Below are 57,671 nucleotides of genomic sequence, written 5' to 3'. Positions count from 1 at the left end.
AAAACTGAAGGTAAAAATTGTTCTAACAATTTAACTCCGTTCCAATTTAAAATGACAACTGCTATTTTATCCAAAAGTGTTTTATTTTATTTATTAATATGGTAATCTGGTAAGTTCTGTAAAAACTGATATTTTTCATTTTCAAAGTCCATTTGACAGTAAAAATGACTTAACCCATTCGTGACATTCAAAAACCGTGCCTTCATGGTCATGTTATAACGGGCAATTTGATCAAAAGTTGCTTGTGATATTTTTACTTCAGGCGCTTTGCACTCTACTAATATATGTATAGAACCGTCTGAATTAAAAACAACAACATCATATCTTTTTCGTAATCCATTGACAGTTAAAACTTTCTCTACATTGATAAGCGATTTTGGGTATTTTTTTTCATTAATTAAATAATGAACAACATGCTGACGAACCCATTCTTCTGGAGTAAGAATGATAAATTTTTTCCTGATTTCATCAAAAATAGACACTTTATTTTCGCTATTTTTGAATCGGAAAGTATATGTAGGGAAATTTAGTTTTAACATATAGCAAAAATATAAAATAGTTTCAGGTTTCAGGTTTAAAGTTTCAAGTTTTGGAACGTGAACCTGAAACCTGAAATTTGAAACAAAAATATTTGAATGGACGAAGTTGTAAAAATTGTCAATGATATCAAGGCAGGAGATATAAAACCTATTTATTTTTTAATGGGCGAAGAACCTTATTATATAGATAAATTGTCTGAATACATTGAACAAAATGTACTGGCCGAAGAAGAAAAAGGATTTAACCAAACGGTTTTATACGGAAGAGATGTTTCCATTGAAGATATTGTTTCAACAGCGAAACGTTATCCAATGATGGCTGATCGTCAGGTTGTTATTGTGAAAGAAGCACAGGATTTATCCAGAACAATTGATAAAATCGAATCTTATGTAGATAATCCGATGCAATCAACAGTTTTGGTTTTTTGTTATAAATATAAAACACTTGATAAACGTAAAAAGGTAACCAAACTTTTAGCGCAAAAAGGAATTGTTTACGAAAGTAAAAAACTATACGAAAATCAGGTTGGAGATTGGATTAAGCGTGTTTTGGCTGGAAAAAAATATACAATTGACCCAAAAGCAAATGCTATGCTTGTTGAATTTTTGGGAACTGATTTGAGTAAAATAAATAATGAGTTAGAAAAACTGCAGATTATTTTACCTAAGGAAACAATGATTACGCCTCAGCATATTGAAGAGAATATTGGTTTTAGCAAAGACTATAATGTATTCGAACTTCGAAAAGCAATTGGCGAACGCAATCAGTTGAAAGCTTATAAGATAGCCGAAAATTTTGCTCATAATCCAAAGGAGTATCCGCTGGTAATGACAACCGGTTTAGTTTTTGGATTTTTTGTTCAGCTTTTAAAATACCACGGACTTAAAGATAAAAATCCAAAGAACGTCGCAGCAGCAATTGGAGTAAATCCATATTTTTTAAAAGAATACGATTTGGCGGTAAAAAATTATCCAATGCGAAAAGTCAGTCAGATTGTTGGAGCGTTAAGAGATATTGATGTAAAAAGTAAAGGTGTAGGAGCCAATGCTTTGCCGCAATCAGATTTGTTAAAAGAAATGCTGTATAAAATATTTAATTAAGCCGTGAAAATTCACGATATTTGCCTTTCTAAAAATTTTACTACTTAAAAATAATAATTACACAATTATGGGAATGAATAAAAATACCGTTTTAGGATGGGCTACTTTTATAATGGTACTTATGGGATTGTTGCTTATAGGTCTTGGCGCTTTTAGATATAGTGACGTTTCTGGCTGGGGATTTGCGGCGGCAGGTGTTGGTTTTTTTGCTAATGCTTGGGTTTTTAACGCTTTAAAAGGTAGAGTTTAATCTTTTCAATATCAATTGCAAAAATCAATTGCAATATAAATTCAATAAAAAATAAATAATTAAAATAAATAATTAAAATAAAATATAGAAAATGTCAGACGATAAGAAAGTAATTTTCTCAATGCAAAAATTGAGTAAAACCTATCAGGGAGCAGACAAACCAGTACTTAAAAACATTTATTTAAGTTTCTTTTACGGAGCTAAAATTGGTATTTTAGGTCTTAACGGTTCTGGAAAATCTTCTCTTTTAAAAATTATTGCAGGAGTTGATAAAAATTATCAGGGAGATGTGGTTTTTCAGCCAGGTTATACTGTAGGTTATTTAGAGCAGGAGCCAATCCTAGATGATTCTAAAACTGTTATCGAAATTGTTCGTGAAGGAGCTGCTGAAACTATGGCTGTTCTGGAAGAATATAACCAAATTAATGATCTATTCGGTCTTGAGGAAAATTACTCAGATCCAGATAAAATGGATAAATTGATGGATCGTCAGGCTGCTTTGCAAGACAAAATTGATGCTCTTGGTGCTTGGGAAATCGATACCAAATTAGAAATTGCAATGGATGCTTTGCGTACGCCGGAAGGTGATACGCCTATTAAAAACCTTTCTGGAGGTGAGCGTCGTCGTGTAGCTTTATGTCGTTTGTTATTACAACAGCCAGATGTATTGTTACTTGATGAGCCTACCAACCACCTTGATGCTGAATCTGTACTTTGGTTAGAGCAGCATTTAGCACAATATTCAGGAACTGTAATTGCGGTAACGCACGATAGATATTTCCTTGATAATGTGGCAGGTTGGATTCTGGAGTTAGATAGAGGAGAAGGTATTCCATGGAAAGGAAACTATTCTTCTTGGTTAGACCAAAAATCAAACCGTATGGCTCAGGAAGAAAAAGTAGCTTCAAAACGTAGAAAAACTTTAGAGCGTGAGTTAGAATGGGTTCGTCAAGGAGCAAAAGGACGTCAGACAAAACAAAAAGCACGTTTACAGAATTACGATAAATTATTAAATGAAGACCAAAAACAATTGGACGAAAACTTGGAAATCTATATTCCGAATGGTCCACGTTTAGGCACGAATGTAATTGAAGCTAAAAATGTTGCCAAAGCTTTTGGTGAAAAATTATTATATGATAATTTGAACTTTACTTTGCCACAAGCTGGTATTGTTGGAATTATTGGACCAAACGGTGCTGGTAAATCTACTATTTTCAAAATGATTATGGGAGAGCAAGCTACAGACAGCGGAGAATTTTCAGTTGGAGAAACTGTAAAGATCGCTTATGTAGATCAGTCACACTCTAATATAGATCCGAATAAATCTATTTGGGAAAACTTTGCCGACGGTCAGGAATTAGTAATGATGGGAGGAAAGCAAGTTAATTCAAGAGCTTACTTATCTCGTTTCAATTTTGGCGGTGGTGAACAAAACAAAAAAGTTTCAATGTTGTCTGGTGGAGAACGTAACCGTTTACACTTAGCTATGACTTTGAAAGAAGAAGGAAACGTACTTTTACTGGATGAGCCTACGAATGACCTTGACGTAAATACACTTCGTGCACTTGAAGAAGGTTTAGAGAATTTCGCTGGTTGTGCCGTAATTATTTCTCACGACAGATGGTTCTTAGACAGAATTTGTACACACATCTTAGCTTTTGAAGGAGACTCTGAAGTTTATTTCTTCGAAGGAAGTTTCTCTGATTATGAAGAAAACAAAAAGAAACGTCTTGGTGGCGACTTAACTCCAAAACGTTTGAAATACAGAAAATTGATTAGATAATAAAATCTAAATTTTCAATAAAAAAATCCCAAATTCCAATTGTTGTGAATTTGGGATTTTTGTTTTTTGTCATTTCGAGGAACGAGAAATCGCACAAGAAACTCGACAAAGATTGGCGACATTCTATACGGAATTACTAGTGCGATTTCTCGTTCCTCGAAATGACAAAATAAAAATCTGTATAAACCCGTTTGATCAGTAAAATCAGTGGGCAATCTTTACAAAAACTTAGCCTTCAATTCCGGAGTAGGAATCATGCAGCTTTCTTTTTTGCCATACCATTTGTAACGGTTTTTAGCAATATAATCGTAAATATAATTTCGGAGTTTTTCTGGTAAAATTTTAAAAACAGAAAGTAAACTGTAAATTCCACCTAAGTCATTTGCAATTTCTATAACTGCAGATGATTTATGATAATAAGCAACACCGGGATTATACAAAATTATGCTGTCAATTTTAGTTTGATCAACGCCAATATAATTGCAAATCTCTTTTCCCAAATCTGACTGTAAAGCCACAAAACGAAAAATATCTTTTTTATCGTGTATGATAATAAACTGAACTGCGCCGTTGCATAAGTTGCAAACGCCATCGAAGAGGATTATTTTTTTATCAGGAGCTGTCATTGCGAGGAACGAAGCAATCTCATTTTTGGTTTTCATATATTTAGTAACTGCTTTTTTTAGTGTGTTTTAATGTATGATAGTTAATTGTTTTAATGCGGTTGCTTCGTTCCTCGCAATGACAAAACTATAAATAAAATTAAATTGTAAGATTTTTTACCTCTATTTATTTTATTTATAGATATAATAAAACCAATAAATTTTATAAATCAAAAACAGCTTTCATAAATTATTTTTAAGCGCTTTTTGAATTTTTTTCATCTTCGTAATTGCCTTTTTGAAGATCGTTTCTTAAATCGCTTTATTTTAATTTTGTACTAATTTTTCACATTTTTAATCCTGAAAACTTCCACTACGATTGAAAACTAAAAAAAACTTACTTCTTCCCAGCTTCGACAAACTCTAATTCATCCAAACTTACTTTCGAAGTAAAAATTCCGTAATTTACTGTTGCTTTGTTTTTTTCGATAGAGTCGATACTTCCAACAGATCTTCCGTCGAGCATTCTAACTCTGTCACCAACTTTTAAAATTGGTTTTGGTTTTTCTATAACTGGTTTGAGTTTCTTCTCTTTTTTCTCTTTTCGAATTTCTTCAACTTTTACTTGAACTTCGGCAATAACTTCTTTTTTCTTTTCGGTTATCGCTTTAGTTTCCTTTGGAGTTGCTTTTTTACGTTTTGAGTTTTCGATTTCAACAATTTTCAAAAATTCTCCAATAAGTTCTTTTTTGTTTTTGTTGTTGAAATATTTCTCAGCAATATCATCAATTTTTTGTCCTATATATATAATCTTCTGGTTACTGTCATATAATTCCTGATAGCTTTCTAATTTCTGCTGGATTCTTGTATTGATGTTTTCCATCTTTTTACTTTCCTCACGAGCACGGGTCTCTTCTTCTTTTAAATTAAGAGAAGTTTTCTCAAGCTTCGATCTTTCTTTTTGAAGCGTTGCAATGGTTTTATCAAAACGAACTTTTCCAACTTCGATTTTCTTTTTCGCACGATTAATCAATCCAAACGGAATTCCATTTTTTTGTGCAACCTCAAATGTAAACGAACTTCCTGCTTGTCCTAAAGCCAATTTGTACATTGGTTCTAAAGACTTTTCATCAAACATCATGTTTGCATTTGTAGCAAAAGGCAATTCGTTAGCCAGAATTTTTAAGTTTGAATAATGTGTTGTAATAATTCCGAAAGCTTCACGGTGATAAAATTCTTCCAGGAAAATTTCAGCCAAAGCTCCACCTAATTCAGGATCAGAACCGGTACCGAATTCGTCAATTAAAAACATGGTTTTCTTGTTGCATTTCTTCAAGAAATAATTCATGTTTTTTAAACGATAACTATATGTACTTAAGTGATTTTCAATAGATTGATTATCTCCAATGTCTGTTAGAATTCTGTCAAACAAGAAAGTTTCACTTCGTTCGTGAACCGGAATTAAAATTCCAGACTGCAGCATTAATTGAAGTAAACCAACAGTTTTTAAGGAAATTGTTTTTCCTCCTGCATTTGGTCCAGAAATTACAATAATTCTGTTTTCTTGTTTTAATTCAATTGTCTGCGGATGCGTAACTTCATTTTTTTGTTTGTTGTTCAAATACAAAATAGGATGATATGCTTCTCTAAAAAACAATCTTCTTTCTTCTGTAATTGCTGGCAAGATTCCATTGATTCGGTTTGCATATTTTGCTTTTCCGGCAACGACATCAATATCACTTAAAAAGTCTTGATATTCAATAAGTAAAGGTAAATACGGACGAATTATATTTGATAAATTCTTTAAAATTCGCGTAATTTCTTCTTTCTCTTCATATTCAAGATTTGCTAATTCTCTTGAGTATTTTAAAGTTGCTTCAGGTTCAATGTAAGCAATGCTTCCGGTTTTGGAACTTCCTAAAATAGAGCCTTTTACTTTACGTCTGTACATAGCAAGTACAGCCAAAACACGTCGGTTTTGAACGAAACTTTCTTTGATATCATCCAAATATCCTAAGCCGTTATATTGCGTTAAAGCTACACCAAAACTTTGGTTTACTTTTCCGCGAACTAAATTCATATTCTGACGAATACTCAAAAGTGCAGGAGAAGCATTGTCTTTAATTTCTCCGTATTTATCAACAATTGCATCAATATGAGTTATGATATCTTTTGTTAATTCTACACGAGAAGCTCTTGCATTTAAGTTTGGATAATAATCATCGAATTTTTTTAAGAAATTCAATAAGACATTTGTTGTCGCAGAAAGATTCGCAATTTTTCTAAAACTGCCTACTTCAAGAAAACTGTCTTCAATTGCTAAAAACTTAATTTCGTGCGTTATAGCGTCAAATCCATGATTTGGAATTGCGTTGTTATTTTCAAAAGACGAAACATATTCTGAAGTCTGCATTAAAGACTGCATTAAAGTTTCTTTATCTCTGAATGGTGTTATTTGTAAAGCTTTTTCTTTTCCAATATCTGTATTACAGCCAGCCGAAATGGTTTCGAGCACTGTTGGAAATTGTAAATCTTGTAATGTTTTTTCGGTAATACTAATCATTTAATTTCTTTAAGAAAGTACAGGCAAAAATACAAAAATAGTATCATTGAATACTGTAAAGTTATTGTGTTATTTTATTGTTTGTTAAAGTATGATTTAACTTAAAAATTTCTGAAATTCGCATAAAAAAATTATGGACGTAAAAATGCATTCTTCCTGGAAACCAGTTTTAAACGAAGAATTTGAAAAACCTTATTTCAATGAATTGATTGATTTTGTAAAATCAGAATATTCAACGAAGGTTTGTTATCCAAAGGGAAGCCAGATTTTTTCAGCTTTTGATCATTGTCATTTCGATCAGGTTAAAGTGGTTATTATTGGTCAGGATCCTTATCACGGACCTAATCAGGCAAATGGTTTGTGTTTTTCTGTAAATGACGGAATTCCGTTTCCGCCTTCACTTCATAATATTTTCAAAGAAATCGAAACTGATTTAGGTAAACCACTTCCAAAAACCGGAAATTTAGAACGCTGGGCAGATCAGGGTGTTTTTCTTTTAAATGCTACTTTAACGGTTAGACAATCTGAGGCAGGAAGTCATCAGGGTAAAGGCTGGGAAAAATTTACTGACGCTGTTATTAAACAAATTTCTGCTGAATCTGAAAATGTTGTGTTTTTACTTTGGGGCGGTTTTGCTCAAAAGAAAGCTACATTAATCGACGCTTCAAAACATCATATTTTAAAATCAGGACACCCATCTCCTTTAAGTGCTAATAGAGGTTTTTGGTTTGGAAATAAACATTTCAGCCAGACAAATGCTTTTCTAAAATCAAAAGGACTTCAGGAAATAGAGTGGTAATATAAAAGGTTCTATTTTATTCTAATAATTTAGAACCTCAAATTTATTATCTGCTATTTTAAAAATACTTGGATCTACGGTACAGTCTTGAAGGATTTTTAGATTTTCTTCTTCGCTAAGGCCATAACAAAAATATATTCCGTCAAATTTTACTTTATTGATATTGGCTTCAAAAGAATGTTTAAATTCATAATCACCATAATAAGTACGGGCAATTTTTCCTGTCCAGGAAATTTCAAAAGTATTATCAGGGTTTCTGTTTAAAACTATTTTATGATCGCAGCAGCTGTCATGTCCTAATAGATAAATATAAAAAGCTAAATCCTGAAAATCAAATTTATCTCCTAATGGTAATTGATCAGTAATAAGGGTTTCGTGATTGAATTTAGAAAAATCAAATTTATTTTCAGAAGTTCCCATTACAATTCCACCAGAATGCCATTCGGTTGAAGACAAAATACAATTATGATAATTACCCCAAACTGTTTTAGATTTCCAATCTGAATCTACATCTTCATTATCATCAGAATCATCTTCGGCATAATAAGAATTTGTTACTAAATGAAAATCAAATAACAAACCTCTTTCTGGATCGACTCTTGCACTCCAAACAAATTCTTCTAAAGTATGACCCAATGGATATGGATTATCATGAAAGAAAATTCTATTGGTATTGCTCATGAGTCAAAAATAAATAGGGATAAATTATTTTTTAATAATTTCTTCTAAAACAGCTTCGTTTTCGTAGTTAGTAACTTTTAGAATAATCTCTTGATTTTTAACTGTTTTTCCTTCAATAACATATAATTTTCCCTTGTTAAAAGGAACATTACTTTGGTCAAAATCAACATCACCGTAAGTTAAAGTATTTTTAATATCGGCAGTATCAACCCATTTTTCGTTTAAAGTCTGAATTGCTTTATCGGAATATTTAAAAGGTTTTGTTCTTAGATTGTTTAAAACTCGGGCGTTTGGAAAATAATTACAGCGAGTGTCTTTACCACTAAATACAAGGGCTACAAAAAAGCATCCCATAATTAATCCAATCAAATAATATGCAAAACGGTGTACGAACTTCATGAAATAAAATTTTGGCAAAGGTACATTAAAGTTCCTTTAAAATACAAGTAAATTAATATCGTTGTCTGGCAGGTCGAACCAGTCGCCAATAGCTTTATTTGTTAGAATTCCATGATATAAATAAATTCCGTTTTTAAGTCCTTTATTGCATCGAATCGCACTTTCTAAACCACCATCTTCGGCTATCTGATGCAGGTAAGGTGTTAGAATGTTACTAATTGATAATGAGGCAGTTTTGGAATAACGTGAAGGTATATTTGGTACACAATAGTGTAAAACATTGCTTTTTATGAAAGTAGGTTTTTCGTGAGTTGTAACTTCTGATGTTTCGAAACAACCTCCGGTATCAATACTCACATCGACAATTACAGCGCCTTTTTTCATGTGTTCGACCATAGTTTCATTAACAACAATCGGGCATCTTTCTTTTCCTCTCATTGCTCCAATTGCAACATCACAACGTCTTAAAGCTTTTAATAAACCTTTTTGTTGTATCGTTGAAGTAAAAATTCGCTGGTTTAAATTGTTTTGTAAACGACGTAATTTTGTGATTGAATTATCAAAAACTTTTACGTTTGCACCTAATCCAATGGCTGTTTTTGCAGCAAATTCACCAACTGTTCCGGCTCCAAGAATTACAACTTCGGTAGGAGGGACACCGGTAATATTTCCGAATAAAAGCCCTTTTCCAAATTCATCGGTAATCATTAATTCGGCTGCAATAAGGATAGAAGCAGTTCCTGCAATTTCGCTTAGAGATTTTACGGCAGGATAAGAACCGTCTTCATCTTTAATATATTCAAAAGCTAAAGCTGTAATTTTTTTTTGTGCCAAAGCTTCAAAATAAGCTTTCTTTTTGGTTTTCAATTGAATGGCCGAAATGATTGTCGTTTCCGGATTTATCATTTCAATTTCAGCTAATGTTGGCGGTTCTACTTTTAATAGAAGTGGACAACCGAAAACCCTTTTGGTATCTTTTGTAATTTCTGCACCTGCATCTGAGTATTCCTTATCGGTATAACTCGAACTTTCTCCTGCTCCAGATTCAATCATAACACGATGACCTTCATAAGTAAGGGAATTTACGGCATCGGGAGTCAAACAGATACGACGTTCCTGATAGCTTGTTTCCTTAGGAATTCCTATGAAAAGTTCTCTTTTAAAACGACCAACCTCAAGTTTTTCTTCTTGGGGAAGCAATTGTTGTTTTGTAAATGGAGTTAAGGTAATTGACATGGATTGTGCAAAATATTAAGGGTACAAATTACGTAAAAAGTTTTAAAATTAGTGCAAAAATTCTGCTAATAGTAAAGTCTAATGTTAAGTTATTTTTTGTGTCTCTGTGTAAATTTTTACCGCAGAGATTCGCAAAGAATTCACAGAGGTTCGCAAAGCTTTTAGGCTAAGCTAATTTCAATTCTCTTTTTCCATCTGCCAATAATTCAATATTAATGGTAGAATATTCTTCCGGAAGCAGATTCGCAATTTTTTCAGACCATTCGATAAAACACCAGTTTCCGGAATATAAATAATCATCAACGCCCATATCGAGCGCTTCGGTTTCTTTGTTTAATCGGTAGAAATCAAAATGATAAACGGTTTGATTATTAGATGTATAATATTCATTTACCAAAGAAAAAGTCGGGCTGCTGGTAGCATCCTGCACTCCTAAACTTTTGCATAACTGCTTAATTAAAGTAGTTTTTCCAACGCCCATTTCTCCATTAAAAAGAATGATTTTTTTAGGGTTTGAATCTAAAATCTGCTGTGCAACGTCCTGAATTTGATCTAATGAAAAAACGATAGTCATTTTTATATTTTTTTTGCCACGAATTTCACAAATTTTCACGAATTAAAAGTTGTTTTTCTTTTCAATTTCAATAAAAATTAGTGTCAATTCGTGAAATTCGTGGCGATATATTTTTATTTCGGATTAAATACCAAGAACGGAATAATCATTTCTTCTAACGAAATTCCACCATGTTGATAGGTATTTTTATAATAACTTACATAATGATTATAGTTGTTTACGTAAGCCAGGAAAAAATCATTTTTGGCAAAAATAAACGAACTACTCATATTTATGGCAGGTAAACCAATTGTTTTAGGTTCTTTAACTACGTAAACATCTTTTTGTTCGTATGTTAAACTGCGGCCTGTTTTGTAGCGCAAATTTAAACTTGTATTTTTATCTCCCACAACTTTCGACGGATTTTTTACATTAATTGTTCCGTGATCTGTGGTTAAAATCAATTTGAAACCTAAAACTTGTGCTTGTTGAATAATTTCCAGTAAAGGAGAATTTTTAAACCAGCTCAATGTCAAGGAACGATATGCTTTATCATCAGAAGCTAATTCTTTTACTACTTCCATTTCGGTTTTAGCATGCGAAAGCATATCCACAAAATTGTAAACAACCGTTACTAAGTCGTTTCCTTTTAAGGCTTTAAAGTTTTCTGCCAGTTTTTTACCTCCGGCATAATTGGTGATTTTGAAATAATCTTCTTTAATATTTAATCCTAAACGCTTTATTTGTGCCGAAAGAAATTCGGCTTCGTAAAGGTTTTTTCCTCCGTCTTCAACATCATTTTTCCAATATTGTGGAAACTGTTTTTCCATGTCTAAAGGCGTTAAACCAGAGAAAATAGCATTTCTGGCATATTGCGTAGCGGTTGGAAGAATAGAGAAATATGGAACTTCTTTTTCTAATTTATAGTAATTAGAAATTACGGTTTCAAAAGATTTCCATTGATCGTAGCGAAGATTATCAATTACAACAAACAAGATTGGTTTGTCTTTCTTTTTAATTTCAGGAACTACTAATTCTTTAAATAAATTATGCGATTGAATAGGTTTATCTGCTTTTGGTGCAAACCAGTCTTCATAATTTCTTTCAATATATTTTCCGAATTGAGAATTGGCTTCAACCTTTTGAGATTCAAGAATTTCGATCATTGCCTGATCATTAATATTCTCTAATTTTAATTCCCAGAAAAGCAATTTTTTATACAATTCAACCCAGTCTTCATAAGAATTAACCATCGCTAATTCCATTGAAATTTTGCGAAATTCTTTCTGATAATCGAGCGTTGTTTTTTCTGAAATTAATCTGGAATCGTCCAGGTTTTTCTTCAAACTCAATAAAATTTGATTCGGATTTACTGGTTTTATCAAATAATCAGCGATTTTAGAACCAATCGCTTCTTCCATTATATATTCTTCTTCGCTTTTAGTAATCATAATCATCGGGATGGCTGATTTTTTCTCTTTCATTTCAGAAAGAGTTTCAAGTCCGCTCATTCCCGGCATATTTTCATCAAGGAAAACAATATCGAAATTTTCTTCTTCAAACAAAGCAATAGCATCAAGGCCGTTATTGCTTGTTGTTACTTCATAATTCTTTTTTTCCAGAAATAATATATGTGGCTTTAAAAGATCGATCTCATCATCGACCCAAAGTATTTTGATCTTATCCATAAACAATTTTAATTTTAATGCAATTTAAAGGTATAGAACTTAAAAAGTATTAAAAATAGTATAAAATTAGAGATGACGAATTGAAATTTATTTAGAATTATTTTTTGCGTCTTTTTAATGTTTAAGAAAATACTGATAGTAAATATCTGTTTTTTAAGTTAAAAACTGAAATGAATTTATACTTAATTACTTATATTTGTTGACCAAAAAATAACCAAAGAGTGACTCAAATTAACAAATTAAAAATATTCAATGACCCAATATACGGGTTTATAACTATACCGAACGAACTCATCTACGACCTAATTCAACACCCTTACTTTCAGCGTTTGCGACGTATTTCGCAAATGGGATTATCGTATTTAGTTTATCCGGGAGCAAATCATACTCGTTTTCATCATGCTTTGGGCTGCATGCATTTAATGCAAAAGGCTGTTGAAAGTCTACGTTTTAAAGGCGTTGCGATTTCAAATGAGGAAGAATGTGCTTTATTAATTGCTATTTTACTGCATGATATTGGGCACGGGCCGTTTTCGCATGCTATGGAAAAAAGTATTGTTGAAGATGTAAATCATGAAGCTATTTCATTATTGTTTATGAACAGGCTTAATGATGAATTTGACGGAAGATTAAGCCTTGCAATTCAGGTTTTTAAAGGGGAATATCATAGAAAATTCATGTTGCAGTTGATTTCTAGTCAATTAGATATGGACAGAATGGATTATCTTAAACGAGATAGTTTTTATACTGGAGTTGCAGAAGGAAATGTGAATTCAGAACGTTTGATTCAAATGATGAATGTAGTTGACGATGTTCTGGTGATTGAGGAAAAAGGTATTTATTCTGTAGAAAAATTTCTGCTTTCGCGAAGATTAATGTACTGGCAGGCTTATTTGCATAAAACAAGTCTGGTTGCTGAGTTAATTTTAATGAAAGTATTGAAACGTGCTAAAGAATTGACTTTAAAAGGAGTTAAACTTCCTTGTAGTGAACCGCTTTTGTATTTTATGCAAAACAAAATTAGTCTTGAAGATTTTGATGCCGAAAAACTGGATTTATTTTCTCAGTTAGATGATTTTGATATCATCAGTGCTTTAAAAGCGTGGCAGAGAAATTCTGATTTTATACTTTCTACTTTAAGTAAAATGATCATTAACAGAGATTTATTAAAGATTAAACTTAGTGCAGACAAAATTCCGATGGAAGAATCCCAATCTTTAAAAGAAGAATTTGCAGAAGCACATAATATTTCGGCACTGGATGCCGGTTATTTTATTTTTAGAGGTAAAATTAAGAATCAGGCTTATAGTAAAGCTGCCGAACCAATACGAATTTTGAAAAAAGATAAAACAATTGAGGATGTTGTCGAAGCTTCTGATCAGTTGAATCTGAAATCGTTATCTAAATTGGTGACAAAATATTATATCTGTTTTCCAAAACAACTTATCTAAAATTAACATTTAAAATCTATTTTTTATATTTTTGTCGCGATGAAATTTACAGCAGAACAAATAGCAGGAATTTTAGAAGGAGAAGTTGTTGGGAATCCCAATGCCGAAGTTTCTCGACTTTCTAAGATAGAAGAAGGAGAGGAAGGATCTCTTACTTTTTTGGCTAACCCGAAATATATCAACTATATATATACTACAAAAGCAACTGTTACCATTGTTAACGACAGCTTTATACCTGAACAGGAAATCACTACTACATTAATAAAGGTTGAAGATGCTTATGCTTCTTTTTCTAAACTTTTGCATTTTTACAATCAGGTAAAATTGAATAAAAACGGAATCGAACCACAGTCTTTTATGTCTGAAGGAACTAAATATGGCGAAAATTTGTATTTAGGAAGCTTTAGTTATATAGGACAAAATGTAGTTTTAGGAAACAATGTAAAAATTTACCCAAACAGTTTTATTGGCGATAATGTTGTTATTGGCGATAATGTGTTTATTTTTGCCGGTGCAAAAATTTATTCAGAGACTATAATTGGTAATAATTGCACCATACATTCAGGTACTATTATAGGTGCAGACGGTTTTGGCTTTGTACCAAATGAAGAAGGAGTTTATAGTAAAGTACCGCAAATAGGTAATGTAATTATCGAAGATAATGTAGATATTGGCGCAAATACTACAATTGACAGAGCAACTCTGGGGTCTACAATTATTAGACAAGGAGTTAAATTAGACAATCAAATTCAAATCGCCCATAATGTTGAAATTGGTAAAAACACTGTAATTGCTGCCCAAAGCGGTGTTGCAGGTTCTACTAAAATTGGCGAAAACTGTATGATTGGCGGACAGGTAGGTATCGCAGGTCACTTAACAATAGGAAATAATGTGAGACTTCAGGCGCAGTCTGGAGTGGCGAGAAACATTAAAGATGATGAAATTCTGCAAGGAACGCCATCGCTTGGATATACTGATTTTAATAAATCGTATGTTCATTTCAAAAATCTTCCTAAAATAGTTGCCGAAGTTGAAGAAATAAAAAAACAAATAATAAACCCAAAAAATGGAAATAATGGTTAAACAGAAGACCATCAAAAATGAAATTTCACTAAAAGGCGTTGGATTACACACTGGAAAAGAAGTTACAATGACTTTTAAACCAGCTCCAATTAATAATGGTTTCACTTTTGTAAGAGTAGATTTGCAAGGCCAGCCAGTCATTGAGGCTGACGCTAATTATGTTGTTAATACGCAAAGAGGAACTAATTTAGAAAAATTAGGTGTTAAAATACAAACTCCGGAACACGTTTTAGCGGCAGTAGTTGGCTGCGATTTGGATAATATTATTATTGAATTAGATGCCTCTGAACTTCCTATTATGGATGGTTCATCAAAATATTTTGTTGAAGCAATTGAAAAAGCAGGAATCGAAGAACAAGAAGCAAGCCGTAATGTTTATGTAGTAAAAGAAGTTATTTCATTTACTGATGAAGCTACAGGAAGCGAAATCCTTGTTATGCCAAGCGATGAGTATCAAGTAACTACAATGGTAGATTTTGGTACAAAAGTTTTAGGTACTCAAAATGCTACGCTTAAAAGTTTATCAGATTTTAAACAAGAAATTGCAAGTTCAAGAACTTTTAGTTTTTTACATGAACTAGAATCTTTGTTAGAGCACGGTTTAATTAAAGGTGGAGATTTAAATAACGCTATTGTTTACGTAGACAAAGAAATCTCTGAATCTACAATGGCTAACTTAAAGAAAGCTTTTGGTAAAGAAGAAATTTCAGTTAAACCAAACGGAGTTTTAGATAACCTTACTTTGCATTATCCAAATGAAGCTGCAAGACACAAATTACTTGATGTTATTGGAGATTTATCTTTAATTGGAGTTCGTATTCAAGGAAAAATTATTGCAAATAAACCAGGTCACTTTGTAAACACTCAGTTTGCTAAAAAACTGGCAAAAATCATTAAAATAGAGCAGAGAAATCATGTTCCTGTTTATGATTTAAACCAAGAGCCATTGATGGACATTCATAAAATCATGTCAATGCTGCCTCACAGACCACCATTTTTGTTAATTGACAGAATTATCGAAATGTCTGATCGTCATGTGGTTGGTTTGAAAAATGTTACGATGAACGAAAATTTCTTCGTAGGACATTTTCCTGAAGCTCCAGTAATGCCGGGAGTTTTAATTGTTGAAGCAATGGCACAAACAGGCGGAATTTTAGTTTTAAGCACTGTTCCGGATCCTGAAAATTATTTGACATATTTCATGAAAATTGACAATGTTAAATTCAAACACAAAGTATTGCCGGGTGATACCTTAATTTTCAAATGTGAGTTGATTTCTCCTATCAGAAGAGGAATCTGCCATATGCAGGCAAATGCCTACGCAAACGGAAAATTAGTAACTGAGGCAGAATTAATGGCACAAATTGCAAGAAAACAATAATTAATCAAATTTATTGTTTAGGTTTGTTGCCCTAAAAATTAGACTATTTTAATTAAAATATAAAACATAGATGAATCAACCATTAGCATATGTTCATCCAGGCGCTAAAATCGCTAAAAATGTTGTAATTGAACCTTTTACAACAATTCACAATAATGTTGTTATTGGAGACGGTACTTGGATTGGTTCAAATGTGACCATCATGGAAGGTGCTCGTATTGGTAAAAATTGCAACATTTTTCCAGGAGCTGTAATTTCTGCGGTGCCGCAAGATTTAAAATTTGGAGGAGAAGATTCTCTTGCAATTATTGGAGATAACTGTACTATTAGAGAATGTGTTACTATTAATAGAGGTACAGTAGCTTCTGGACAAACTATTCTTGGAAACAATTGTTTAGTTATGGCTTATGCTCACATTGCACACGATTGTGAGATTGGTAATAACGCTATTATTGTAAATGGTGTAGCATTAGCAGGACACGTAGTTGTTGGTAATCACGCCGTAATTGGTGGTTTGGCAGCAATTCACCAATTTATTCATATTGGAGATCACGCCATGATTTCTGGTGGGTCTTTGGTAAGAAAAGATGTTCCTCCTTACACAAAAGCGGCTAAAGAACCATTATCATATGTGGGTATCAATTCAGTTGGTTTAAGAAGAAGAGGATTTAGTACTGAAAAAATTAGAGAAATTCAGGAAATTTACAGAATTTTATATCAAAAGAATTACAATACAACACAAGCTTTAAGTATTATTGAAGCTGAAATGGAAGCAACTCCTGAGAGAGATGAAATTCTTGATTTTATCAGAAATTCATCACGAGGAATTATGAAAGGTTATTCAGGGAATTATTAATTTTAGAGTTTAGATTTCTGATTTTAGATTTCTAAGCTGTAAAATAAAATTTAAATCATATTATAAAAATACAATGTGGATCAGTTTTTAAATCTAAAATCTACATTCAAAAATCTAAAATAAAAAACAAATGGCATCTACATCAGATATTAGAAACGGATTGTGTATTAAATTTAATCACGATATCTATAAAATCATTGAATTTCTTCACGTTAAACCAGGAAAAGGTCCAGCTTTCGTAAGAACTAAATTAAAAAGTTTAACTTCAGGTAAAGTATTAGATAATACTTTTTCTGCTGGTCATAAAATTGACGTTATTAGAGTTGAAACACATACATTCCAGTTTTTATATCCAGAAGGTGATGAATTTCACTTTATGAATGCAGAGACATTTGAGCAGATTTCTTTAAACAAAAATATCTTAGATGCTCCGGATTTATTAAAAGAAGGAACAAACGTAATGGTTCAGATTAATACTGAAACTGATTTACCTTTATCTGTAGATATGCCTGCATCAGTAGTTCTTGAAGTTACTTACGCTGAGCCGGGAGTAAAAGGAAATACAGCTACAAACGCTACAAAAAATGCTACAGTAGAAACTGGTGCATCTGTAAACGTTCCGTTGTTCATCAACGAAGGTGATAAAATTAAAATCGATACAGCTTCAGGTTCTTACATGGAGCGTGTAAAAGAGTAGTTTTTATAAGTTTTCAGTTTTCAGTCACAGTTTTTCAGTTTGTTGATTGAAAACTGTGACTGAAAACTGAGACTAAAAACGAAATAGATATATGAAATTTCCAAAAGTTCACTCTTTAGAAGAAATTGCAAATTTGCTTAACTGCGAATTTATTGGTGACAAAAACTTTGAGGTTTTAGGCATGAACGAAATTCATGTTGTAGAACCAGGTGATATTGTTTTTGTTGACCACCCAAAATATTATGACAAAGCTTTACAATCTGCAGCAACAATTGTTTTAATAAACAAAAAGGTTGAATGCCCGGAAGGTAAAGCTCTTTTAATTTCTGATGATCCTTTCAGAGATTTTAATACTTTAACCAGACATTTTAAACCATTTCAATTTGCAAATGTTGCGATTTCATCTTCAGCTAGTATTGGAGAAGGAACTGTAATTCAGCCTAATAGTTTTATTGGTAATCATGTAAAAATCGGAAAGAACTGTTTGATTCACTCGAACGTTTCTATTTACGATCATACCGTTATTGGTGATAATGTTATTATTCACGCCGGAACTATTTTAGGAGCAGATGCTTTTTATTATAAAAAACGTCCGGAAGGCTTCGATCAGTTAATTTCTGGTGGAAGAGTGGTAATTGAAGATAATGTTGGAATTGGTGCCCTTTGTACAATTGACAAAGGAGTTACCGGAGACACTACAATTAAAGAAGGTACAAAAATCGACAATCAGGTGCATGTAGGACACGATTCTGTTATCGGAAAAAAATGTCTAATTGCCTCACAGACTGGTATTGCAGGCTGTGTTGTTATTGAAGATGAAGTTACAATTTGGGGACAAGTTGGAACAACCAGCGGAATTACAATAGGAGCGAAGGCTGTTATTATGGGACAAACTGGAGTTACTAAATCGGTTGAAGGAGGAAAGTCCTATTTTGGAACTCCAATTGAAGAATCAAGAGAAAAGTTAAAACAATTAGCCAATATCAAAAAGATTCCTGAAATTCTAAATAAATTGAAGTAATATGTCTATAAAAGAGTTTGTTCAAAAATTTTATAAGTCGGATGCCTTAATTGATAGTGAAATTTTAAAAACTTATCTGCATCCTGAGGTAATCATTGAATGGAACAGTACAAAAGGTTTTATTCAGTTAGATCATAATGCTATAGTTGAATTAACAAATGAACTCAGCAGAGCTTATGTGCGTTCTAAAGTTAGAATCAGCCACATTCTTGCCGAAGATGACTTAGTTTCAGTACGTTATTCTCATTATGTAAAAACAATCGAGAATCCGCGCGAGGAAATGTTATTGGCACATTTTGCAACGATTTGGCAAATAAAAGATGATAAGCTTTATAGAGGTTATCAAATGAGCCAATTTTCTTAATTTTTTTTTGACAATAAAAGAGGCAAATTACATTACAAAACCTTATTTTTGCAACACAATTTTAAAAACTACATAAAATATATATCATGAGTGTTTTAGTTAATAAAGATTCCAAAATAATTGTTCAGGGATTTACAGGAAGCGAAGGTACTTTCCACGCTTCTCAAATGATTGAGTACGGTACTAATGTTGTTGGTGGTGTTACTCCGGGAAAAGGAGGAACTAGCCATTTAGACCGTCCGGTTTTTAATACAGTAAAAGATGCTGTTGATCAAGCTGGAGCTGATACTTCTATCATTTTTGTTCCGCCAGCTTTTGCTGCTGATGCAATTATGGAAGCTGCTGATGCCGGAATTAAAGTAATTATTGCTATTACAGAAGGAATTCCTGTAGCAGATATGATTAAAGCAAATAATTATGTTAAAGAAAGAAATTCTAGATTAATTGGACCAAACTGTCCAGGTGTTATCACTCCGGGAGAAGCTAAAGTTGGTATTATGCCAGGTTTCGTTTTCAAAAAAGGAACAGTTGGTATCGTTTCTAAATCTGGAACTTTAACTTACGAAGCTGCTGACCAGGTTGTAAAACAAGGTTTAGGAATTACTACAGCTATTGGTATTGGTGGAGATCCAATCATTGGAACTACAACTAAAGAAGCTGTTGAATTATTAATGAACGATCCGGAAACTGAAGCAATCATTATGATTGGTGAAATTGGAGGTCAATTAGAAGCTGATGCTGCAAGATGGGTAAAAGCTGATGGTAACCGTAAACCAGTTATTGGTTTTATCGCTGGAGAAACTGCTCCTGCTGGTAGAACAATGGGTCACGCAGGTGCTATTGTTGGTGGTTCTGACGATACAGCTGCTGCTAAAAAACAAATTATGAGAGACAACGGAATTTACGTTGTTGATTCACCAGCTGAAATTGGTAAAAAAGTAAAAGAAGTATTAGGATAATCTCCAAATATTCAAAATAACAAATTCCAAAAAAGTCTCAATATTTTGTTGAGACTTTTTTACATTTTAAAGACTGAGGCGTAAAAAGAAAAAACTTAGAATCTTAGTACCTCAGTATCTTAGAAACTTAAAAAAGAAATGATGAGTAAAGAATTAGAAAAGTTTAAAGCAAGTAATAGTTTTACTTTTACTGTAAACGATAGTTTAGAAGAAGTTTGCAACGCTCCGGAAGGAAGCGCTGGAATCTTTGTAGTTTATGAAATTGACGGAGATGCAAAAGAATTAATCATGGTTGGTTCTACTGGAACTGTTCAAAACGATGGAACTCTTAAAAGCAAAAATGGAGGATTATATGATAAAATCGTAAACGGACATCAATTTGCTAAAACAGGAAGAAAATATTCATGGCCGGCTCAAATGAAATTAGAGAACATTTCTGTTCTTGAAGTAGTTTGGTACGAAACTTTTAATGCAGATGTAAAAGCAATTCCAACTGCAGTTGAAGGACAAGTTTTGCAAAATTTCTTAGATGAAAATGCAAAATTACCAAGATGGAATGTGGCTTTTTAAGCTGATTTTCAGTCTATAAAACTTAAAAAGCCTTGCTAATATTTAGTAAGGCTTTTTTATTAAGTATTAGGTTTTTAATTATCGACGTTTTATATTTAACACATTAAAAACAACTCTGACATATGATGAAAAACTACTTGCTATTATTGGCTTTATGCCTATTTTCTTCTGCTAATTCGCAAATAATAAATTTTCCAGATGCTAATTTTAAAATGTGGTTATTAACTGCAAGTGGAACACCTACAAATGTAAGTCAGGCTTTTGATATAAATGGTGATCAATTTTTTATTGATTCTAATCATGATGGAGAAATTCAAATCGAAGAAGCAAAAAAAATATATAAAATAAGCATTCCTTGCAACAGCTGTTACAATGATAGAAAAATTTCATCTATAGAAGGAATACAATATTTTACAAATGTAAAAGAGTTAAATTTAAGTAATAATTTAATTGAAAATGCAGATTTAAGTGCTTTAAAGGATCTTAGTTTTTTAATGCTTGACTATAATAATTTGACTAAATTTAATTTTACAGGATTGGACAAATTGGAACTTTTTAATGCCTCGTATAATAATTTTGAAACAATCGATTTTTCTTCGGTTAAAAGTATGAGAATTATAGGTATTGGTCATAATAAATTAAATGACATAAATTTATCAGGTTTAAAAAAGCTTGAATCTCTGTATCTGGACAATAATAATTTAATAAATTTAAATATTAGCGATCTATCTAATTTGCTTGTCTTTTATTTTAATAATAACCAGATTGCAGATATTAATACAAAAACACTTTTGAGTATAACAGATTTTCGCTGCGAAAATAATCTGCTTACTTCATTAGATTTTTCAAATTCAAAGAAATTAGAAACCTTGATTTGTAATAAAAATAAGTTGGAATCTCTGTTTCTTAAAAATGGGCATTTTGATAGATATTTACAGTTTAGCGACAATCCAAATTTAAAATTTATTTGCTCTGACGAAAATTTTAGCGACAATCTTCCAGAGATGTCCAATATTAATTATATTTTAAATTCGTACGGAATAAATAATTGCACTGTGAATTCTTATTGCTCATTTACTCCTGGTGGAACTTTTTATACGATTCAAGGAAATCAAAAATTTGATGCTGATAATAATGGCTGTGATGATTCTGATTCAAGTTTTACTAATTTAAATTTTAGTATTTCTAATGGGACTGCAAAGGGAAATATCATTTCGGATACTTCAGGAAATTATGCATTACCAGTAGGAGAGGGAATTCATATAATTACTCCGATTCTCGAAAATCCTAACTATTTTACAGTTATACCTGAATCAGCTTCAGTTACTTTTCCTAACGAAAGTTCTCTATTTAAACAAAATTTCTGTATAAGTCCAAAAGGAATTCATCAGGATGTTGAAATCAGTATTTTATCAATACTTCCTGCAAGACCAGGTTTTGATGCAACGTATAAAATTATCTACAAAAACAAAGCAAACAAAACTATTTCGGGTTCTGTTACCCTAGATTTTAATGATGCTGTATTAGATTATATTTCTTCGACTCCAAATTTTACAAATCAAGCAACAAACAAATTAGTTTGGGATTATGTTGATTTAAAACCTTTAGAAGTAAGAGAAATTTTAGTTACTCTGAACGTAAACTCACCAATGGAAACTCCCGCGGTAAACATTAATGACAGATTGAGTTTTAACGCTTTAATTACACCGGTAACTGGCGATGAAAAACCTGTTGACAATTCTTTTGCAATGCGCCAAACTGTGGTTGGATCTTATGACCCTAATGATAAAACTTGTTTAGAAGGTGATGTAATTACACCAGAATTAATTGGTGAATATGTTCACTATTTAATTCGTTTTGAAAACACAGGAACATACCCAGCAGAAAATATTGTTGTTAAAGATTTGATCGATTCTTCGAAATTTGATATGGCAACACTTGTTCCAACAAGTTCAAGCCATTCTTACACAACTAAAATTTCAGATGGAAATAAGGTAGAATTCATTTTCGAAAAAATAAACCTCCCTTTTGATGATGATCATAATGACGGATATATTGCATTTAAAATTAAGACTTTGCCAACTCTAAAAGTTGGAGATTCTTTTACTAACGAAGCCAATATTTATTTTGATTATAATTTTCCTATTATAACTAATAAAGCGACTTCGACTTTTAAAAGCTTAGGAACTCAAGATTTTGAGTTTTCTCAATATTTTAATATTTATCCAAATCCGGTAAAGGATATTTTAAATATTTCTTTACAAAATAATATAGAAATTAAATCTATTGAAATTTACGATGTATTAGGACAATTGGTTATAGCTGTTCCAAATATTCAAAATGTTTCGAATATTGATGTTTCTAAATTACAAAGTGGAAATTATATCTTAAAAATCAAAACTGCTAAAGGAACTTCAAGTTCAAAGTTTATTAAACTATAAAGTTTTTCACATGACAAAATTATATGTTCTCTTACTTACATTTTTTACATTTTCACTAACACAAGCACAGGTTATAAAATTTAGTGATGTTAATTTTAAAAACAGATTATTGCGATCTGAAAGTGATAACAATACAGCTAAAAACTTAGATGGTGTCTTTTTTAAAATTGATGCAAATAATGATGGAGAAATTCAAGTTGAAGAAGCGGCTCAAGTTAGTTTTCTAGATCTTGTAAATTATGGTATTTCAAATTTAGATGGAATAGAGAATTTTGTAAACGTTCAATATCTGGGCTGCTTTTATAATACAATTTCTGAAGTTAATTTAGATAAATTAGCAAAACTTGACAGCTTAGATCTTAGTGTCAACAGAATTAAGTCACTTGACATTAGTACTCTTAAAAAGCTTAGATATGTAAATTTACATCAAAATGAAGTTGAAAATTTAAACGTTTCGGGATTAAGTAATCTTAACTATTTGGACAGCGGTAGAAATCAACTTACATCGTTGGATGTAAGCAGTTGTCAAAATTTAAAAACTTTAATATGTTCCGAAAGTAAACTTTCTGAATTAAATGTTAGAAATCTATCAAAGCTTCTTCGTTTTGAATGTTATACTAACAACCTGACAGCATTATATTTAGATGATTTATCCAGTTTAACTTATTTTAGATGCGAAGAAAATAAACTAAAAGAGTTAAATGTTAAGAATTTGACAGAGCTTACTTATGTGCAGTGTTTTAATAATCAACTTGAAACATTAGATTTTAGCAATTCTAAAAAACTTGATACTTTTTATTGTTTTAATAATCTTTTGACTTCTTTATTTGTAAAAACAGGAAGTCCTTTGACTAAGTTTGAGTTTTATTATAATCCAACTTTAAAATATATATGTGTTGACGATAATAAACTTGCGTTTACAAAAAATATGGTAAATCAATTAGGTTATGTTGATTGTGAAGTTAACACCTATTGTTCATTCGATCCCGGAAAAGATTTTTATGTTATTAAAGGAAGTCATAAACTTGATTTGAATAATGATGGATGTGATTTAAATGATAAACCTTTTCAAAATATTAATTTTAAAATTACAGATGGAATAACTTCTGGAAATATTTTTTCAGATATTTCAAACGATTTTAAAATTACTGTAGCACCTGGCCAATATACTATAACTCCTGTTTTAGAAAATCCAGATTATTTTTCAGTTTCGCCAGAATCTTTTGCTGTGACTTTTCCAGCTGAAATGAGTCCATTTACTCAAAATTTTTGCATTGTACCGAAAGGGAACCATCAAGATGTTGAAGTTTCAATTTTATCTATCTTACCTGCAAGACCTGGTTTTGATGCATCCTATAAAATTGTCTTCAAAAATAAAGCAAACATAACCGTTTCAGGTTCTGTTACATTCGACTTTAATGATGCAGTTTTAGATTATGTTTCTTCTATTCCAATTGTTACAAATCAATTATCAAATAAATTAATTTGGGAATATGTTGATTTAAAGCCTTATGAAGTAAGAGAAATTGCTGTGACTCTAAATGTAAATTCTCCAATGGAAACTCCTGCCGTAAATATTAATGACCGTTTGAGTTTTAATGCATTAATTACTCCGGTAACTGGAGATGAAAAACCAGTTGATAACTCTTTTGCAATGCGTCAAACGGTGGTTGGATCTTATGATCCTAATGATAAAACTTGTTTAGAAGGCGATATTATTACACCAGAATTAATAGGTGAATATGTTCACTACTTAATTCGTTTTGAAAATACAGGAACATATCCTGCCGAAAATATTGTTGTAAAAGATTTGATAGACTTATCAAAATTTGATATTTCAACACTAGTACCAACAATTTCTAGTCATTCTTATACAACTAAAATTTCAGAAGGAAATAAAGTAGAATTTATTTTCGAAAAAATAAACCTTCCCTTTGATGATGCTCACAATGACGGATACATTGCGTTTAAAATTAAAACTTTACCAACTCTAAAAGTTGGAGATTCTTTTACAAACGAAGCCAATATTTATTTTGATTATAATTTTCCAATTTTAACCAATAAAGCGACGTCTACGTTTAAAACATTAGGGACAGAAGATTTTGAGTTTTCAAAATATTTCAATGTTTATCCAAATCCGGTAAAAGATATTTTAAACATTTCTTTACAGAATAATATAGTGGTTATATCTATTTCGATTTACGATATATTAGGGCAATTGGTTGTAGCAATTCCAAACATTCAGAATATTTCGAATATTGATGTATCTAAATTAAGAAGTGGGAATTATATCTTAAAAGTAAAATCTGACAAAGGAAGTTCAAACACAAAGTTTATTAAATTGTAAAAAAAGAGCCTGAACATTTCAGGCTCTTTTTTATCTTTTTAAACTAAAATGAGATTTGAATTCTTTCTCGATTTTGTTTTCTGTAAATAGTATTTTAAACCAATAATCAGTTGCAGGCATTTGATGTCCGTTGTAAGTTCCGTCCCATCCTAAAGTTTTAGAATTCAACTGCTTTATTAATTTCCCATAACGATCAAATATAAAAATTCGATCATTTTGTATACCCTCAAAGCCAATAATATTCCAAGTATCATTTTGACCGTCACCATTTGGAGTGAAGAATTTTGGATAACCAATTACTATAATTTCTTTAGTTAAATTAGTGCATCCATTAATACTTCTCACGGTTATTATATGCTTTCCGGAAGCGACATTAGTAAATTGATTTGAAAATTGAAAGTCCGAATTGTCTATTTGATATTCAAAAGATCCTGACGTATTTGTTACGTTTATTGTTATAGTTGAATTTTCAGAAAAAGATTCAGATTGATTAATTGTTATTTCTCCTGAGTTAGTATTAATACTAGTTACTTCAGCTTCTATAATATCTGAAATGCAGTTGGTGTTTTTATCAATTGCAATTACAGCATAATGACCAGTTTCTTTTGCTTCTAATATACTATTGCTTTGATTTACTATTTTATTACCGTCTAAAAACCATTCAAAATTGTATCTCGAACTACTTAATTGAGAATTTAAGAGATAAGACTGGACAAGATTATTTGTGATGTTTTCAATACAAATTTTTCCATCTTCAATTTTAGGCTCTGGTTTAGGATAAACTACAACTATCAATTTTGTTGATGCTGCACATTGACCATTATTTGGTGTAAAAGTGTATTCAGTAGTTGTGAGATTATTTATAGCTGGTGACCATGTACCGGTAATTCCGTTATTAGACTGCAATGGAAGTGAGATTATTTCGCTTTCACAAATTGGCACAATTGCATTAAATATTGGGGTTGTTTTTTGATTTACATTTACTGTTAATTTAGCAGTATTAGCACATTCTCCTGAATTTGGTGTAAACGTATATTCTGTAGTTGTGAGATTATTTATTGCTGGAAACCAAGTGCCTGTAATTCCATTATTTGATTGTAACGGAAGAGAAATTGATTTACCTTCACAAATTGGTAAAATAGGGTTAAATACTGGTGTTGTTTTTTGATTTACAGTTACTGTTAATTTAGTAGTATTGGCACATTGACCAGGATTAGGTGTAAAAGTATATTCTGTAGTCGTTAAATTATTTATTGAAGGTGTCCATGTTCCGTTTATGCTATTAGTTGATTGCAATGGAAGTGAAATTGTTTCACCTTCGCAAATTGGTGCAATAACATTAAATGTTGGATTTATCTTTTGATTTACAGTTACTGTTAGTTTAGCAGCAATAGCGCATTGCCCGGAATTTGGTGTAAAGGTATATTCTGTAGTTGTGAAATTATTTATTGCAGGAGCCCATGTTCCGTTTATGCCATTAGTTGATTGCAATGGAAGTGAAATTGATTCGCCTTCACATATTGCGCTGATAGGAGTGAAGAGCGGAATAGCTTTTTTATTAACAATTATAGAACCGCTGCTGCTTGCATTTACACCACATCCTCCCGAAGTAGATATTGTATAATTATATGTCCCAGAAGAAGTTGGGATTCCACTAATTGTAAATATATTTCCAACCAAACTTGTTGTCACACCAGCAGGCAAATTTCCAGAAGTTATTGATGCACTTATAGCTCCTCCGCCAATTGTATAGGTAACATCGCTAATAGCTGTGTTTTCGCAAACCTGCTGTGAAGCAGGGCCTTGATTGCGGGTTAATGTTGGAGTCGTTATACAAGTATCGAGTATACATGATTGTATACTTGACTTATAGCAATTTGATGGTTGTCCTAGTGGTAAAACTTCTATAGTTACAGTTTCTCCATGAGGAACATTACTAACGGTATAAGATTGTACATGACCAATAAAACCAACATTTACAGTAGGGTTAGAGCCTATTTTGTAAGAAACCGAATAATCTATAAAGCCTAAAGGCAGCCAATTAAAAGTAATTGAATTTGTTGATTTCGTACCACAATAAAGATAAGGTGCCTGAACCATAGCAAAAGATACTTTTATTTCATCTGCTACTGGACACCCTGTTCCAGTTACGTTTGCTTTAACACCATAAGTTCCCGATTGATTTATTGTTAGTTCAGGACCGGTTTGAGATGGAATTATCACTCCATCGCGTGTCCATTCATGTACAACTGAGGGGGCTAATCCTGTTTTTAAAATGTAATTGGAAGAAGAGCAAATTCTTACATCTTCACCTAAAATACTCCCAGAACTACTAAAACTTGCCTCTTCAATGAATACTGCCGAGTCATAATTGTTGTCGGCTACATTAGCAATTGCAAGTTTAATATGATACGTTTGCCCACACTGAACATCCGAGCTTGCTTGTAAAACTTTTGTAAAACCATCGTATTGAATTGTAGACCCGCCTTCATTATTAATATAGTATTGACAATATTCGCATGGCCCGTTATTTGTATTGCCATTATTCAAATTGTTAATTGAAACAGGGAGGGAAGTGTTTGGAATCAAAGCAATATTTTTTGCATTTCCAGAATAAGGACCTGTAATTCCGGGGCCGCTTATAAAAAAACCAAAATTATCATTATATAGATCATTTACAAATTCAGGATATTCATCTGAAGCAAAAACAAAATTAAAGGATAATTTATTTCCTACAGGAACAAAATCAAATTCGAGAACAGCTACATTTTTAATAGGCTGATTGTTTGTTAGAATTGATAAATCAGAATCTCCTTCATGTGGATTAGATGTTGGAAGAGTTGCTAGTGAACGATCATTTGGACCGGCAGCTATTATCGCATTTCCAGTACTTAAAATAATCCCTTTATTTAATCCAATATTGGTTGATGCACCATTATCAAATCTTCCTATTTGATCGCTTATAATATTTGATGGTGCTTCGTTAAATTTAATATTTGAAACATTTACACCTGGTCCTAAAAGAGTATTTTGTACTAATTGTTCAGGATTTAAGGATGTATTGTAGATAACTAATTGAGCTTTAGCAAAATTGGAAAATAGCGTAATTAGAAGTACAAAAAGTATTTTTTTCATTTATGTTTTATAGGAATAGGGATGCTGAAGCAAATATAATTAACCATACGAAGACATTTGAATTTTATTAATAAATTCTTAATAAAATATTTAGGTAAACATTTTACAGTTACTTAAAATATTATATTTACTTCTTCAAAAAACATTTTTATGAAGAAAAATTACTTTCTATTATTTTCATTTTTTATATTGTTTAAAGTTAATTCACAGATTATTGATTTTAAATCTCCTGGGTTTAAAACGGTATTGTTATTAGCAAATTATGATAATAATATTGCGAAAGATTCTCAGGGAAAGTCTATAAAAATAGATGAGAATGATGATACAGAAATACAATTATCAGAAGCTATTAAGGTATTTGAATTAGATATGGCATCTCGCTATATTGAGGATATTAGCGAAATTGAAAATTTTACAAATTTAAAAAAGCTTGTTTGCAGTAGTAATTATCTAAAAACTATAAATATAAGTGCCTTAAAAGAGCTCGTATATTTAGATTGTAGTGGTAATTTAATAACGGCATTAGACGCCAGCCAACTTAAAAATCTCGAAACTTTAGTTTGTGCTCAAGGTTTTCTTACTTCAATTAATTTAACAGGACTTTCTAAACTTCATCATTTACATTTAAGTCGTAATTCGCTTGAATATGTTGATTTATCAGGACTGATAAATTTAACAAATATTGATTTTGGTTATAATAATTTAAAAGCACTAGATTTAACTGGATTAACAAAACTCGAAGATTTAATTTGTAATGATAGTAAAATTGAAAGTGTTAACCTTACAAATTGTAGTGAACTTACTCGTTTGTGGATTCAGAATAACGAATTATATAGTCTTGATCTATCAAGTTGCCCTAAACTATTTGAATTATGGGCAGACAATAATAATTTAGAAACAATTGATTTAACTGCTCCAAAAAATATTGGTAATGCGAGTTTAGGTAATAATAAATTGACTTCTGTTCATGTCGAGGATTATAATAATATTGATTTTATTCGCCTTTCAGATAATAATTTTACAACTATAGATTTATCTAAATTTATTAAATTAAGTAATGTAGAGTGCAAAAACAATAAACCTTTAACATGGCTGTATCTAAAAAATGGTAAAGATGAAGTTATTGACATCGAAGGATGTCTGAATTTAAAATACATATGCAATGATGAAATTAAAGATTCAAATGTCGAAAAATATCTTAAATACTACAATCTTACTAATGTAAATCAAAATTCCTATTGTTCTTTTGGTCCAGGAGGGAATTATTCTGTAATTAAAGGTCAGGTAAAAATTGATGCCGATACTAATGGTTGTGATGAATATGATAGCGTATTTCCAAATATCAAATTTGACGTTACTGATGGAAATATAAAAAGCAATATAATGACTAACGAATTGGGTAACTATAATTTACTAGTAGGAGATGGATCGTATACCATTAAACCTATAATTGAAAATCCAAGTTATTATGCAATTTCTCCTGAATCAGTTTCAGTTACCTTTCCAGCAGATTCAAATCCATTTACTCAAAATTTCTGTATTACTCCAAACGGAAGTCATCAAGATTTGGAAATTGGCATTTTACCTATAAATCCAGCCAGACCAGGTTTCGATGCCACATACAAGATAATTTATAAAAACAAAGGAAGTCAAATAAAATCAGGATCAGTTTCGTTGGATTTTAATGATGCCGTTTTAGATCTAGTTACTTCTGTTCCTGCAATTACTAGTCAAAATACAAATAAGCTGGTATGGAATTATATCGATTTGCAACCTTTTGAAAGCAGAGAGATCTTAATTACTCTAAATGTAAATTCTCCAATGGAAATTCCTGCGGTAAATATTGATGATCGTTTGAGTTTTACAGCTGTAATTACACCAATTATAGATGATGAGAAACCAGTTGATAACTCTTTTGCATTGCGCCAAACAGTAGTTGGATCTTTTGACCCGAATGATAAAACCTGTTTAGAAGGAGACGTTATAAAACCAGAGTTGATAGGAGAATATGTTCATTATTTAATTCGTTTTGAAAATACGGGAACTTATCCGGCTGAGAATATCGTAGTGAAGGATTTAATTGATTTGTCTAAGTTTGATATTTCTACATTAGTTCCAACAGGAGCAAGTCATTCTTATATCACTAAAATTTCAAATGGAAATAAAGTAGAATTCATATTTGAAAAAATAAATCTTCCTTTTGATGATGCTCATAATGATGGGTACATTGCTTTTAAAATTAAAACCTTACCAACCTTAAAAGTTGGAGATTCTTTTACAAATGAAGCTAATATTTATTTCGATTATAATTTTCCAATTTTAACCAATAAAGCTACTTCAACTTTTAAAACATTAGGAACTCAGGATTTCGAGTTTTCGGACTATTTTAATATATATCCAAATCCGGTTAAAGATGTTTTAAATATCTTTGTAAATAATACAATAGAACTTAAGACTATAAATATTTATGATATTTTAGGACAGCTGATAATCACGGTTCCAAATGCAGAAAAAACATCAAATATTGATGTTTCCAGATTACAGGCAGGAAATTATATTTTGCAGGTTAAAACAAATAAAGGAAATTCAAGTTCTAAATTTATTAAATACTAAAATTTTAGTAAAGTAAGTAAAGTCATTCAAAAATATATTTGTTATTGGGGAAAATAATAATTTTAACATTTCCTTAAGAACCCAGTTATATCAACCAAAAGAGGCAGTTTTCTATATTAGGAAACTGTCTCTTTTGTGTAAAATAATTGTTTTTAAGTTTTTGCTTTTATATATTTATCGAACAAAAGTAAATGATAATGTTAAAATAATGTATTCTCTGCATTAAGGAACATTGCCTTTGCAGAAATATAAGCCCCCAAGATATGAAGACGCGAATCCTACCGGTCAATGCTGTTGACGATAATACACTTTGGAATAATTTAATAAATGGAGATGAAAAATCATTTTCGTTATTGTTCGAAAGATACTATAGTGATCTTGTAAATTATGGAAATTCCCTTTCTCCATATGCCGAAAAAGTACAAGATTGTATTCAGGATGTTTTTACAGATATTTGGGTTTATCGTAATTCCCTGCAGGAATCTGTAGTGGTAAAAGCTTATTTATTATCGAGCGTTCGAAAAAGAATTGCACGTTTATATGAACGCGATCATATTTTTAGAAAAACGGCAAGTACAGATGCGATTGCTTTTCTTTTAGAATTTTCTGTAGAAAACGAACTTTTGGACGATGATTATGCTGCAAAAGAAAAAGTAACATACCTAAACAAATTACTTAACGAATTACCTGCAAGACAAAAAGAAGCCCTTTATTTACGCTATCATCAAGGTTTATCTGTAGAACAAATTGCAGAAATGCTGGATGTCAATTATCAGTCGGCAAGTAATTTGTTACATCGCGGATTATTGACTCTTCGCAAAGAATGGAAGGGTAGTTTTGCCTTAATCACGCTACTATTTTCAAGCACTCTTTAAAAAAAGTTAAAAAAACTTAAAAAAAATCATAATTTGGTGAGTATATAATAAGAGAACTGTCCTCTATGTTTTTGTAACCTTATTTTTTAGATGCAAAAACGTAATAAATATACCGAAATAGAAGATTTTTTATCTGACGAATCATTTCAATCGTGGGTTCTATCCAAAATTGATGAAGATGGCTGGGAAGAGTGGACTTTAGAAAGCCGCCAGCGTGCTAAATTAGTTGAAGATGCACGATTACTGCTTCTGGCAATGAAAGTTCCTGAAAACAATCTTTCAAGCTCTGATATTCACAGGGCGTTGCACAATACCTGGATCAAAGTTCGAGATAAAGAAAATCAAAAAACTTTAGAAAATTTAAAAGTTAAGTTTTTCCGCAGACAATTTCTGTCTGGCGTAGCGGCAACATTATTTTTTGCTTTTATGGCTGTGTGGTTTTATAACAGCTATTTTAAAACAGAAAGCACAGTTGTAACCTACAAAGAACTTATTGATGAAAACAGCGAAGGATTAGTTGAACAGACTAATAATTCTGACAAACCTCAAATTATTACCTTATCAGACGGCAGTTCTGTATTACTGCAGCCTAACAGTAAATTAAGTTATCCTAAAATCTTTACCGGAAACGAAAGAAAGGTGTATTTATCCGGCGAAGGTTTCTTTGAAATTAGTAAAAATCCCCACAAACCATTCTTCGTTTATGCAAACGAAATTGTTACCAAGGTTGTTGGAACTAGTTTTAGAGTTAAAGCTTATTCCGACCAGCCTGATGTAGAAATTCTTGTTCGCACCGGTAAAGTTAAGGTAAAGTCAAATGAGCTGGTTTCTAAATCTGATGAAGAAGAAATTATATTACTGCCTAACCAGGCACTACGATTTTTGCGAAGCGACTTAAAGTTTAATAAAATTACAAATATTACCCAAGATGCTGCTTTAACTCAAAGTGTTGGAAACATAGAACAGTTGAGTTTTGAATTTAATGATATTCCGGTTTCGCAGATTTTTGAAACAATAGAGCAGGCTTACTTAGTAAATATCGATTATCCAAAAAATAAATTAACCGACTGTCACTTAACAACATCATTAAGTGATCAGCCTTTAACAGAAAAGCTAAAAATTGTCTGTAAAAGCATAGGCAATAATACCAGTTTTGAAATGAATGGGAACCAAATAATTATTACCTCAGACGGTTGTAATTAATCTTTTTTAGTGTAACTGTAATTACACCAAAAATACCATTGTTTCTAATAATTAATTTTTCGAAGTAAAGCCTTTCATTTCCTGATGAAAATGTAATTTATTTCACCAAAATAATAACCAAAAACTAAACTCAACCAGAAATAACTAAATGCCTATGTAAAAGTGAATACCATAAAAAAAGTGCCGAAATGCTGTAACATTATCGACACTTCATTAAATCGAATTTCTCTCTGTAAAGAGTTATTCATACGTTTCTTAAAATACACTCGAATCAGTATTAATCAAAACAAATCAAAATTATGAAAAAACCAGTTGTTAAACAACGATTACTCCATAGAATCATGAAAATAACACTATTTCAGTTTGTCTTAGCACTTGTGTTTTCAAGCTTTGCAGTGGCAAATAATGTAAATGGGCAAAAGAAATTAGATACCAAAGTTACAATTACAGTTGAAAATTTGACTCTTGATAATGCTTTGTCTAAAATTGAAAAGTCTGCACATGTAAAGTTTTCGTATAACTCAAGACTTCCTCAGTTGAGTAACAAAGTAAGTATAGAGGCCAATCAGGAAACGCTTTCAAGTATATTGAGCAGAGTTCTGGTTCCATTTAATATTACATTTTCAGAAGTAAGCAATCAGATTATTTTGCAAAAAACTGCCAGCGCAGATCCATTTGCAAGTGCTGATAATCATGATACACTTTTTGAAGTATTAACTGCAGGTCCAATCATCAAAGGTAAAGTTACAGACCAGTCGGGAAGCCCGCTTCCGGGAGCCACAGTTATGGCAAAAGGTACTAAAATAGCAGTATTAACAGATTTTGATGGTAATTTTTCTATCGAAATGCCTGCAAATTCAACAGGACTTATCATTTCTTACGTAGGTATGGACACGAAAGAAATTGGTATAGAAAATACTACACCAACCGTAGTACTTAGTGAAGTAGGACAAAACTTAAAAGAAGTTGTAGTAACAACAGGTTACGAAAAAACATCAAAAAGAACTTTTACAGGAGCTATCAGTAAAATTTCTGGTGCTGAATTAAAAGTAGACGGTGTTGTTGACGTAAGCAGAATGATTGAAGGTAAAGCAGCAGGGGTTACCGTACAAAACGTTACAGGAACATTTGGTACAGCTCCAAAAATTACAGTTCGTGGATCATCTTCAATTTTTGGAGATACAAAACCATTATGGGTTATTGATGGTGTGGTTCAGGAAGATATCATCAATATGTCATTTGCAGATTTAGCATCTGGAAACTCAGAAACATTATTAAGTTCATCTGTAGCAGGTTTAAATGCAAACGATATTCAAAGTATTGAGATTCTTAAAGATGCATCGGCAACTTCTATCTATGGTTCAAGATCATTAAACGGAGTTGTAGTTGTAACAACAAAACAAGGACGTAGAGATGCTCCGTTAAAAATTACTTACGGTTTAGAGCAAACTGTTAGAGCGGTGCCAAACTACAGCCAATATGATATTTTAAATTCTCAGGAATCTATGAGTATTTTAAAAGAAATGGAACAAAAAGGATATTTAGATTTACCTTCAACAGTAAACGGAAGATACGGTGGAGCTTACAACATTTTAGGAAGAGCAATCAATACTTATGTGCCGGAAACTGGAGGATATTTAGTAAATAACGATCCTGTAAGCCGTAACAATTTCTTGAAAAAATACGAATTAGCAAATACAGACTGGTTCAACGTTTTGTTTAGACCATCTATTACACAAAACCACTCTTTAAGTTTTTCTGGTGGTGGAAAAAACAACACATTCTACGCATCTTTAGGATATTACACAGATCCGGGATGGACAATTGCTGATGATGTAAAACAAATTTCAAGTAACATCAAAGGAACATTTTATGTAAACGATAAATTGAATATTACATTATCTACATTGGCCTCTATTCGTGATCAGGGCGCTCCTGGAAGTTACGAAAGTGAAAAAGACGTAGTTTTTGGAAAAGTAACCCGTGATTTTGATATCAACCCATTTAACTATGTATTAAACACAAGTAGAACATTACGTCCTTATGACGAAAATGGAAACTTAGAATACTACAGAAACAACTGGGCGAAGATGAACATCATCAATGAGTTGAAAAACAACTACATGGAAATCGAAGTAAAAGATATCCGTTTCCAGTTAGATCTTGATTATAAAATTACGCCGCATTTAACGTATAACTTAACAGGTTCAGCACGTTACGCAAACACAAGCCGCGAACATAAAATTTTAGAAAACTCAAACGTAGTGGGAGCTTACAAAGCTGGAACTCCAGATGGAGAAGACGGTGTAAACACATTAGTAAGAGATCAGAATATTTTCTTATACCAAGATCCAAATGATTTAACAGCGCCAAAAGTTTCTGTTTTACCAAATGGAGGTTTCTTAAGAAAATTTACAAACGACATGACATCTTATAACTTAAGAAATAGTGTTAATTATAGAAATGTTTTTGCAGATAAACACGAAGTTGAAGGTTTATTTGGAACAGAGATGAGAGTTGTAGACAGAACAAGCGATCAATTTACAGCTGCTGGTTTACAATACGATAGAGGTTTAACAGCTTTTACCGATCCAAGAATCATTGAAAAAATCATTAACGGAGGAGATTCTTACTACGGATTTAATGAAGAAAAAGAAAGAACAGTTGGTTTCTTCGGAAAAGTAGGTTATACATACGATCGTCGTTATACTGCTTCATTAACAGGACGTTATGATGGATCTAACAGACAAGGAAACAGTGATTCTTCAAGATGGTTACCAACCTATACTTTTAGTGGAAAATGGAACGTTGCAGAAGAAAGCTTCATGAAAAACGTAGAATCAGTAAATACTTTAGCAGTTAGAGCTTCTTATGGTTTAACAGCTACTGCAGGACCAGCAACAAACTCATTGGCAATCTACAAAAGTGCAGTTACAGATCGTTTTGGTCTTGATGACAGAGAAACTGGAATTAGAATTGACGAATTACAAAACAGCGATTTAACTTGGGAAAAGCAATTTGAAACAAACATTGGTCTTGACCTTGGAATGTTCAATAACAGAGTACAGTTAACAACTGATGTTTACCGTCGTAAAGCATTTGACTTAGTTGATTACGTAATTACTTCAGGAATTGGAGGACAAAGAATCAGACAAGGAAACAATGCCGATATGGAAACTAAAGGTTTAGAGGTAGGTATCACAACTAAAAACTTTGACAACAAAGATTTTAAATGGTCTACAACACTTAACTTTTCTGTATACCACCAGGAAATTACAAAGTTAGAAAACACACCAACTGCATTTGATTTAATTGATGCAAACGGAGGTAACACAGTTGGACATCCAAGAAACTCATTGTATTCTTACCAATTTACAGGTTTAAATAATCAAGGTCTTCCAACCTTTATTTTACAAGACGGAGCAGAAAATAATATTACAGATGCTAACTTTCAGGATAATTTAAATGTTACGAAATATCTTAAATATGAAGGATCAATCGAGCCAAACAAATCTATAGGTTTATCAAATACATTTACCTATAAAAACTGGTCATTGTATGTGTTTTTTGTTGGATCAGGAGGAAACAAAGTTCGTTTAAACCCTGTGTATGATAGTACTTATGATGATTTAACAGTATTTACAAAAGATTTTACAAACCGTTGGATCAATCCTGGAGATGAGAATATTACAAACATTCCGGTTATTGCAGACAGACGTTTAAATGCTAATTATGGTGGAGAACGTACACTTGCAAGAGCTTACAATACTTATAACTATTCAGATGCTCGTATTGCAGATGGTGATTTCATTCGTTTGAAAAACATTTCATTAAGCTGGGAATTTCCTAAAGATTTCAAGAAAAAATTGGGACTAAGCACTTTTACATTAAAAGGTTCTGCAGTTAATCCTTGGTTACTTTACTCTGATAAAAGATTAAACGGTCAGGATCCTGAGTTTCGTAATTCTGGAGGAGTTGCTTTACCAGTAACATCTCAATACACCTTTACTTTAAACCTTTCATTATAATAGTCAGAAACATGAAAAACTTAAAAATAGCTTTATCCCTATTAATACTTATAAGTATTACTAGCTGTGATGATTTCCTTTCGGAAAAACCAGATAACAGAACAGAAATTGACACACCTGCAAAAATTTCAGAAATACTAGTTGAAGCCTATCCGCAGATGAGTTATTTTGATATTGCAGAAACAATGTCAGATAATGTTTTTGACAGCGGAATGCCTGAAACATTAAGAAAAAATGAGCAAAGCTATAACTGGGATATTCAAACAGAAACAACAGATATAGACACTCAGGCTTACTATTGGGATGCCTGCTACACTGCAATTGCACACGCAAATAAAGCATTAGAAGCAATTGAAGATTTAGGAAGCCCTGCAAGTTTGAACCCGCAAAAAGGAGAAGCATTAATTGCAAGAGCATATTCTCATTTTATGCTGGTTTCACTTTGGTCAAAACGTTATAATCCTGCAACTGCTGCATCAGATTTAGGAATTCCTTACGTTACAAAACCAGAAACTGAATTAGTTACAAAATACAAACGTAATACGGTAAAAGAAGTTTTTGACTTTATTGAAAAAGATATCGAAGATGGTTTAAAAATCGTAACAAACGATTACAAACAACCAAAATTCCATTTCAACGTAAGCGCTTCAAAAGCTTTTGCCAGCAGATTTTATTTAATAAAAGGAGACTGGGACAGAGTACTAGAATTAACAAGCGATTTAGGTTCAAAACCAGTTGGTAAATTAAGAGATTTTGCATCTTATGATTTACTTAGTGCCGTTGATCAAAGATTAGCTTATGCAAGCAGCGATGCCGAAACAAATTTATTAATCGTTTCAGCAAATTCAATCGTAAGCAGATCATATTATTCAAACCGTTTTTACCTTTCGGGAGCTAGATATCCAGATATTTTTGGTACAGCAACAAGTTTGTTTAATAAACCTTGGTTATACAATTTTTACTCATCAAACAGCAGTATTACAGTATTTCTTCCTAAATTTTATGAATATTTCAAATATTCAAATGTAACAGCAGGAATTGGAGATCCATATGTTGCAGAAGTTTTATTAAGCAACGATGAGTTTTTCTTAAACAGAATCGAAGCTCACGTAATGAAAGGAGATATTGCAACAGCAAACGACGAGTTAGAATATTTTCTATCAACAAGAACTGTAGGATATGTACCAACAGACAAACTTACAGAAGCAAAAGTGGTAGCTAAATATCCGGTAATTGCAGATGAGTACACGCCGTTCTACACTATGACACCAGTACAAACATCATACGTAAAAGCAATTGCAGAAACAAGACGTAGAGATTTTATACACGAAGGAATGAGATGGTTTGATGTAAAACGTTTTAACATCGTAGTGAATCACGAAACAACAAACAAACCGGTAAACACTTTAGTAAAAGATGACAACCGCAGAGCAATACAAATTCCTTTGCACGCATCAAATACAGGTGTTGAATTAAATCCTAGATAATCTTTAAAATTAAAAACTTATGAAACTATTCAAATACAATAAAATTATCGTTATGGCCTTGGTTTCGGCAGCTTTAATTTCATGCGGAAGCGATGATCAGCCGGGAGAAAGCCAATTAGACTTTACACAGCCAACAAAAACAGCCTTAGATAATTGGATCACAACTACATATTTAAACCCATTTAATATTAATGTACAATACAAATGGAACCAAAATACAGTAGATAACAGCCGTTATTTATTTCCACCATCAGTTGAAAAAGTACAGCCGGCACTTGAAATTGTTGAAGAAATTTGGTTAAAAAGCTACTCAACAGTTGGTGGTGCAGATTTCGTTAAAAAAATCGCACCAAGAGAAATTGTTTTAGTTGGAGGAGTAAACTTAAACAGTGTAGGAACAAGAACCTTAGGTATAGCTGAAGGAGGGCAACGTGTTACATTGTTTGAAACAGATTATATCGATCAGACAGATCGTGCAAACGTTTCAGAATTTATTCATACAATTCAGCACGAGTACATCCATATTTTGAATCAAAACAAACCTTTTGACGAAAAAGCATGGGCTGCAGTGACACCTGTAGGATATACAGCAGACTGGTATAATTATGATATTCCGGAATCAAACGAAATCGGGTTTATTACATCTTATGCGAGATCAAATATTAATGAAGACTTTGCAGAAACAGCTTCAACGATCTTAATTTTTACAAAAGCAGAATACGAAGCATTTTTAGATGGTATCGAAAGTCCTTTCGCATATCAGGCATTAAAAACAAAAGAAGCCTTGGTAGTAAAATATTTCAAAGAAGCATTTAACATGGATTTTTATGCTTTAAGAGATGAAGCTGAGAAAAACACAACTGCTGTAATAAACAACTAACACAAGTATCATGAAAATAAAAAACATATATAAGTATTTATTTGCAGCTATTTTGATACTGCATTTAAGCAGCTGTAATAACAATACAGATGCCGACCAATTATTTGACGAAACGCCTACAACACGTTTAAACAATCAAAAATCTGAACTTAATACTGCATTACTTTCATCACAGTTTGGTTGGAAAGCGGTTTATTTTACAGATAATACAGTTTTAGGCGGATACACACATTTGTTTAAGTTTGCACAAGATGGAACTGTAGAAATGGCTTCAGATTTTGATGCTGATACTAATGTATACAAAAGTGAATACGCAATACAACTTGGAAGTACAGTAAGTTTAACATTTACTACAAATAACAGAATTCACCTTTTATCTGACTCAGATAGTTATCCAATTCCGGCATTAAGAGCTAAAGGATATTTAGGAGATTTTCAGTTTTTATACTACGGACAAGAAAACGGAGAAATCATTTTTAAAGCAAACAGAAACGGTACAGAAATTCGTTTTGTAAAAGCAACTGCTGATGATTGGACAAAATTGTCTCAGAATTTAGTAATGGAGCAAAACGTTATTGGAAGTGATGCAAGACCGCTTTTTAGATTATTAGAAACGACAGACGGTACAACAACGCACAAATTTGATTTTTCTTTTAGCGAAATAACGCGTTTTGCAGAATCTAATTCTATCGAAAGCGGATATTCTATCAGCTACAACATGGGAGTAGGGTACACACCAACTGGAATTGTAGTAAGCCCTGCAGTAGAAGTAGGCGGGCAAAAATTATCAAACTTTGTGTATAATGATGCTGACGGAAGTTTTACAGCAACAGGAACAGGAGGAGTTAAAGCTGAAATTAAATATTCTAGTAAACCTTTAATCATTACAGATGACTATAAGAACTTCTTAAATGGTCAGCCGCAAATGGTTATTAGTTTTATTACTGCCAACCTTTATACAGCACCAACAACATCAACATACTTTAAAACGTTATTTGACGCTGCAAATGCTACATTACCGGCAAACCAAAAAATAACCAGAATTCAAATTTATTTCAATTCAGCTTTTGGTAACTATATAGAATATCGTTTCGCAGGCGGAAGACCAAGCGTTTATCACAACTTTACAACAAGTGCAGATGATACAAACAAACGTATTATTCTAACTCACGATTCATGGGATAACGGATCAGCATTTATTCCGGCTCCGGCTTTCTTAAAAAATCTTGATGATGAATTCTTCAACGCAGCAGGACTTTACCTGAAAAAAGAAGCATTTAAAATCCAGTTTACAAACAACATCTATACAGTTACAAGTCCTACGAATAACTTTAGAACAACAACATATCAATTATAGTAATTTTTAGTTTTAATTTTTATTTTGGAGAAAGCAGCTCATTCATTTGAGCTGTTTTTTTATTAAAATCAGATATCCTAAAGAATAATTAGTATGAAAAAATATATAACACCAGCAAATATTTCCATTTTCATCTGGGGAATAGGGCTTTTATTTATAAATGAGATGTACTATGAGTATTTAAGATACTATTTATATATCTCTATAATTCTTGCAGTTATTGCTATAATATATGATCGTTTAAAACGAAAAAAAGAAAACCAGCATCAGTAGAAAGAAAATATCCTTTAAAAATTGATGTTAAGATTTTAGTTTTATTTATTTTGGTGGAAGCAGCTCAGTTTTTTGAGCTGTTTTTTTGTTTGTAATAAAAGAAAATTCTGAGCCAATTTTTATAAAACAAATTTTATTAAATGCCCAAATACTCTATATTTGTAATTCGAAAAATAAAAACGAATACCTTAATATGAAATTACTAGAAGGAAAAGTAGCAATCATTACTGGCGCGAGCCGCGGAATTGGTAAAGGAATTGCAGAAGTTTTTGCTAAACACGGAGCAAACGTAGCATTTACATATAGTTCATCTGCTGCATCTGCAGAAGCTCTTGAAGCTGAGTTAAATAGTTTAGGAGTTAAAGCAAAAGGTTACCAATCTAACGCAGCCGATTTTAATGAGGCACAAGCTTTTGTTGATGCTGTTTTAGCAGATTTTGGAACAGTTGATATTTTAATTAACAACGCCGGAATCACAAAAGACAACTTACTTATGCGTATGTCTGAAGCTGATTTTGACCAGGTTATTGATGTTAACTTGAAATCAGTTTTCAATATGACAAAAGCAATCCAAAAAACTTTCTTAAAACAACGTGCAGGTTCTATCATCAATATTAGTTCTGTAGTTGGAGTTTCTGGAAATGCAGGGCAAACAAACTACGCAGCTTCAAAAGCCGGAGCAATTGGTTTTACAAAATCAGTAGCTTTAGAATTAGGTTCTCGTAATATTCGCTGCAACGCAATCGCTCCAGGTTTTATCGAAACTGAAATGACTGCAAAATTACCGGAAGATGTAGTAAAAGGATGGAGAGACGGAATTCCGTTGAAACGTGGCGGAACTACTGAAGATGTTGCAAATGCTTGTCTTTTCTTAGCTTCAGATATGAGTGCATACGTTACAGGACAAGTTCTTAATGTTTGTGGAGGAATGCTTACTTAATAGTTTGCAGTGTTCAGTTTTAAGTATTCAGTAAATATATAATCTGAAAAATAATAAAGAGAACACATTTGTTATAATTCGATTTCTAATGCTGATCACTAAAAACTGATTACTGAATACTAAAAAAATATGACTACAAACACGATTTTATTATTATTACTTTCTTTAGTAATAGCGGGTGGTTTGTCGTACTTTCAATACTTTTATAAAGCCAAAAACAAATCAAATCTGATTTGGTTTTTGGCTTTTTTACGTTTTCTGGCCATATTTGGATTATTGGTTTTATTGATAAACCCGATAATTTCTAAAAGTTCGCTCGAAATAACCAAAACACCATTAGCCATTGCAGTCGATAATTCGAGTTCAATAACAGCTTTAAAATCAGATAAAAAAGCAGTCGAACTATATCAAAAGCTAATCTCAAATCCTGCATTAAAAGAAAAATTCGAAATTCAGTCGTATCAGTTTGACGACGAATTTAAAACTTCAGATAAATTTGATTTCAAAGGAAAACAAACCAATTTAGATGAAGTTGCCAAGAATTTAAAAAGCATCAACAAAAACCTGACTTTCCCAACGGTTATTATTACCGACGGAAATCAAACTACAGGAAACGACTACGTTTATAGATTCGATCCTGCTAATAAAGTTTATCCTTTGGTTGTAGGAGATACAACTACGTTTTTTGATTTAAAAATAAATCAGCTTAACGTAAACAAATATGCATTCCACAAAAATAAATTTCCCGTTGAAGTATTCCTGCAATATGCCGGAGACAAAACCACAACTGCCGATTTTACAATTTCGCAGGGAAATTCAATTGTAGCAAAAGAGAAAGTTTCTTTTTCTCCATCAAAAAAAACGGCCACTTTAAATTTACTTTTACCAGCTGATAAAGTAGGATTACAAATTTTTAGAGCCAATATTTCATCAAACGCAAAAGAGAAAAACAGCTATAATAATATCAAGAATTTTGCGGTTGAAATCATCGATCAAAAATCAACGATTGCAATTGTTTCGGCAATAAACCACCCGGATATTGCGGCCTTAAAACGTTCCATAGAAGTTAATGCACAACGTAAAGTGATCTTGGTTAAACCAAATGATATTAATCAGTTACAAGAAGCTTCAGTTCTAGTTTTATATCAGCCGACTTATGCTTTCAAACCAATTTTTGACAACAATAAAGCAGCCGGAAGAAATACCTTTATCATAACCGGAAACAGCACCGATTTTAATTTTCTAAATCAGCAGCAAAACAATTTAATCTTCAAAATGAGCGGACAGGTTGAAGATTATTTATCAGAGTTTCAACCACAGTTTAATTTGTTTGCAATCGATAATATTGGTTTTGAAAATTTCCCGCCATTGCAAAATGCATTCGGAACAATTTCTACAAACGGAAATGTATCTGTTTTGCTTTCTTCAAAAATTAGAAACGTTTCTACCAATGCACCTTTATTGGCTTTCGCCGAAAATCAAGGAAAACGAACCGCTTTTCTTTTAGGAGAAAACAGCTGGAAATGGCGTTTACAAAGCCATATCGACAATCAGTCATTTGAAAAATATGATGTTTTTGTAGATAAGATAATTCAGTTTTTAGCAACATCAACTTCAAAAAAATCATTAGTAGTAACACACGAAAGCTTTTATAATTCTGGAGAAGAAATTGTAATCAACGCCCAATACTTCAATAAAAATTATGAGTTTGACGAAAAAGCAAGACTAACAATCACGGTTACAAATGCTGAAACCAAACAAGCTAAAAACTACGATTTATTAAAAGGAAATAATTCGTTCTCCGTAAATTTAGAAGGATTAACAGCAGGAAAATATAATTTCACCGTAAAAGAATTAAATTCAAACACATCGTATTCCAGTCATTTTGAAATTTTAGATTTTGATATCGAAAAGCAATTTGTAAATCCGGATGTTTTAAAACTGAAACAATTGGCTTTACAAACCAACGGAAAAGCTTTCTTCGAAAATCAAGCACAAGATTTGATCAATACACTTTTAGAAAACAAAGAATACAAATCAATCGAGAAAAACGTGTCAACCAAAACTCCAATAATTGACTGGGTTTGGTTATTGATATTAATTGCTACTTTGTTGACAACGGAATGGTTTGTTAGGAAATATAATGGACTGTTGTAAGAACTTCTAAATATCGTTTTATATAAAACCTAAATTTCTTGATATGTTTAATTTCTTTAAAAATAATAGTAAAGATGATGTTGTTTTTAATAAGTTTAAATTACTGCTTGAAAGCAAAGGACTAACTATTGATTCTATTGATAAAGATGGTTTCATTCATATAAACTTAGATGAGTCTGATTTAAAAGTAAATTTGGATAATGTTAGACGCAATTATGAAAGAGATTCGGATGATATTCATATAACCAATTTAATTAATACAATCGTTTCACATTCTTTTAAAAAAGAAGATTGGGAAAATATAAAGGACAAAGTATTTGTTCAGTTTTTTCCTAATGACTTCGAATTTGAAAATCTTATAAATGAAAAAGTTACAAATGAATTTAGTAAAGCTTTCATTGTAAATACTGATAATGGTTTTTCATTTATTTCCAATGATGATTTGTTAGACTGGAACTTAAACTTAGAACAACTAAAAAATCAAGTTGATTTTAATTTAGACACTTTGCTAGATAAAGTACAGATTGAGGTTGAAGATATCGAAGAGCATAAGCTTGGAATGATTAATATTGAGGATGTGTGGCTTAAGAGTGCTTGCCTTTTTTCATTAAAAATTAAGGATTTAATTAAAAACAAAATAGGTTTCCCTTTTTATGCTGTTATTCCGGTGAGAGACTTTTGTTATGTTTTTTCAGAACAAGATTTTCAATATTTTTCAGAACGTCTTGGCTCTGTAGTGCTTGAAGAATATGAGAAGTCAGGATATCCAATTACAACTGAAATTTTAAAATTTTCAGAAACAGGAGTTGAAGCAATTGGTAAATATTAGATAAAACATGGATTTCAGGCTAAAAGTTTTCTACACCGTTGCGCTCCGCCTTAATTTTACTAAAGCGGCAACCGAATTGTATATAACGCAGCCAGCGGTTTCCAAGCATATTCAGGAACTCGAAGAAACCTACAAAACAAAACTTTTTGAACGAAACGGTTCTAAAATCGCTTTAACTCCTGCCGGACAAATTCTGTTAAAACATACCAAAGAAATCTTCGAAATTTACCGAGAAATCGATTTTGAAATGAGTTCGTTTATCAGTGAACGTCAAGGATTATTGCGATTAGGCGCAAGTACCACAATTTCACAATATATCATTTCTCCAGTTTTGGCACGTTTTCACCAAAAGCAAAAAGACATAAAAGTCAATTTGTTAAACGGAAATACAGAACAAATCGAAAACGCCTTAATCAATAAAGAAATCGAAATTGGAATTGTCGAAGGACAATCAAAAAATCAATCCATAAAATACATTCCGTTTTTAAAAGACGAATTGGTTTTAGTCTGTAACAGCAACAATCAATTTGTACAGCAAAATGAAATTTCGGTAAACGATTTAAAATCAATGAAATTCATAACTCGCGAACGCGGATCAGGAACACTTGAAGTTATAGAATTTGCACTTAAAAATGTCGGTTTAAAATTCTCAGACTTGCAAATCGAAATGCAATTAGGAAGTACAGAAAGCATAAAATCATATTTATTAAATTCAGATTGTTTTGCTTTTATGTCCATTCATGCAGTGAGCAAAGAATTGAAAAACAAAGAATTAATTGTTTTAGATGTTGAGAAATTAGCAATAGAAAGACATTTTTATATCATTACTTTATTAGGAAAATCAGATCCTTTATCAGAGTTGTTTATTCAGAATATCGCAAACCATTATAACTTGAAGTTATAGTCGATTGTATTTTACGATTGGCGAATTCCATTTAATCAACGGAACTTTGCAGAGTAAATATCAATTACTCTATTTTGAAAACGAAACAACATTCCGCGTCACATTTATTTGAAATAAATCATTTTTTACAGCAGTTAATTTTTGCTGTGGTAATATTACTGTGTTTATTTTCGATAATTTCTCCACCAGTTGCATTATTACTTGGTGTTATCATAGTGAATGTATTTGGAAATCCATTTGTAGAATTCAACAGCAAAGCCATAACTTTTTTATTGCAGTTTTCAGTAGTAGGTTTAGGCTTCGGAATGAACGCAGCAAGCGCATTCTCAGCAGGTAAAGAAGGATTTGTATTGACTATATTTTCAATTTTCAGCACCTTAATATTTGGTTTTCTATTGGGAAAATGGCTTAAAACCGAGAAAAAAACATCACATTTAATTTCATGCGGAACGGCAATTTGCGGTGGAAGCGCCATCGCATCAATTTCTCCCGTAATAAAATCAAACGAAAACCAAACATCAATCGCTTTGGGTGTAATATTTATACTAAATTCAATTGCGTTGTTTGCTTTCCCATTCATCGGACATCAGCTTGATTTGTCTCAAAAAGATTTCGGATTATGGTGCGCGATTGCTATTCACGATACAAGTTCTGTAGTTGGAGCCGCAAACAAATATGGAGCCGAAGCTTTGCAAATCGCAACAACCGTAAAACTGGCCAGAGCCTTATGGATTATTCCAATTTCACTTTTAACAGCCGTTATTTTTAAAAATAAAAATAGTAAAATAAAAATCCCTTATTTTATCGGATTGTTTGTTTTGGCAATGCTTATCAATTCTTACATTCCGCAAGTATCGATTGTTGCACCGCACATAGTAAATCTGGCTAAAATTGGTTTAACAATTACATTGTTTTTAATTGGAGCAACTTTAAATGTAAACACTTTAAAATCAGTAGGAGTAAAGCCTTTACTCCAAGGAGTTTTTCTTTGGGTATTTATTGCAGGCTTAAGTTTAGCGTCAATTATTTTTCTAAGCTAGATTATTTCACATTAGAAAATTTGACAACAGGTTTACCAATCAATTTATATGATTTTCCCTTAAAAGAAAAACGCCTCTCAATTTCAAAATTAAATGATTTTTTAGTTTTTGCCATTGCAGCGATTTCTTCAGGAAGATCAACCTCAAATTCATCTTCGGCTTTAGCAGCTTTATTAAAAGAGCCGTTCGTTTTTATAATAATATCCCTAAAATGTTTTTTAGTATTATCGTTCACAACAGTATAAGAGCCAGACCATTCAACACTCGCTACATTTGTTAACTGATATTTTTGTACTTCCATAATGGGCTGATATTTACCATCAAAACCAGCAACTAAGTATAACCAGCCTTCAAAAGGTCCGCCTGCACCGCCATTTACATGTAGTAAAGTAAAAGCATATTGATCTTCTCCAATTTGCAAAAGTTTAGGTTTTGGTGATTGTGAAAAAGCACCAAAAGCAGCAACTGCAGGCTGAAAAGATCTCATTTCCCAAGCATTACCATTTTTAGCAAATTTTGCCAAACCTAATAAACCGCCAGAAAAACGTCCGGTTTGTAAACCATCAGCATCATAATATGAATGATTAAAAGCCAAGATTTTGAATTGGTTTCCTTTAGAATCAGCATAATCAATATTGGAAAGAAGTCTTGTTGCCACACCTTCAGAATAAGGAAACAATTGATCACCTTCAACACCATTCACATCAGTAAAAGGCAAAGGTTTACAAGTTTTACATTTCCAGCTTATAAATGTATTATGATCAGAAAGATTGTATAATTTTCCTGGAAACAGTTTTTGCATTGTTTTTACCCCGTCAATTGGGTCTTGCATTTTAAGAACCCGCTTGGTATTTAAGATAGTATCGTTAATGTTTTTTAGCTCTATGTCAGCTTCTTGAGCGAAACAAACAGAACTAATAAGAAGCAAAAAAAATAAATGTATATGGCGCATATTTATAAAACTAAAGTCACTAACAAACTTACAAATAAAAATCTTTAACATGAACTTATATCACTTATATGGTTCAAAAACTTATAAAAGTTAAATTAACATATTCTTCAAGGGTAATCTTTTAAATTATCTTTAAATACGGTAACTTTGCCTTCCAAATACAAAAACAAAATGAAAAACTTCAAAATGAGGCCAAAGTTAATTGCACTCTTCGCATTAATTATTGGTTTTTTTACTTTATCATGGGGAATTGTAGGCCATGAGAGAATTAATAAAGCAGCTGTAATGGCTTTACCACAACAACTTCAGGTTTTCTTTTACAACCACATTGATTTTATTACGCAGGAAGCTTCTGTTCCGGATATTCGTAAATATGCTTTAAATTATAAAGACGAAAATCCAAGACATTATTTCGACATGGAAAACTTTGGTTCTGCAGACAGTATTCCGCAGTCAATAGAAGCCGCAAAGAAAAAATACGATGCTAAATTCTTGAACGATAACGGAATTTTACCTTGGTATATTGAAGATATGATGGCGAAATTAACTAAAGCTTTTAAAGATAAAAACAGAGCAGAAATTTTATTTCTTGCTGCAGATTTAGGTCATTATATTGGTGACGCGCATATGCCATTACATACTTCTGCAAATCATGATGGACAATTAAGCGATCAAAAGGGAATTCATTCTCTTTGGGAAAGCAGACTTCCTGAATTATTTGCTAAAAATTATAAATTAAATGTTCCTCAGGCTCAATATTATGGAGATGTTCATAAAGCAATTTGGGACATGATCAACGATACACACAGTTTAGCACAGCCATTATTGGATATCGATAAAAAACTAAGAACTTCAACGCCGGAGAATCAGGTTTTTAAAATGGATGCTGACGGAAAAGTATTAAAAAGCAAATACAACACTCCAATTTTCTCTGATGAATATGCAAAGAAACTAAACGATCAGCTAAACGGAATGGTGGAAAGCCAAATGAAAAAAGCCATTACTGCAACAGCAAGTTTTTGGTATACAGCTTGGGTAAATGCCGGAAAACCTGATTTAAGCGATTTAGATTCATCAGCTGTAACACAAAGAAATAACCAAGCTTTAAAAGACGATTTATTATTGTTTAAAAAAGGAGATTTATTCGGATTGAAAAATCAGAATGATTAAATTTTTGTTTCAGGTTTAAAGTTTCAAGTTTCAACAAAAAGCCTCAAATTCTAAATGAATTTGAGGCTTTTTGTTTTTAGTTGGTATTTGGAATTTCAAAAATTTGAATTAAGATTGTAGATTTAGATTGCGTAGACGCACTGCTGTGCGTCTCTACGATTAATTCATGTCGATCAATCCATCTCAATATATTTTATACACAACGATATTATGTAGAGACGCACAGCAGTGCGTCTACGCCCAGTATTTCACGCCTAGGTATAAAAAATCTGTTTAAATCCGCCAAATCTGCGGGCCATTAACCGCATTTTTACTTCTGATATTTCTTCTCCTTCAGCAAAAATGAAGCAGATTGATAATAAGAAATAGTTTCATTAACCAAATCCATTTTTTGCTTTTTCAACGGCATTTCGTCGTACTCAACCTGAAAATCAGATGAAACACTATCTTTTGGATCTAATTTTAAAGCAAATTGTTTTACCTCTTGTTTAGGCGATAAAATAGTCAAAACATTATCTTTTATTAAGCCTAAATCCTGATAAGTAGCAATAAACGCCCTTGGTTTATAAGAAGGTTTTAAAACATCCTGTCCGAAAAATTTACTGTCATAATCAAAATGCAATAAACCAAAAAGCGTAGGCATAAGATCAATTTGCGACATTAATTTATTACATTTTTCAGGTTTTTCATTCGGCGTATAAATAAAAGCCGGAATCCTGTATTTGTCAAGCGGAAGTTCCGTTTTTCCGGCACTCGAAGCACAATGATCAGCAACAATTACAAAAACAGTATTATTGAACCAAGGCTGTTTTCGGGCCATATCAAAGAATTTTTTAAGCGCATAATCAGTATATTTTACGCCGCCGTCACGAGATTTAATATCACCCGGAATATCAATTTTATTGTTTGGATAAGTAAAAGGCCTGTGATTACTCACCGTCATAATATGATTAAAGAAAGGCTTATTTTGTCCAGCTTCAGCATTCATTACTTTAATCGCCTTGTTGTACATATCCTCATCACAAACACCCCAAACGTTTGAAAACGTGATTTCCTCTGGAGTAAAACTAGATTTATCTACAATTTGATAACCGTTGCCAGAATAGAAATCCTGCATATTATCAAAAAAAGCATCCCCGCCGTACATAAATTTCACGTTATAACCTTTCTGTTTAAATACAGAACCGGTAGAAAATTTGTTCTTATTATCTTCACGTTTTACAACACTTTCTCCAGCAGTTGGCGGCAGACATAAAGTAACAGCTTCAAGTCCGCGTACAGTGCGGTTTCCGGCAGCATACAAATTCGTAAACTGAAGGCTTTTTTGAGATAAACTGTCTAAAAACGGCGTTATATTTTCTTGATTTCCATACGTTTTCATAAAATCAGCACTTAAACTTTCAACCGTAATTAAAACCACATTTTTATGACTTTCAATAGAATCACTGGAAATTTTCTGAAATGTATTTTCTCCGGAAATAGTGGGAAACTGTTTCTTCAAAATAGTAAAAGCTTCCTGATTCGGCAGTGTTTTGTAAAATTTGAAATAATCTAATTTGTTGTTTTCAAACGCCAGATAGAACTTATATAATCCATTAGACTGCAATTCATTTACAAATACATTTTTAGAGTTTTCGGTCTTCGCCAAAGTTGGAATCGCAACAAGTGAAATCGCAAATAAAAGCCAGTAAACGCCAGATATTTTTACTTTTTCAGTAAAAGAAGGAATCTCGTTAAGATAATCCTTAGACCTTTTAACTATAAAATAAGTAACAATCCCGCTAACCAGAAATAAAGCCGAAAATAAAGGAATTACAGGGTAAGACTGCATAATATTCCCAATAACTTCGTTAGTATAAATGAGATAATTAACCGCAATGAAATTGTATTTTACACCAAATTCGTTCCAAAAGAAATATTCACTCAATCCGTTTTGCAGAATTAATAAAACATATAGAAAAACGACAAACGAATAAAGCCAAAATCTAAGTTTGGTTCGATATTTTGGCAGCAAAAGAAAAACTGTAAATAATATTGTTTTTAACCCTATAAAAATCAAGATAATTCTGGGTAAAGCGCCTCCGTATTCGTCAAATATACTTTTTCCCGAAGCCGTATATAAAAGTAACAAACCCAAAAATCCTAAAATAACATAACCATAAGGCTTACTATATTTAGATTCTGAAAGGAAAATAAGATACAGCCAAAGAAAAATCGAGGCAATCACGAAAACAAAAAAATCTGAAAGTAATCCTAAACCAAAAATTTTCAAGCTTTCTAAAAATTTAAAAGAACTTTGCGTTATTGGATGAAAAATCAAAACAATTCTCAATATAAAACTTACAGAAAAATAGAAAATGGCCAGATTATAAAACGGGGAAAATTTTTTAAAAGAACTCATGGTATTTTATTTTCTGCAAAATTAATTTCGAATAATTAACGACAGATGAAGTTACCCTTTTACCTTACTTAGTCTACACTTAATGTTTGCTTAAGATCACGAATTTTAACCTATTGTTATGATTTTAAGTGGTTAAAAGCCTTAAAATCTCTATCTTTGAAGAGTAAAAGAGATATTAATCCTGGATCAAAATAATACGATATGCATATTTTAATTGTTGAAGATGAGTTAGGAATTGTTCAGTTTTTAGAACAGGGACTGCGGGAAGAAGGATATAAAATTACAACCGCAAATGATGGTTCAAAAGCTTTTGAATTAACTCAGAATCATAAATTTGATTTGATTTTGCTCGATTGGATGATCCCTAAAATCAATGGTTTGGATTTATGCAAAGCAATCAGAATCAAAGACCAAAAAACACCAATAATCTTTTTAACCGCAAAAGATACGGTTCAGGAAACTATAGAAGGCCTGAAAGCGGGGGCAAATGATTATATAAAAAAGCCTTTTAGTTTTGAAGAATTGGTAGAAAGAGTTAAAATCCATTTTAGAAACAGAGGCGGCGGTGAAACGCTGTCATTAGGAACTATTAAAATAGATCTTACTAAGCATATTGTTTTAAAAAATGATGAAGAAATTGCTTTAACACAAAGAGAATTTGAACTTTTGACTTATCTAATACGAAACAAAGGAAAAGTCTGCACACGAAATCAGATTTTAAAAGACGTTTGGGATATTAATTTTGAATACGATACCGGCGTGATTGATGTTTTTATGAATGCCATTCGTAAAAAACTCAAATTAAAAATAGAAGAAGATTATATCAAAACCATCCGCAGTGTAGGTTACATTGCAAATGACTTATAAATGAACCAGCTTTCCTTTAAAAACAGAATTGCCTTAAACTATATCATAACCACAGGTCTATTGATTCTTGTGGTTTTTTCGGTTATATATTCTATCGTAAAACATACCGTTTACAGCCACATCGACGAAAATATCAAAGTTGAAATCAAGAACCATTTAGAAGAAATTAAAGTACAAAACGGAAAAGTAATCCTTATTGATGAAGAAGAATGGGAGGAACGTGAACACAATACCGTTGATGTAAACCCTGTTTTTGTAGAGTTTTTAGATTTGAATAAAAAAATTATTGAAAAAGCGCCAAATCTAAAAACACAAACACTCAAATTTCATGATTCTGTTGGAGATTATGAATTGTTTGATACCAAAATGGGAGATCATGCCATTCGACAAATTCAGGTTAAATTAAATGTTCATAATAAATCTATAGGATATATTATAGTAGCAATGTCACTATCAGATTCTAAATTGGTATTAAACAATTTATTTGATATTATGTTTTTATCGTTTTTAGCGATTTTAATACTGTTATTCATTTTAGCCAGATTTTTTGCCGGCAGAAGTATTAAGCCTATAAATGCTATAATTAATACTTCAAAAATCATAACAAAAGACAATCTGAAAGCGCGTATTCCGCTCCCTAAAACGCGCGACGAATTGTATACGCTTTCCAAAACCATCAACAATTTATTAAACCGAATTGAAGACGCTATTGAACGTGAAAAACAATTCACATCAGATGCTTCACACGAGTTAAGAACGCCATTAACGGTTATTAAAGGAACACTTGAAGTACTTATTCGTAAACCCAGAGATAACAAGGAATACGAAGATAAAATAAACTATTGCATAAACGAAGTTGATCATTTAAATATGCTCGTAGATCAGCTTTTAACAATGGCAAGATTTGATAATCAAAAACAGCAGATTAATGCAGAAAAAGTCTATTTAAATGCAATAATTTTAGATGTTTTAACGCTAAATTCTGAGAAAATAAAAAACAAAAAGCTCGATGTAAAATTTGATGCCGGAACAGATTTTTATATTCAGTCAGATAATTTCTTAATCATTACAATTCTTAGAAATATTATTTCGAATGCCGTGAAGTATACAAATCCTGACGGGGAAATTTCAATTTTATTATTTAAAGAAAATAGTAAAATAGTTTGTAAAATTTCTGATAACGGAATTGGTATTGTAAAAGAAGATCTGGAAATGATTTTTAATCCATTTTTTAGGTCAAATTATACAGAACATCCAGAAATTAAAGGAGTTGGTTTAGGTCTTTCTATTGTAAAAAGAATTACCGAACTACTTCATATTAAATTTAAAATTGAAAGCGAAATAGGAGTAGGAACCACTGTAATTTTATCTTTTAATAAAGATTTAGAAAACGTTTTCGTGAATTAAAAATTTTCAATAAAAATGGCACTTCAGATTTTTTTTAACAATAAACTATCGTTAAGTTATATTAAAAATTGCTTTTTTATGAAATTAACTAGTATATTTGCAACCGAATCAAAGAATTATAAAACAAACCAAACAATGATTTCAAATCAATTACATCATCATCATTTTCATTATTGCTCTCAAGCGATGTGTTAATGGTATGCATGTAAATCATCATATTTTAAAACCCGTTTGAGTACATCAAACGGGTTTTTTTATACCAATTCTTTGTACTCAAACTATTAATCTAACAAAAAAAGAAAAATGAGTACTTTAAAAATTGCAATTCAAAAATCGGGTCGTTTAAACGAAGACAGCATTCAAATCTTAAAAGACTGCGGTATTTCAATCAACAACGGAATCGATCAGTTAAAAGCCGAAGCTTCAAACTTTCCTCTTGAAGTTTTATACCTAAGAAATTCAGATATTCCGCAGTATTTAATTGACGGAGTAGTAGATTTAGCCATCGTTGGCGACAACCTTTTAGTAGAAAAAGGAAAAGAAATCGAAGTTGTACAACGATTAGGATTCTCAAAATGCAAAGTTTCTGTTGCCGTTCCTAAAACCTTCGAATACAATTCAATTCAGGATTTAGCAGGTTTAAGAATTGCAACTTCTTATCCAAATACAGTTAACGAATATTTCAATTCTTTCGGGTTAACAGTAGATATTCACCAAATTTCAGGTTCTGTAGAAATCGCACCAAATATTGGTCTTGCTGATGCTATCGTCGATATCGTTTCAAGCGGAAGCACTTTATTCAAAAATAACCTAAAAGAAGTTGAAGTGATTTTAAAAAGTGAAGCAGTTCTTGCCGTTTCACCAAAAGTTTCTCCAGAAATTCAAAAACACATTGATACCTTAAAATTCAGAATACAATCGGTTTTAAGAGCGAGAAATTCAAAATACATTTTGATGAACATTCCAAATGAGAAAATCGATGCAGTTGGAAAAATCCTTCCGGTTTTAAGGAGTTTAACCGTTCTGCCATTAGCGCAGGAAGGCTGGAGCAGTGTTCACTCTGTAATTGATAAAGACACTTTTTGGGACGTAATCGACCAATTAAAAGAAGTTGGAGCCGAAGGAATTTTAGTTTGCCCAATTGAGAAAATGGTTCTTTAATGCGCTGTCGCGCGCTGTAGGCTTTAGGCAATAGGCTTTAAGCTTTAAAAAAATATTAAATTCCAATTCTCGACAACAGCTTTGCGAACTTATCGTTTTCTAAGCCAAAGAACAGAAAAAACCTTGCGAACTTTGCGGTAAAAACAAACACAACGTTAATAAAGCCTAAAGCTTACTGCTTAAAGCTTAAAGCAAAAAATAAAATGAATAAAATAGACAATCCAAAACCAGATACCTGGTCTGAAATATTAAAAAGACCAACACAAACGATTGATGATATTGAAGTTACGGTAAAAGAAATCTTCAGAGAAGTACAGAAAAAAGGAGATGAAGCCGTAGCAAAATACACTTCAATTTTTGACGGAATAACTTTAGAGAATTATGAAGTTTCTGCAGTAGAAGTAAATGAAGCAATTGCATTGATTCCGAATGAATTAAAAGAAGCAATTCAATTAGCAAAAGACAATATCTACAAGTTTCACAGCGCTCAAAAAACAGAAAGGATAGAAGTTGAAACTATTGAAGGCGTAAATTGCTGGCAGGAAAAAAGACCAATTCAAAAAATAGGATTATATATTCCGGGCGGAACAGCGCCTTTGTTTTCAACAGTTTTAATGCTGGCAGTTCCGGCTGAAATTGCAGGCTGTAAAGAAATTGTATTATGCTCGCCTCCAGATAAAACAGGAAAAATAAATCCCGCAATTTTGTACGCAGCCAATTTATGCGGTGTAACTAAAATTTTAAAAGTAGGCGGAATCCAGGCAATTGCAGGAATGACCTTTGGAACAAAATCAATACCAAAAGTTTATAAAATTTTCGGTCCCGGAAATCAGTTTGTAACGGTGGCAAAACAATTGGCAACACAATTTGGAGTTGCAATCGATATGCCGGCCGGCCCATCAGAATTGTTAATTGTTGCCGATGATACTGCAGTTCCAGCCTTTGTAGCATCTGATTTATTGTCGCAGGCAGAACACGGAACAGACAGTCAGGTAATTTTAGTTTCGACTTCAAGAAAATTAATTGACCAAGTTGAAAAAGAAATTCAATCACAAATTGAAGTGCTTCCAAGAAAAGCAATCGCTATAAAAGCAATCGAAAATTCGAAATTAATTTATGTCGAAAATGATCAGATCGCTTTAGATTTAATCAATGAATATGGACCGGAACACTTTATTATCTGTTCAGAATATGATGATTTTTACTGCAACGGAATCGTAAATGCAGGTTCGGTTTTCATTGGAAATTACACACCGGAAAGTGCCGGAGATTATGCTTCTGGAACAAATCACACTTTACCGACAAATGGTTATGCGAAAAATTACAGCGGTGTAAACCTTGATAGTTTCATGAAGTCAATGACATTTCAAAAAATATCTGAAAAAGGAATCCAAAACATCGGAAAGGCAATTGAAACTATGGCTGAAGCCGAAGGTTTACAGGCACATAAAAATGCAGTAACTTTAAGGTTGAAGAGTTTAGAATAGAGAAAATAGAAGCTAGAGAATAGAAGAAAGAGTCAAGATTTTTGCAAAGCCTTTCATCTTTAATCTTGGTTCTTGCTTCTTAAAAAAAATAAAGAAAACAAAATGAGCACTTTCGATATAAATACAATTACACGTGAAAACGTAAAATCTTTAAAACCCTATTCGTCTGCAAGAGATGAGTTTGAAGATTTTGATACCGCCGAAATGATTTTTTTGGATGCCAATGAAAATCCGTTTCAAAATGGCGTAAACCGCTATCCGGATCCGCAGCAGAATTCGGTTAAAGCAATTTTAGCTAAAAATAACAATACAAATCAAAGTCAGATTTTATTAGGAAACGGAAGCGATGAAGTTTTGGATTTGATTTTCAGAGCTTTCTGTGAGCCAAAAACCGATAATATTATCACGCTTCCGCCAACATACGGAATGTATAGCGTTTTGGCGAACATAAATGCAATCGAAAACAGAGAAATTCTGCTGACAAATGATTTTCAGCCACAAGTTGAAAAGATTCTCGAAGCCGTTGATGAAAATACAAAAATCATCTTTTTATGTTCTCCAAATAACCCAACCGGAAATTCTTTTTCTGATGAAAGCGTCGTAAAACTGCTTCAAAATTTTAAAGGATTAGTGGTTATTGATGAAGCATATATTGACTTTTCGGAGAAAGAAAGCTGGCTTACAGAAATTGACGAATATCCAAATTTGGTGATCACACAAACACTTTCAAAAGCGTACGGTTTGGCTGGAATTCGTTTAGGGATTTGTTATGCCTCAGAAGCTGTTATTTCGGTTTTGAATAAAATAAAGCCGCCGTATAACGTAAACGAATTGACACAGCAAAGAGCAAAAGAACGTTTAAAGGATTCTGAAAAAATAAAACAAGAAATAGCTTCAATTATTGAGCAAAGAGAAGAATTACTTAAAGTTTTACTTGAAGTTAATTTTGTAGAAAAAGTGTATCCAACAGAAGCTAATTTTATTCTAGCAAAAGTGGATGACGCGAACAAAAGATACAATCAATTAATTGAAAAAGGAATCGTAATTCGTAACAGAACAACACAGCCTTTATGTGAAAATTGTCTTCGTTTTACAATTGGGACAAAAGAAGAAAATGCTGTTGTAATTAAAGAATTAAAGT

At 32.0% G+C, this 57,671-nt stretch carries 45 protein-coding genes (2 of these 45 running past the window's edge); 33 read left to right on the top strand and 12 right to left on the bottom strand.

The window, feature by feature from the left end; translation table 11 throughout:
* Positions 1-74, bottom strand: the beginning of a protein-coding gene (locus J2Y38_RS18705) for a glycosyltransferase (protein WP_309845500.1). 946 nt of this gene lie to the left of the window's left edge; the window shows 74 of its 1,020 coding nt (coding positions 1-74); its start codon is at positions 72-74; its stop codon lies beyond the left edge, outside the window.
* A 12-nt stretch (positions 75-86) separates the two neighbouring features.
* Positions 87-539 carry a type I restriction enzyme HsdR N-terminal domain-containing protein gene (locus J2Y38_RS18700; RefSeq protein WP_053471413.1) on the bottom strand — a complete coding sequence of 151 codons (453 nt, stop codon included), beginning with the start codon at positions 537-539 and terminating at the stop codon, positions 87-89.
* 96 nt (positions 540-635) lie between these two features.
* Between J2Y38_RS18700 and holA the strand changes: the two genes are divergently transcribed.
* From holA to ettA, 3 genes are all read left to right on the top strand, one after another.
* Positions 636-1,640 (top strand): DNA polymerase III subunit delta, encoded by a 1,005-nt coding sequence (holA, locus tag J2Y38_RS18695; RefSeq protein ID WP_309845498.1) that lies wholly within the window; start codon positions 636-638, stop codon positions 1,638-1,640.
* Positions 1,641-1,707: 67 nt separating this feature from the next.
* Positions 1,708-1,890 carry a CAL67264 family membrane protein gene (locus J2Y38_RS18690; RefSeq protein ID WP_056209547.1) on the top strand — a complete coding sequence of 61 codons (183 nt, stop codon included), beginning with the start codon at positions 1,708-1,710 and terminating at the stop codon, positions 1,888-1,890.
* A 91-nt stretch (positions 1,891-1,981) separates the two neighbouring features.
* Positions 1,982-3,673 (top strand): energy-dependent translational throttle protein EttA, encoded by a 1,692-nt coding sequence (gene ettA / locus J2Y38_RS18685; protein WP_309845494.1) that lies wholly within the window; start codon positions 1,982-1,984, stop codon positions 3,671-3,673.
* 218 nt (positions 3,674-3,891) lie between these two features.
* Here the strand turns inward: ettA and J2Y38_RS18680 are convergent, their stop codons facing one another.
* Together J2Y38_RS18680 and J2Y38_RS18675 are read right to left on the bottom strand one after the other, a co-directional pair.
* The gene (locus J2Y38_RS18680; RefSeq protein ID WP_309845492.1) at positions 3,892-4,335 is read right to left on the bottom strand and encodes a DCC1-like thiol-disulfide oxidoreductase family protein; all 444 of its coding nucleotides are present in this window, start codon (positions 4,333-4,335) and stop codon (positions 3,892-3,894) included.
* Between the two features lie 337 nt (positions 4,336-4,672).
* Positions 4,673-6,838, bottom strand: coding sequence for an endonuclease MutS2 (locus J2Y38_RS18675; protein WP_180860176.1), 2,166 nt, complete (start codon positions 6,836-6,838; stop codon positions 4,673-4,675).
* A gap of 133 nt (positions 6,839-6,971) precedes the next feature.
* Between J2Y38_RS18675 and J2Y38_RS18670 the strand changes: the two genes are divergently transcribed.
* The gene (locus J2Y38_RS18670; RefSeq protein ID WP_309845488.1) at positions 6,972-7,637 is read left to right on the top strand and encodes a uracil-DNA glycosylase; all 666 of its coding nucleotides are present in this window, start codon (positions 6,972-6,974) and stop codon (positions 7,635-7,637) included.
* Positions 7,638-7,658: 21 nt separating this feature from the next.
* Here J2Y38_RS18670 and J2Y38_RS18665 read toward each other — a convergent pair whose 3' ends face one another.
* The 5 genes from J2Y38_RS18665 to J2Y38_RS18645 form a co-directional block, all read right to left on the bottom strand.
* Entirely contained in the window at positions 7,659-8,318 is a 660-nt protein-coding gene (locus J2Y38_RS18665; RefSeq protein ID WP_309845485.1) for a hypothetical protein, read from the bottom strand.
* A 24-nt stretch (positions 8,319-8,342) separates the two neighbouring features.
* Positions 8,343-8,717, bottom strand: a complete 375-nt coding sequence (locus J2Y38_RS18660; protein ID WP_309845484.1) for a DUF4258 domain-containing protein — start codon at positions 8,715-8,717, stop codon at positions 8,343-8,345.
* A 36-nt stretch (positions 8,718-8,753) separates the two neighbouring features.
* Entirely contained in the window at positions 8,754-9,953 is a 1,200-nt protein-coding gene (locus J2Y38_RS18655; RefSeq protein WP_053471421.1) for an alanine dehydrogenase, read from the bottom strand.
* Positions 9,954-10,119: 166 nt separating this feature from the next.
* A complete protein-coding gene (gene tsaE, locus J2Y38_RS18650; protein ID WP_309845482.1) occupies positions 10,120-10,527 on the bottom strand; it encodes a tRNA (adenosine(37)-N6)-threonylcarbamoyltransferase complex ATPase subunit type 1 TsaE in 408 nt (135 codons plus the stop codon).
* Between the two features lie 113 nt (positions 10,528-10,640).
* Positions 10,641-12,194: a bifunctional response regulator/alkaline phosphatase family protein gene (locus J2Y38_RS18645; protein WP_309845481.1), complete on the bottom strand. Its 1,554-nt coding sequence runs from the start codon at positions 12,192-12,194 to the stop codon at positions 10,641-10,643.
* Between the two features lie 221 nt (positions 12,195-12,415).
* On the opposite strand from J2Y38_RS18645, the gene J2Y38_RS18640 reads away from it, so the two are divergent.
* The 11 genes from J2Y38_RS18640 (at position 12,416) to J2Y38_RS18590 (ending at position 25,364) form a co-directional block, all read left to right on the top strand.
* Positions 12,416-13,645: an HD domain-containing protein gene (locus J2Y38_RS18640; protein WP_309845479.1), complete on the top strand. Its 1,230-nt coding sequence runs from the start codon at positions 12,416-12,418 to the stop codon at positions 13,643-13,645.
* A 39-nt stretch (positions 13,646-13,684) separates the two neighbouring features.
* On the top strand, positions 13,685-14,728 hold the full coding sequence (lpxD, locus tag J2Y38_RS18635; protein WP_073481315.1) for a UDP-3-O-(3-hydroxymyristoyl)glucosamine N-acyltransferase: 1,044 nt from the start codon (positions 13,685-13,687) through the stop codon (positions 14,726-14,728).
* Positions 14,721-16,109 (top strand): bifunctional UDP-3-O-[3-hydroxymyristoyl] N-acetylglucosamine deacetylase/3-hydroxyacyl-ACP dehydratase, encoded by a 1,389-nt coding sequence (locus J2Y38_RS18630; protein ID WP_309845476.1) that lies wholly within the window; start codon positions 14,721-14,723, stop codon positions 16,107-16,109. Before lpxD ends, J2Y38_RS18630 begins: the two co-directional genes overlap by 8 nt.
* Before the next feature lie 70 nt (positions 16,110-16,179).
* Complete coding sequence (lpxA, locus tag J2Y38_RS18625) at positions 16,180-16,965, top strand: acyl-ACP--UDP-N-acetylglucosamine O-acyltransferase (protein WP_029270176.1); 786 nt, start codon at positions 16,180-16,182, stop codon at positions 16,963-16,965.
* A gap of 130 nt (positions 16,966-17,095) precedes the next feature.
* Positions 17,096-17,662, top strand: coding sequence for an elongation factor P (gene efp, locus J2Y38_RS18620; protein ID WP_053471427.1), 567 nt, complete (start codon positions 17,096-17,098; stop codon positions 17,660-17,662).
* Between the two features lie 91 nt (positions 17,663-17,753).
* A complete protein-coding gene (locus J2Y38_RS18615) occupies positions 17,754-18,683 on the top strand; it encodes a UDP-3-O-(3-hydroxymyristoyl)glucosamine N-acyltransferase (protein ID WP_291141207.1) in 930 nt (309 codons plus the stop codon).
* 1 nt (position 18,684) lies between these two features.
* Positions 18,685-19,047 carry a nuclear transport factor 2 family protein gene (locus tag J2Y38_RS18610; protein WP_309845464.1) on the top strand — a complete coding sequence of 121 codons (363 nt, stop codon included), beginning with the start codon at positions 18,685-18,687 and terminating at the stop codon, positions 19,045-19,047.
* Positions 19,048-19,133: 86 nt separating this feature from the next.
* A complete protein-coding gene (gene sucD / locus J2Y38_RS18605; protein WP_053471430.1) occupies positions 19,134-20,006 on the top strand; it encodes a succinate--CoA ligase subunit alpha in 873 nt (290 codons plus the stop codon).
* A gap of 141 nt (positions 20,007-20,147) precedes the next feature.
* Positions 20,148-20,576 (top strand): hypothetical protein, encoded by a 429-nt coding sequence (locus tag J2Y38_RS18600; RefSeq protein ID WP_053471431.1) that lies wholly within the window; start codon positions 20,148-20,150, stop codon positions 20,574-20,576.
* 122 nt (positions 20,577-20,698) lie between these two features.
* Positions 20,699-23,017, top strand: coding sequence for a T9SS type A sorting domain-containing protein (locus tag J2Y38_RS18595; RefSeq protein ID WP_309845460.1), 2,319 nt, complete (start codon positions 20,699-20,701; stop codon positions 23,015-23,017).
* Positions 23,018-23,027: 10 nt separating this feature from the next.
* Positions 23,028-25,364 carry a T9SS type A sorting domain-containing protein gene (locus J2Y38_RS18590; RefSeq protein WP_309845457.1) on the top strand — a complete coding sequence of 779 codons (2,337 nt, stop codon included), beginning with the start codon at positions 23,028-23,030 and terminating at the stop codon, positions 25,362-25,364.
* Between the two features lie 30 nt (positions 25,365-25,394).
* On the opposite strand, the gene J2Y38_RS18585 is transcribed toward J2Y38_RS18590, so the two are convergent.
* Entirely contained in the window at positions 25,395-28,499 is a 3,105-nt protein-coding gene (locus tag J2Y38_RS18585) for a choice-of-anchor L domain-containing protein (protein ID WP_309845452.1), read from the bottom strand.
* A 150-nt stretch (positions 28,500-28,649) separates the two neighbouring features.
* Between J2Y38_RS18585 and J2Y38_RS18580 the strand changes: the two genes are divergently transcribed.
* The 12 genes from J2Y38_RS18580 (at position 28,650) to J2Y38_RS18525 (ending at position 47,085) form a co-directional block, all read left to right on the top strand.
* Positions 28,650-31,112, top strand: a complete 2,463-nt coding sequence (locus tag J2Y38_RS18580) for a T9SS type A sorting domain-containing protein (protein WP_309845449.1) — start codon at positions 28,650-28,652, stop codon at positions 31,110-31,112.
* A 263-nt stretch (positions 31,113-31,375) separates the two neighbouring features.
* Positions 31,376-31,987, top strand: a complete 612-nt coding sequence (locus tag J2Y38_RS18575; RefSeq protein WP_309845447.1) for a sigma-70 family RNA polymerase sigma factor — start codon at positions 31,376-31,378, stop codon at positions 31,985-31,987.
* A 90-nt stretch (positions 31,988-32,077) separates the two neighbouring features.
* Positions 32,078-33,190: a FecR family protein gene (locus J2Y38_RS18570; RefSeq protein ID WP_073481305.1), complete on the top strand. Its 1,113-nt coding sequence runs from the start codon at positions 32,078-32,080 to the stop codon at positions 33,188-33,190.
* Positions 33,191-33,489: 299 nt separating this feature from the next.
* Positions 33,490-37,218: a SusC/RagA family TonB-linked outer membrane protein gene (locus tag J2Y38_RS18565; protein WP_309845445.1), complete on the top strand. Its 3,729-nt coding sequence runs from the start codon at positions 33,490-33,492 to the stop codon at positions 37,216-37,218.
* 11 nt (positions 37,219-37,229) lie between these two features.
* On the top strand, positions 37,230-38,705 hold the full coding sequence (locus J2Y38_RS18560; protein ID WP_309845442.1) for a RagB/SusD family nutrient uptake outer membrane protein: 1,476 nt from the start codon (positions 37,230-37,232) through the stop codon (positions 38,703-38,705).
* A gap of 19 nt (positions 38,706-38,724) precedes the next feature.
* Positions 38,725-39,585, top strand: a complete 861-nt coding sequence (locus J2Y38_RS18555) for a substrate import-associated zinc metallohydrolase lipoprotein (protein ID WP_309845441.1) — start codon at positions 38,725-38,727, stop codon at positions 39,583-39,585.
* A 10-nt stretch (positions 39,586-39,595) separates the two neighbouring features.
* The gene (locus tag J2Y38_RS18550; protein ID WP_309845438.1) at positions 39,596-40,942 is read left to right on the top strand and encodes a DUF4302 domain-containing protein; all 1,347 of its coding nucleotides are present in this window, start codon (positions 39,596-39,598) and stop codon (positions 40,940-40,942) included.
* Positions 40,943-41,408: 466 nt separating this feature from the next.
* On the top strand, positions 41,409-42,155 hold the full coding sequence (gene fabG / locus J2Y38_RS18545) for a 3-oxoacyl-[acyl-carrier-protein] reductase (RefSeq protein ID WP_026729795.1): 747 nt from the start codon (positions 41,409-41,411) through the stop codon (positions 42,153-42,155).
* Positions 42,156-42,284: 129 nt separating this feature from the next.
* Positions 42,285-44,312: a hypothetical protein gene (locus J2Y38_RS18540; RefSeq protein WP_309845436.1), complete on the top strand. Its 2,028-nt coding sequence runs from the start codon at positions 42,285-42,287 to the stop codon at positions 44,310-44,312.
* Positions 44,313-44,355: 43 nt separating this feature from the next.
* Positions 44,356-45,141: a hypothetical protein gene (locus tag J2Y38_RS18535; RefSeq protein ID WP_309845433.1), complete on the top strand. Its 786-nt coding sequence runs from the start codon at positions 44,356-44,358 to the stop codon at positions 45,139-45,141.
* A gap of 7 nt (positions 45,142-45,148) precedes the next feature.
* Positions 45,149-46,045: a LysR family transcriptional regulator gene (locus J2Y38_RS18530; RefSeq protein ID WP_309845431.1), complete on the top strand. Its 897-nt coding sequence runs from the start codon at positions 45,149-45,151 to the stop codon at positions 46,043-46,045.
* Positions 46,046-46,119: 74 nt separating this feature from the next.
* Complete coding sequence (locus J2Y38_RS18525; RefSeq protein WP_309845428.1) at positions 46,120-47,085, top strand: putative sulfate exporter family transporter; 966 nt, start codon at positions 46,120-46,122, stop codon at positions 47,083-47,085.
* A 1-nt stretch (position 47,086) separates the two neighbouring features.
* Here the strand turns inward: J2Y38_RS18525 and J2Y38_RS18520 are convergent, their stop codons facing one another.
* A complete protein-coding gene (locus J2Y38_RS18520; protein WP_309845424.1) occupies positions 47,087-47,917 on the bottom strand; it encodes a hypothetical protein in 831 nt (276 codons plus the stop codon).
* Between the two features lie 291 nt (positions 47,918-48,208).
* On the opposite strand from J2Y38_RS18520, the gene J2Y38_RS18515 reads away from it, so the two are divergent.
* Positions 48,209-49,207 carry a zinc dependent phospholipase C family protein gene (locus tag J2Y38_RS18515; RefSeq protein ID WP_309845423.1) on the top strand — a complete coding sequence of 333 codons (999 nt, stop codon included), beginning with the start codon at positions 48,209-48,211 and terminating at the stop codon, positions 49,205-49,207.
* Positions 49,208-49,517: 310 nt separating this feature from the next.
* Here the strand turns inward: J2Y38_RS18515 and J2Y38_RS18510 are convergent, their stop codons facing one another.
* The gene (locus J2Y38_RS18510; RefSeq protein ID WP_309845421.1) at positions 49,518-51,608 is read right to left on the bottom strand and encodes a sulfatase-like hydrolase/transferase; all 2,091 of its coding nucleotides are present in this window, start codon (positions 51,606-51,608) and stop codon (positions 49,518-49,520) included.
* Between the two features lie 201 nt (positions 51,609-51,809).
* Here J2Y38_RS18510 and J2Y38_RS18505 point away from each other — a divergent pair, with 201 nt between their 5' ends.
* The 5 genes from J2Y38_RS18505 to hisC form a co-directional block, all read left to right on the top strand.
* The gene (locus J2Y38_RS18505; protein ID WP_073481278.1) at positions 51,810-52,475 is read left to right on the top strand and encodes a response regulator transcription factor; all 666 of its coding nucleotides are present in this window, start codon (positions 51,810-51,812) and stop codon (positions 52,473-52,475) included.
* The gene (locus J2Y38_RS18500; protein WP_309845417.1) at positions 52,476-53,882 is read left to right on the top strand and encodes a HAMP domain-containing sensor histidine kinase; all 1,407 of its coding nucleotides are present in this window, start codon (positions 52,476-52,478) and stop codon (positions 53,880-53,882) included.
* Positions 53,883-54,185: 303 nt separating this feature from the next.
* Positions 54,186-55,043, top strand: coding sequence for an ATP phosphoribosyltransferase (hisG, locus tag J2Y38_RS18495; protein WP_053471449.1), 858 nt, complete (start codon positions 54,186-54,188; stop codon positions 55,041-55,043).
* A gap of 203 nt (positions 55,044-55,246) precedes the next feature.
* Positions 55,247-56,530: a histidinol dehydrogenase gene (hisD, locus tag J2Y38_RS18490; protein ID WP_309845414.1), complete on the top strand. Its 1,284-nt coding sequence runs from the start codon at positions 55,247-55,249 to the stop codon at positions 56,528-56,530.
* A 102-nt stretch (positions 56,531-56,632) separates the two neighbouring features.
* On the top strand, positions 56,633-57,671 hold the 5' portion of the coding sequence (gene hisC / locus J2Y38_RS18485) for a histidinol-phosphate transaminase (protein WP_309845412.1). The gene runs 11 nt beyond the window's last position; the window shows 1,039 of its 1,050 coding nt (coding positions 1-1,039); the start codon lies at positions 56,633-56,635; its stop codon lies beyond the right edge, outside the window.

Origin of the sequence: Flavobacterium sp. 2755 (assembly GCF_031455715.1) — a bacterium.
GTDB lineage: Bacteria > Bacteroidota > Bacteroidia > Flavobacteriales > Flavobacteriaceae > Flavobacterium.
This window is presented reverse-complemented; position numbering and strand designations above follow the sequence as displayed.

Coding starts and splice junctions, on each gene's coding strand:
- J2Y38_RS18645 (WP_309845481.1), bottom strand. CDS start 12,194: ATGGATAAGATCAAAATACTTTGGGTCGATGATGAGATCGATCTTTTA.
- J2Y38_RS18700 (WP_053471413.1), bottom strand. CDS start 539: ATGTTAAAACTAAATTTCCCTACATATACTTTCCGATTCAAAAATAGC.
- J2Y38_RS18655 (WP_053471421.1), bottom strand. CDS start 9,953: ATGTCAATTACCTTAACTCCATTTACAAAACAACAATTGCTTCCCCAA.
- J2Y38_RS18535 (WP_309845433.1), top strand. CDS start 44,356: ATGTTTAATTTCTTTAAAAATAATAGTAAAGATGATGTTGTTTTTAAT.
- J2Y38_RS18580 (WP_309845449.1), top strand. CDS start 28,650: ATGAAGAAAAATTACTTTCTATTATTTTCATTTTTTATATTGTTTAAA.
- J2Y38_RS18540 (WP_309845436.1), top strand. CDS start 42,285: ATGACTACAAACACGATTTTATTATTATTACTTTCTTTAGTAATAGCG.
- J2Y38_RS18665 (WP_309845485.1), bottom strand. CDS start 8,318: ATGAGCAATACCAATAGAATTTTCTTTCATGATAATCCATATCCATTG.
- J2Y38_RS18550 (WP_309845438.1), top strand. CDS start 39,596: ATGAAAATAAAAAACATATATAAGTATTTATTTGCAGCTATTTTGATA.
- efp (WP_053471427.1), top strand. CDS start 17,096: ATGGCATCTACATCAGATATTAGAAACGGATTGTGTATTAAATTTAAT.
- hisD (WP_309845414.1), top strand. CDS start 55,247: ATGAATAAAATAGACAATCCAAAACCAGATACCTGGTCTGAAATATTA.
- J2Y38_RS18510 (WP_309845421.1), bottom strand. CDS start 51,608: ATGAGTTCTTTTAAAAAATTTTCCCCGTTTTATAATCTGGCCATTTTC.
- tsaE (WP_309845482.1), bottom strand. CDS start 10,527: ATGACTATCGTTTTTTCATTAGATCAAATTCAGGACGTTGCACAGCAG.
- sucD (WP_053471430.1), top strand. CDS start 19,134: ATGAGTGTTTTAGTTAATAAAGATTCCAAAATAATTGTTCAGGGATTT.
- J2Y38_RS18560 (WP_309845442.1), top strand. CDS start 37,230: ATGAAAAACTTAAAAATAGCTTTATCCCTATTAATACTTATAAGTATT.
- J2Y38_RS18690 (WP_056209547.1), top strand. CDS start 1,708: ATGGGAATGAATAAAAATACCGTTTTAGGATGGGCTACTTTTATAATG.
- J2Y38_RS18630 (WP_309845476.1), top strand. CDS start 14,721: ATGGTTAAACAGAAGACCATCAAAAATGAAATTTCACTAAAAGGCGTT.
- J2Y38_RS18670 (WP_309845488.1), top strand. CDS start 6,972: ATGGACGTAAAAATGCATTCTTCCTGGAAACCAGTTTTAAACGAAGAA.
- fabG (WP_026729795.1), top strand. CDS start 41,409: ATGAAATTACTAGAAGGAAAAGTAGCAATCATTACTGGCGCGAGCCGC.
- J2Y38_RS18565 (WP_309845445.1), top strand. CDS start 33,490: ATGAAAAAACCAGTTGTTAAACAACGATTACTCCATAGAATCATGAAA.
- J2Y38_RS18570 (WP_073481305.1), top strand. CDS start 32,078: ATGCAAAAACGTAATAAATATACCGAAATAGAAGATTTTTTATCTGAC.
- J2Y38_RS18590 (WP_309845457.1), top strand. CDS start 23,028: ATGACAAAATTATATGTTCTCTTACTTACATTTTTTACATTTTCACTA.
- J2Y38_RS18595 (WP_309845460.1), top strand. CDS start 20,699: ATGATGAAAAACTACTTGCTATTATTGGCTTTATGCCTATTTTCTTCT.
- J2Y38_RS18500 (WP_309845417.1), top strand. CDS start 52,476: ATGAACCAGCTTTCCTTTAAAAACAGAATTGCCTTAAACTATATCATA.
- J2Y38_RS18530 (WP_309845431.1), top strand. CDS start 45,149: ATGGATTTCAGGCTAAAAGTTTTCTACACCGTTGCGCTCCGCCTTAAT.
- J2Y38_RS18555 (WP_309845441.1), top strand. CDS start 38,725: ATGAAACTATTCAAATACAATAAAATTATCGTTATGGCCTTGGTTTCG.
- J2Y38_RS18615 (WP_291141207.1), top strand. CDS start 17,754: ATGAAATTTCCAAAAGTTCACTCTTTAGAAGAAATTGCAAATTTGCTT.
- holA (WP_309845498.1), top strand. CDS start 636: ATGGACGAAGTTGTAAAAATTGTCAATGATATCAAGGCAGGAGATATA.
- J2Y38_RS18660 (WP_309845484.1), bottom strand. CDS start 8,717: ATGAAGTTCGTACACCGTTTTGCATATTATTTGATTGGATTAATTATG.
- J2Y38_RS18600 (WP_053471431.1), top strand. CDS start 20,148: ATGAGTAAAGAATTAGAAAAGTTTAAAGCAAGTAATAGTTTTACTTTT.
- lpxD (WP_073481315.1), top strand. CDS start 13,685: ATGAAATTTACAGCAGAACAAATAGCAGGAATTTTAGAAGGAGAAGTT.
- J2Y38_RS18585 (WP_309845452.1), bottom strand. CDS start 28,499: ATGAAAAAAATACTTTTTGTACTTCTAATTACGCTATTTTCCAATTTT.
- J2Y38_RS18680 (WP_309845492.1), bottom strand. CDS start 4,335: ATGAAAACCAAAAATGAGATTGCTTCGTTCCTCGCAATGACAGCTCCT.
- ettA (WP_309845494.1), top strand. CDS start 1,982: ATGTCAGACGATAAGAAAGTAATTTTCTCAATGCAAAAATTGAGTAAA.
- lpxA (WP_029270176.1), top strand. CDS start 16,180: ATGAATCAACCATTAGCATATGTTCATCCAGGCGCTAAAATCGCTAAA.
- hisG (WP_053471449.1), top strand. CDS start 54,186: ATGAGTACTTTAAAAATTGCAATTCAAAAATCGGGTCGTTTAAACGAA.
- J2Y38_RS18610 (WP_309845464.1), top strand. CDS start 18,685: ATGTCTATAAAAGAGTTTGTTCAAAAATTTTATAAGTCGGATGCCTTA.
- J2Y38_RS18505 (WP_073481278.1), top strand. CDS start 51,810: ATGCATATTTTAATTGTTGAAGATGAGTTAGGAATTGTTCAGTTTTTA.
- J2Y38_RS18675 (WP_180860176.1), bottom strand. CDS start 6,838: ATGATTAGTATTACCGAAAAAACATTACAAGATTTACAATTTCCAACA.
- J2Y38_RS18575 (WP_309845447.1), top strand. CDS start 31,376: ATGAAGACGCGAATCCTACCGGTCAATGCTGTTGACGATAATACACTT.
- J2Y38_RS18515 (WP_309845423.1), top strand. CDS start 48,209: ATGAAAAACTTCAAAATGAGGCCAAAGTTAATTGCACTCTTCGCATTA.
- J2Y38_RS18520 (WP_309845424.1), bottom strand. CDS start 47,917: ATGCAAGACCCAATTGACGGGGTAAAAACAATGCAAAAACTGTTTCCA.